The following is a 44,088-nucleotide window of genomic DNA, read 5'->3' on the forward strand; positions in this document are numbered from 1 at the left end:
TTAATGAGCATTGGCAACCTTTTAAAATTCAAGCAGCAAAAAGTCAAGTTATTAAAGATGTTGATAAGAAGAAATATCGTCCGTCTCAACAAACATTAACTTCTTCATTCACTGCTATTATTGTTTTCTACAACTACTTAATGGCTGAAGAACTTTGCTACGGTAACCCTGCACAAATTGCTAAAAAAGACTGCAAACATTTCATTAATGACGTTCAAGTTAAAGAAGTTAAACGCTTAACCAATAGTCAGTGGCAATATTTGCTGGATACTGCCACTGATATGGCAGACGAAAACCAGTCTTGTGAGCGAAACTTATTCGTTATTGCCGCATTAAAAACCCTATTCCTAAGGGTATCAGAGCTTAGTGATCGTGAATTTTGGTCACCTATAATGGGGCATTTTTGGCAAGACGAAGATGAAAACTGGTGGTTTAAGGTATTTGGTAAAGGCCGTAAGCTTCGTGATACGACAGTACCGCCCGACTTTATGAGTTTTCTAAGCCGGTATCGATTGTCTCGCGGACTTTCTCAACTCCCGGCGAATGGTGAAAATACCGTTTTAGTTGAAAAAATACGCGGGCAAGGAGGCATGAGTTCTCGTCATTTAAGGCGTATTGTACAGGAAGTTTTTGACTTGGCTTATCAAAACATGAAGCAAGTTGAAGGTGAAAACCGAGCGCTAAAACTTAAAGAAGCTTCTACCCACTGGTTGAGGCATACAGGTGCGAGTATGGAAATTGAAAGAGGTCGCGCCTTAAAGGATCTTTCAGAAGATCTTGGTCATGCTAGCATGGCAACTACAGATACTGTTTATGTCCAAACCGAAAACAAAAAACGTGCTGAAAGTGGCAAACGCCGAAAAGTTGATTAATCTCAGAATCTAAAATATCAAAATAACTTACAACGAATAAACATCAGGGCAAACAATGACAGTTGCCCTGCTGTCACAGAGATAAATTTGTTTAAAACAGCTTTGCCATTGCTCGATATCACCACTGATAAAGTTGTCTTGCTAAATTTTTTGGACATGATAACAGCTGTCTTCTCCAAGTAACATCAGATGCAATATTTTGACTTCACTGCCATTTTTTTTTACAATTTGTCGGCGATATTTCGCTTAGATATAGCTCATTAGGCAAATATTCTAGTGTTAGTGTTGTAAACTCTACACAGGCGTCATAACCAAGATGGTCTATAACTTAGCGAAAGTAAGCTATTTTTTATCTTTCGGTGCAGTAACACTGATAACGTAAGCATCTTTAAAGCCATGAATGGGATGTTGCCACATTCTAGCATGGTAATTTTCTTTATTTTCAATCCGAAAATATAATATGCCTGGTTATTATTTCACTGGTCGCAATCAATATAAAATTTTAATAAAAAAACTAGTATGTTATTAACTTTAAGCATAACGTATCAACCGTATAATTTATAAATATTGGAGCAGGTATGAGTGACGAAAATCCATATATCCCACCCAAAGTATGGCAATGGAATACTAGCAATGGTGGTAATTGGGCAAACATTAACCGCCCTATTTCTGGATCAACACACGATAAAGTATTAGAACAAGGTAAGCACCCTTTTCAGTTGTATTCACTCGCAACGCCCAACGGCGTTAAAGTCACCGTTATGTTTGAGGAGTTACTGGCCTTAGGTATACAGGAAGCGCAATACGATGCCTTTTTAATTGATATTAGCAAAGGAGATCAATTCGGTAGTGGCTTTGTTGAAATTAATCCAAACTCAAAAATACCTGCTTTGCTAGATAACAGTAATGAGCAATCAATTCGCTTATTTGAATCTGGTTCTATTTTATTTCACTTAGCTGAAAAATTTAATGCCTTTTTACCCAGTAACAACAAACGTGCTGAATGTATGTCTTGGCTATTTTGGCAAATGGGTAGCGCACCTTATCTTGGCGGTGGCTTTGGCCATTTTTATGCTTACGCACCTGATAAAATAGAATATTGTATTGATAGATTTTCTATGGAAGTTAAACGTCAACTCGATGTACTCGACAAGCATCTTGAAAACAATCATTACTTATGTGGTGATGAATATACCATTGCCGACATTGCTATTTGGCCTTGGTATGGTGCACTTGCTTTAAATCGTTTATATGATGCCGCGGAATTCCTAGATTTATCGTCTTATAAACATCTAATGCGTTGGGCAGAAGCAATAAATCAGCGACCAGCAGTAAAACGTGGTGTTATGGTCAATAAAACCTGGGGAGAGCTAGCGAGCCAGTTACATGAACGACATGATGCCAGCGACTTTTTAGAACGTACACAAGATAAACTAGCCGAAGAGTAGTTTAAAAGCAAAAGAGCGTATGATAAATGCGCTCTTTGATCATACCGTACAAACACTAATATAAATCTAAAGACTTACACCAGTTAAAAAAAACAGCTAATTTATAAATTTTTATTCGCTATGTAGTAAGTGTAAAAAACACACTATGGGTAAACGTTAACTAAAGTAACCTTAGCGTTTGCGATCTCTAAGCTAATTACATCACCGTAATGAAGGTGCTCAATGAATGGCGCGAGTAATTCAAGTTGATTTATTGGCTGTAAGTGCTCTATTTTAGTTTCAACTTGTGGTTGATAAATTAGCGCAGGATAAGAGGTAGAGTTCATTAAAATATGACATCGACAAAATTTGAAGTTTTCTGCAGGCATATTTTCATGCCATTTTACTTGCTTAAAATAGTGGTCATAAAGATTCAGAACAATTGCATGGCAGTTAAATTGAGCATTTATTGTTGCGAGATAATATCCGTTAAGATCCAAGCCCAGCGTTTGAAAAAATGGTAACTGTGCGCTGATGGTACCTCGAGGGAACCGAGGGTCATTTGCACGGCCTGACGCAACTTGATGCCCTTTTACCACAGTAAATTTATATATCGCCATTTTTGCCTTTATATTTGGCTTGAGCCTAGCTTGCTGAGCAAAGTAAAACCGGTTAGCTTAACTAAGTTCTGTGCTTGCATTACTAGTCTCGATATTTAACCCTTTACTTAACTATTTGCGTAACAACTTGCTCAGCCACTTGATAGCTACCGTCAATATTATCGACATCTTTTAACCCTAATGCTCGGGTAATAATAGGTAATACATGTATGTTCTCAAACGCTGAAATTTGCTTGTTATTTCTAAATGCAGGCCCCGTTGCGATAAAAATAGCCTCAAGGTCTTGAGATGACTTGGGATCGTAACCATGTGTCTCTGCTGTGACATTCGCCTTACCTCGACTAAAAACAAAGGATGGCAAGGCTTCAATAATAACATTAGGTACTACCGCTGTTTTTCGGTTTAAATGCCAATGGGCTGGAAAGTTAATATATTGGTAAACACGATATTGGGCTCGTTTGTTCTCGGTTTGAGCCTTAATAAATAGCTGAACACTTTGCTGTAATTTAATCTCATTATCGCTATACAAATATAATTGTGTGGCGCCATTAATGGCTTTTACACCCTCGACAATATTTTCCTGCCATTTTATAACATGGTGTTTATTAACTTTAGTCATACCATGATCTGAAACAATTACTAAATTAACCTTACCCATAAATTCCTGATTAATTTGCTGGACAAAATCTCCAAGTAAAACATCAAGTTTATTTATAGCATCAATAAGTTGTGGAGAATTTTCGCCAAATTCATGACCCGCATCATCCACACTGGCAAAATAACCCGCAATAAAATTTGGTCGTTCGGATTCGGGTAAGCGTAACCATGCCAGTATTTGTTCAAGCCTTTTTTTATTAGGGGTGGAATGCTTATAAGGATAATAATAACTAGCCGTTTTATTATCTATGGCTGTCTCAGATTCTGGCCAGAAATAAACCGCCGATTTATTGCCCTGCATTTCATTGATATGCCAAAGTGGCTTGGCAGTTAACCAGCGGGCATCGTTCTTTCCATCACCAAATTTATAATCTTTATCAATATCTCGATGGTAAAAGCTATTATGCACAATGCCATGATTTATTGGATAACGACCGGTAATAATACTTAAGTGATTTGGAAAGGTTTTACTAGGATAAACTGGTAACAAAGCTTTGGCACTCGTGCCCTGCTGCATGAGCGACATTAAATTTTTAGGTTGGTATTGTGCTATGTAACGTTGAGCAAAACCATCGATGGATAATAATACGAGCGGCGTTTTAGCCCAACTAACAGAGCAAAAAAAACAGCTCAAAAGTATTAATGCTTTTAGATTCATTCGTCGCAACCAGGTTAAGTACACTTTAATTTTAGACTGTGTAAGATAAGGTAATAATAATTTTTTTACAAGCGAGTAGCTTAAGCTTTTGCTCTTTACACTAGACGACTGAAAATTTCATTCTACCTATTTTGTTGATATAACAACCAACACAGGTTAAGGCCATATGTTAGTTGCTTTAACTGATAAAATAACGGTTATTCGAATAAGTCTAAAATATTGACCAAGTCTTTTTTACCATGGGCTATTTCGTCAGATGTTAAACCTGATAATTCATGTGGAAAAACTAACCATTCTGTTGATTCATGAACATAATAATCAGGCACTAAATCCACTTTAGAGTTTGTGGGTTTATACCAAGGACATGCGATTCTGATATCTTTTGGCATATTATTGCGGGTTAACTTTTTCATTTGAGCTATTAACGCTTCAATGCTTCGACCAGAGTCGAAAACATCATCAACAATTAACAGCCCGTCATCGGCATTGGCATTTTCAATAATATAATGTAAACCGTGTACTTTAATTTCTTTGCTTTGTTGGTTTATACCGTAATAAGAAGAGGTGCGAACCGCTATATGGTCAGTTTCTACTTTTTTAAAGTCAAAGTATTCTTGTACTGCAATGCCAATAGGTGCGCCACCACGCCAAATTCCAACAATAAATTGTGGTCTGAAACCGTCTTCAAAAACTTTCGCAGCGACACGAAATGAATCTTCAAGCAACTCTTGTGCTGTTATAAATCGCTTTTCCATTGATGAGCTAACCTCATTTAATTAATTTTTTGACTGGGGGACATTATAACGTGTTTTTTGATCGGCTGAGTAGCCCCGTTAAATTATTTATATATTTTGAGCCACAAAGCTGACTTTGAGAAAGATAACAGCAAAGGCTATAATAAAAACAAGGGTGTTTTTTTTCAGCTACCTGCTTGATAAAAACAAACGTAAATGTAGTCAACAACATACAGAAATATAGTAAACTCGCTACTGTATTTCAATATCAGACTTAATCTTTTTGATTTAAAATAGTTAACTTCACTAAGTATTGCTTATCGAGTTGAGCGATATGATTTTTTTCCATGGCTTTTTTGATGTAACTTTTCGCCTTTCCTACCTCATCCAACATATAGTAAACTTTTGCTAAACCAAAATAAAATTCATGGATGTTTTTATTAAGTTTTATCGCCTTTTTATAGTGATTTATTGCTTCTTTGTAAGCGCCTTGGTAAAATTTTTCATCACCGAGTAACGCATAATAATAAGGATTATTTGCTCGCTTGCGCATAGTATAATTGTCTAGGTATTTCGCTTCTTCATACGACCCGTTTTCATGTAATAACATACTCAAATTATCCATCGTGGTTAAATTATTATGGTTTAAACTTATTGCGTATCGGTAAGTGTCAATCGCACTTTGCTGATAACCATTAAAACGGTATAAAATACCTAAGTTACCCCACGCTGAAGAAAAAAGAGGGTCGACTTTAGTCGCTTTTTTTAAATAAGCATAAGCAGTGACATAATCACCATTAACCATAGCCGTAGCGGCTTTATTATTATAAAACATCGCCAGCACTGTGTTTTTATTTATTTTATTTTTTTCAAAAGGCATTTTATTTACAAAGGGGTCGAAATCAATTTCAATACCTGTACGCTGAAAAAGTACCCTTTTATCAGGAAAGGTTTCATCCAAAACAGTGAGATTAATATGACCAGTAAGCATATTTACTCGACCATTACGCACCCAGTATTCAGGTACTTCAACGCGTTGAAATGCGACGTTTAACTTCGCCTCTTGCGCTATCGCATAAGCCATAATAGTTAATGATAAACAGTTAGCCGCTTGGTTTTTAAATGCTTGGGCAGCAGTAACATTGGCACCAGATTCATAAGATAAATTGCTGTCTTTAGGACTAAATAAATGCTGAAGTAGTTTAGTGGCTTTTTTGCGAGCATCACGCTCTAAACTCATACTTTTTGCCATAACTTTCATCTCAGTACTTAAGGCAAATATTTCAGTTTCAGTTTCTATTAAAATATTTTTATAGCCGATAAATTTATCATCTAAAAATTCACTAGCTTGGTTATCGCCAAGATAATAATTTTGTAATCTATTACCCGACTGGCAGCCAGTTAATAAGATAAATGTTATGCCTATGCCGCAGAATATTATTCGTTGTTTCATCTACACTCCAGACAATATCAACTCAGATATACTTTAAGCATATTACTTATTACGATATTAAGGCGGTTTTTTGCCCTATATTAATAAAAAATCACACTTGATTAATCTCTATCATCGCTATATTGAGTTGCCAATTCAAAGCCTTGCTTACAAATGGACAAGTAATTTTTTTTATTCCCTGCTATGCTTTGGCTTAATTAACTTGCTAAATTTTATTGGTTTCACATTTATGAAAAAAACACTGGCCGGATTTTTTACCGGAAGTGCTATTGCCGTGATCATAATCATAGCTACCACCAGCTATCAGCTATATAAGAACAAATATGCCACGATTGATGCTCAACTAAATGAAATATCAGGTATTGAGTTTGATAAACACAATAAACTCTGGGCAATCAATGATGGTGGCGACCAGGCAAAGTTATACCAGCTAAATAAAACGGGTGGTATTGATAGAGAAATTACCATTACTAACGCTACAAATATTGACTGGGAAGATATGACTCAAGACGATTTTGGTCATTTCTTTTTAGGCGACTTTGGTAATAATGATAATCTGCGTAAATGGTTAACGATTTATAAAATTGAAAACCCGATCGATATAAAAGGGGAAACAACGCAGGCAGAAATTATTAAATTTAAATACCCTGAACATACCAGTTTTCCACCTAAAGCCGATGAAATGGTATTTGATGTTGAAGCTTTTGTTTTTTATAAAAAGAACCTTTATTTATTTACCAAAAACCGTACAGTACCTTTTAATGGTATAACTAGCTTATATAAAATTGGTGCTTATGCGGCTAATTATGATGCAGAAAAAATAAGTAAATTTAAAACCTGCACTATTGCCGAAAAACTCTGTTGGATAACGTCAGCGGCTTTAAGTCCGAGCAAAAAAAAACTGGTATTGCTCGACTCGCAACGTATTTGGCTGTTCGAAAATTGGCAAGGTGATGATTTTTTCTCTGGAGATAGGTATCGCATTGATTTAGGTATTGTGACACAAAAAGAAGCGATAACCTTTCTTAATGAAGAGGTCATTGTTTTTACTGACGAAGAGTTTTTCGGTATTGGCAGGAACGCCTACGAAATAAACCTTAATGATGTCGAAAAACATAAATTTTAAGCATTAAAGATGAGCAGCTAAATAATTAACTTCCTGATTGATGACCGCTATATACCTATATATTCCGTGTCTTTTTTATAAAAATTTCTATGTGAAATAATGCGTAGTTCTATAAAGACGGAACTCGCTGGTTTTGCCAAAGGTAAAATTATTAACTACAAACCGTGGACTGATAGTGAAGTCTCTATCACGGTAAAAGCTGAGATTGGGCCTTATGTTGCTGGACAATTTACTAAGTTGGCCCTACCAGATGAAAACAGTAACTGGCTTAGGCGCGTCTATTCATTTGTTAACTCACCAAATCATAGCTTAGGTGTAAATTTTATGGAGTTTCTGATAATAGATGTACCTGAGGGAAGTTTGAGTCCAAAACTGGCCCAGCTTCATCCAGGTGATAGCATTTATGTTGGTGACAAACCCAGTGGTTTTATGACATTAGATGAAATCCCTGAAACAGCGACCAACCTTTGGTTACTGTCCACGGGTACAGCCATTGGGCTATTCCTTTCAATATTGGCTGAAAAAAAACCAACATAGGATTTGATCACGTTATATTAGTCCATGCCGTTCGTACCCAACAAGAATTAGTCTATCAAGTATTGATTGAAAAATTACAACAGGCATATGCGGGCAAACTAAGTTACCTGCCGATAGTTTCTCTTGAAAATCATCAGCATATAATTTCAGGGAGAATTCCTTCCTTGTTAAAGGATGCTAGCTTAATGCGAGCGGTAAAATTAACACCCGATAAGCAAAATTGCTTTTTCTATTTATGTGATAATCCCGCCATGGTGCATAACACACGAGATGTATTACTTGAGCTATATTTTCAAAAACACTTAAGACGCGCTTCGTGACATTTTAGTTTTGAAAGCTATTGGTAGTTGCTTACTCAGCATAATTAAACCAAGGTAAAGAACTCACCTAGCAAACGAGTTCATTGGGTCAGTAATTGCCTTAATCACCTAAAAAATTACAACTTTTTCATCTGTCCATGTGATTATTTTTAATACAAAAATAAATTTTACACTACCTACCACAGTTAAACACTAAATCTAATCGGATAATCTTTTGGTTCAAAAGCCATAAATAAACTCACTTATAGCTTTGTTAATCGTCAACTTTATTAGTCAGTTTTTAGCATCTTATAATGATGTTACCCTGTGCTAATTCAAACCAAAATTCACAAGTATCAGTAAAGATAAAATATCATAAAAGCCCGGTACTACCGACTCAATGGTAAAATAATTCATTCTCAATCAAGTTATTTGACTACATTCTTGCACTTAATAACTCTATACATAACCTTTTTTAAATATCAGGCTTTATTAAAAACGTAATGAAACAGCCAATAATAAAAAAATAGACTCGGTTAATAAACAATATTCAGTTAAGTGAATAATCACACCCTTAAATAATGGAGTTATTAGAGTTACCTTACTTTAACCACAAGGAGTTACCGGGGTTATTTGGGACTATTCTTGATAACCCTTAGGGTTACCCCTGCATTTACAGATTGAGGTCTTGGGGTTATGCTTGGTATAGATAAGATAGAGGACAAAGCTATGAAATATCCAGTCTTGGTTTTACGCAATAACGATGATAAAAGTCATCTGCTTTCAGTGGTTGATTTACCGGGTTGTCAGGTAAAAGCAGCGACCATGGACGAGGGTTTTTTATTGTTACATGCCGCAATGATCTCACACTTAAACATATTGGTTGAATACGGTGAAAAAGTGCCACAGGCAAAAACTATTGAAGAGCATATGTTGTTGTCTACTGCCGTCTCACCTATTTGGGCTATGCTTGATTTTGATATTATCCCCTACATGGGGAAAAGCCATAAAATAAATGTAACCTTACCTGAACTATTAATAAAACAAATTGATGATCGGGTGGCTAAATCTTCAAATTACAAAACACGTTCTGGTTTTATTGCCATAGCATGTTTAACCGAGTTAAATACTAAACACAATTAAACGACCTGAAACTAACGTTTGAGGTCGTTGTTCTAGCTGAGTTATATTGAATATAAAAACCAACAATGGTTAAAATTATCTTTATAAATCAAGTAATATAATACCACTTAATGAATTTCAAAGGCTAAAAAATTGACCATTAAAAATGCAAATTTACTACTATTAAGTAGCTCTCGTGTTGATGATACAACCTATTTACAACATGCATTGGCCTTAATAAAGGCAAAGCTTACGGGGGTTACTGAATTATTATTTATTCCTTATGCCGGTGTGACAGTAAATTACGATGATTACACGGCAATGGTGCAAAATGCATTAACTGAGCTAGACATTAAAGTAACCGGTATTCATCAGTATGCTGATCCCGTCAGCGCCATTAATGCCGCGCCAGCAATAGCGGTTGGTGGTGGTAATACTTTTAATTTATTGCATCAGTTATATCAAAATAAGTTAATTAAAGCCATTCAAAGCAAAGTAGCACAAGGCACGCCTTACATAGGTTGGAGTGCAGGATCAAATATTGCGGGACTTTCTATTCGCACGACAAATGATATGCCAATTATTGAACCTGAAAGTTTCAATGCGCTGCAACTTGTTGATTTTCAGCTGAATCCACATTATACCGACTTTAACCCTCCGGGTCATAATGGCGAAACTCGTGCACAACGTTTAGCCGAATTTATGGTGCTAAACACGACTACAGCCATTGTTGCGATTGTCGAAGGAACAGCGTTAGATATTAAGCAAAATACCATTAAGTTAGTATCGGGCTTAGCTGAGATAAAAGGCTCCGCAACTGCCACTAATGGTTTTTTATTTAGGGCAGGTAAAAAAACTATTATCACAACTGAAGACAACTTAGATTATCTTTTATAACTTTTATAACTTTTATATCTTATAAACTCGATATAAGTGATGTATGTGACTGTCAAATAAAGCTCACTAGGTTGAAGCTAGCAAAGATGTTCGCTGTAGTGGCATAATTAATGTGGCCACTACTAAGAGCGGCCGCCACAGTGGTTATTTGTCATAATAGATTGTCTTTTTAGAGACACTAAGCTGTATTAGTTCAAACTTGAATTAATAGCTTTGGCTTTATAGGTTTTGATCAAGACTGACAGACGGAAAAGCCACCTTTGCCGATATACGTCAGGTACTAAAAGCCCCTAGAAGGATGTCTCTATGTGCTAATAGCAGACTTACAAAAGTGCAAATGACTGTATGTTCCAAAATGGAACCAACTGAATAGTGCAAAAGTCGGCACAATCCTGAAAAATTTTGTTTATTTATCATATTGACGCGTACATTAGTTTGGATTCTATGTTCTTTTCTATGTCGATTGCCAACATCATTGGCTTATACATGCTAGCCCCTCAGATTAAACAAGATTTACACATTCACCAAAAAAATATTCGGAGTCAAATAATGAATTGCATAAAGTTAAGAAAAAAGTTACATCAGCACCCTGAGCTTTCTAATAGCGAGGTCGGCACTGCGGCTCGTTTAGTTGAATATTTAACACCATTGGCACCCGATCACATTATTACCGGTATTGGTGGTACAGGTGTCGCGGTTTGTTTTGGTGACGGGGCAACAGGGAGCACGGTAATGTTACGATGTGAACTCGATGCCCTAGCCATTACTGAAACTAATACTTTTGATTATCGCTCAATAACGGCAGGAATATCCCATAAATGTGGCCATGATGGCCATATGGCAATACTAGCTGCAGTGGCTCAGTATTATGCTAAAAACAGGCTGGAAAAGGGCCGGTTGATCTTATTGTTCCAACCAGCAGAGGAAACGGGTGAAGGGGCAAAAAAAGTACTCGAAGATAAAATAGCACAGCAATTTAAGCCAGATTTTGTATTTGCGTTACACAATGCTCCTAAATATCCAATGGGCGGAGTATTAATCAAAACCGGCACAATCTGTTGTGCATCCCGTGGGGTGATTATCCGCTTAACGGGGAAAACAGCTCACGCAGCACAACCGGAAACAGGAAACAGTCCAACTAAGGCTGTTTATCAGTTACTGCCGTTATTTGAGCAATTGCCAATGTTAATTAACAGCCAAAGTGACTTTACTTTTGCAACTGTTGTTGGCGTCAAATTAGGCGAAAAATCCTTTGGCACCTCACCCTCTGAGGCCGAAATATATGTTACGCTGCGCAGTGAACATAATAATGAAATGAAACGCTTAGTCGATATTGTCAATGACAAAGTCATAGAGCTAGCAATACAGCACAAGCTAGCTTATTCAATTGAAAGTGAAGATGTTTTTGATGCAACTGTCAATCATGAAGCGGCAGTGGAAATTATTACCAGCGCTTTGAGTGAAGAACCTGTTCATCTCACACCAGATCCCTTTCCTTGGTCAGAAGATTTTGGTCAGTTTACCAAACTGTATTGTGGCGCATTATTTGGATTAGGTGCAGGTGAGGACACTCCAGCATTACATAATTCAGACTATGATTTTCCAGATCAACTCATTGAAACAGGCAGTCGTTATTTTATTAAAATCACAGAACACTGTTTTAATATTAAACCACCTGAAACATAAAACTGGGGTCAGTAAAACTGGGGTCAGGGTCGACTTAACTCCTACAACCCAGTTAGCTTCTTTTTTTTCTGCGGGTGGACTGGGCGACCCATTTTTTTGTTCTCTCATTCTTCTGCCTGTTAAGGCTTCGATCTCTTGTTTGAATTGATCATTACCAATAGCCATTCCCTTGTTTGAATTAACGCGAATATCTGCAAGTAATTTAGCTTCTACGTGGGATGTAAATAAGGCGCGATAGACCGTCTGGCGTTGTATGGCATTGCTATGCAGCGCAAGATATATTGGGTGTGGTGTACATAAGTCAGAATCTTTTCCAAAGCCATTAATCTGATAGCTTGACCAATGATAGTCAGCAGGGTCTTCAATCATGTTTGCTCTAACGGGGTTAAGCTCTATATATCGATAGAGCTGCAAAAGGTAATCTTCGACTTGTACCAGGCAAGACTTATAGCGGCCTTCCCACAGTGTTCCTGTACGTCCATAGCAACAATTAAAATAACGCACATACTGCCTGCCTAAAGATTGCATCATCAAACTGATACTATTGCTCATGTGAGGAGTACACAGTATATGCACGTAATTGGTCATCAATACCTAGGCGTGAATATCGACCAAGTATTTTTTAGAATATGCTTTTAACCAGCTTATATAACTTGCGAAATCTTGTTCGCTGGCAAAGCATATTTGGCGATTATTTCCGCGTTGGATAATGTGTTGAGGAATATTTACCGGGCTGACTCGGGGCAATCTGCCCATTTGTTTACATCCATGTAAATTGACGAAATTAAAGTATAGCGCATAGCCCAGGATTTAGGATTTAGGATTTTAAGTTAAGTTGACCCTGACCCCAGCTTTAATAACAAAGACCAAATAAAGCCACTTAACCAATTGAATTAAATGTATTTTATTTGCTTTTTATTCAGGGTGTATTACTGAGAGGTCTTAGTAATACACCCTAATATACATGTGATTTAGCATTACTAGCTTCTAATACTTTGAAAGTATGTAGTATTAATGTTAATTAAGTGTTAATTATGGTCCGTGTGTTACTGATACGTAATAAACTGTTAGGCGAATCGAGGAGTTTTCAAGTTTGGCATACTTATTTGATGATAAAGAAGCCGATGAGTTTTTCATTTTAACCGAACAAGCTGTATCAAAAATGCTCAATTTAAACCATCCACTAGACGTGACAGAAAAGAGATTCCCTAATAATAGTGAAGTGATAAATTATCTTTTGGAAAACTCTGATTTAATTGAAAAATTAAATTCACATAAACTAAGAGTAGCTTTTGTTATTGGTGTTTTATTATTAGGTGCTAGTGTGGTATTTAAGAAAAACTTAGCATCTGAAAAATTCGCCTAACAAGCGTTCAAACGGGCAAAAAACAGTTGGCTTTTTCACTCCGTTCACAATTTCATCCAACAAATTTTTAGCCGCTTAAAACGGCGTTATATTTTTATCAAATTAAGGTGTCTTAATTATGGATGAGTCGAAAAATGAGCATGTTTATTGGAGATTTATAAAAACATTAATCACAATATCTTTATCAACAGCGTTGCTTGAGCTTTCTGGTGTAGATGCAACAAAAGCAAATATTTTTTCATTTAATAAATTTTCATTTGCAATATTAATTCTGCTTTCAGTGTGCATTTATACTTTTGATAATATACTTAAAAGTTTTGTAAAATGGTTTAAATGCAAAAGTAAAACAGTCTTGAGCAATTAAAAATATAACAAGCAAATTAACAAGACAAAAACAGCGGGCCATTGCTTCGCAATTTTAGCCCATTATTTGGGCGTTATATTTCAAATGGAGTTTGGATGAAAATCATCAAAATAGTTATTACTACGATCGCCCTTTTTTTTTCTTTTCTCTTATTTAGTAATGATCTTAATATGGCAGGGATATGGATTGGAGAAAATATCACTGCTACTGAGCACCGAAAAATATATACCGTCAGAAAAGAAGACGGATACTATTATTCAAGACATGAATATTACCAAGATGGTGTTATGAAAAGGTGGTTACATAATTACGGTGTTTGGGGACAAACTGAAGATAAACTCTGGACAGATTTTGTGGTGTACGCAAGTGCTACAAGTGTTAAAAACTTACCTGATTGTAATCCACCAAGGTTTAACTATATCGTTCAATCTATCTACCAGAACAAAGCTACTTATGTAGCTGAACGTGATGGCGTCGAGTACACCATGGAGAGAATAAACAAATTGACGACTGAGTTTTTTACTAATAATAAAGTTCTCCATGAGTTCGCTTTGGAGAAAATTGATCAATATAAACAAAAGTGTATAAAATAAATATAACAAACTGTTAAACAAGGACAAAAACAGTTGGCTTTTACTCCTTCGTTGCTAATTTTAGCGAACTATTTTATTGCCTCTTAGCGAGGCGTTGGTATGACTCCCCACGTCAAGTTAAATACACTGATCCTTATTCATTAATTAAGAACCATTGTATTCACTTTTAGTATTAAGTGAGTTAACGCATAGAAAGATTCAGCAATTGTTGATTTACGCTAGAACCTAATCACCTCCCTGATGCATGAACGGCCTTTTAATTGAACGACAGTCAACGGCAACTTTGAGCTTATTGCTGACTGTCAGGAAGTGTTTGAGTGTAACTAGGCACTTGAAAAATAAAACTATAAAATGATGTTTCTACACCTAAATCAGCAACTTCCTATGAAAAAAGGAAAGCATACTAACCTTTATGTTTACTCAGTTTATGTCTCCTCTGCATTATTTTTCATCATCATATTCATGTGATTTACCCTCCTCTGCATTATGATTCATCATTTGCTCCATCATCATTTGCATCATGTTCATGTGATTTTCCATCATGCCTATACGTTTTTCCATACTCATTTCTTTACTCTTGTTCATTTGTGCCATGCCCCCTTTACTTCCCATCATGCTAGCTTTGCCCTTCATCATAGGCATGTCTATTGGCATCCTATCCAAGTGTTGTTTCATCATATCCATGTGTTGTTTCATCATATCCATATGTTGCTCCATCATATCTAGATGTTTATTTGGATCCGTTTCTTTTTTAATATTTTCCATTAATGATTGCATCTCTTGCATATGTTGATGCATTTTCATCATTTGGTCATGATTCATCATTCCCATCATGCCGCCCATCATCTTACCTTCATCTTTCATTTCAGCTTTATGATTATCATAGGCAAATACCGGTGAAGCCAATACACTAGCTATAACTATTGCTTTAATTACTGTTTTCATAAGTTCGTCCTTTTTTCATGGTTGTAGTACTAAATTTTTCACACCAAATTTTAATTATGCTTAACGTTATTATTAATAATAGCGATAGTGAACACTCTTTAAGCTCTACTACTTCCTGCTTTCCTTACATGAGTAGTTATTAATATCAGTCGTTATTAATAACTACTCAACGTCCTGGAACTTTGTGATAATTTACTATTTCTACATCAAAGTTCGTTTTTTTTTAAGTTATGTTGCTTTTAACTGATATTGAGTTACTTCCCTTAAAGCTGAATCACCATTAACTTATTTAATCTATTTATTGATTTTTAACCATAACCAAGTTTAAATTTCAGTATAGTGTTGCCAAAAACTTATGCTCACTTATTTCAAGTCCAATCAGTCTAAGCAATAATTAATCAATCTGTCCTAGTAAGAAAAATAATTCACGCATTTGTGGTTGCTGCCAAAATGCTTTCCATTGGTATGAACATAAGTGTTTTAGCTTTGTATGCTATATGTTGCTGATCAAATTTGGAGATAGCTGTTTTTTTCTTACTGTAAAACAAGGCAATAATTGGTTAATATTTACGGTGGCCGACTTGAGTCTAGAATGAAAGTGCAGATTTTTTGATACGTTAACAGTGACTATTTCGCAACTACAAGACAAATAAAAACAGATAGTTAACTTAGAACAGGAAGTAATATGTTAGCAACCAACATCGTCAATTGCTCAAATCTCATGATTTTATGATTTTATGGCTAGCATAAGTAAAAAAATTATTGTTGGAATAATGCCATTGCTGAAATTTTATTTAGTCGTTTAAAGCAGGAACGCCTTCATTGGCACCATCATGAAACAGGTTTGAAACACAGCAATATGTACTGAATTAGATAATATTCTAATACGACAGCCACTGAATTCATTTTTATCTGGGTTATTAAAGTCCAAATAAATTTTAATTTAGCTCACTATCCTTCCAGAACTTTGTTCCTTTAATCGTAGCTTGTAGTGCTAAACCATTTTCGGTGAAAGTGTATACGGTAACATCACCATAATATAATTCACCTTCAACTGATGTCCCCTTATTCCCCGATTTTGCTGAGGCATCCGCATTGCCACCAAAGGTCCAACCTGTATTAACAAAGTTGTTCATTGCTTCATTTGTATGAAAAACAATTACGATACGGTAGTCCTTCACTCCAAGTCCTAAGCCAATGCCTCCTTCAGCCATATTCATATAAATATATTTACGTGTTTTCATATCTTTTACGACGCCATAACCTGTACCTGCTGCGATCAGTATCAAATTCACATTGGCATTAGAAAATACCGCGTAACCCGGAGCCGCGTTTATTTGTGCACGAGTGTCAGGTTTATTAGCAAAAAGCTGGGTTAAGACATTATCTTTCATGGTAAGTATCTCTTGCTGCTTTTCCATTTTACTACCTATCCCCATGGAGGCGCACGCCACTAAGGTAAAGCAAAAAGTTAGGCAGGTTAAATTTTTAATCGATAACATTTTTCATCCTCTTTATTTCAAGTTTATATAACTTAACCTTATGCTAGACGTTAAATCAGTGAGGTTAATAGCCTAATATCTATGCGCTGCGCTGCTTTAGTTATATCTAATTCAAAAGGTAACTCTGCCAATTTAGGTATGGGTAGTAGTGTAGTCAACTCACTAATATTTTCCGCTAAATAAGGCATACTTTCTGGATAGTTGGCTATCCAGCCCACACAGTTTAGGCCATCGGCTACAATTGACTGATAGGTTAATACCGCATGGTTTAAACAGCCTAGTTTCATATTCACCACAAGTACAACATATTGACGACTTGCTTGCACAAACGCTGATAAATATTGCCCTTGCCCTAGCGGTAAACGCCAGCCACCTGCGCCTTCACAAATAACAACATCAGCAGCTAAAGCAGTAATTTTTTCATAGCCACATAGAATATCGGTTAAGCAAATGGCTTGTTGCACCTGAGCTGCCGCTATATGTGGTGCAATAGCTTGTTCAAAAGCGATCGGGTTAACCTGAGAAATAATTTGTTGGCAATTAGACTGTTTTAGTAATAACAAAGCATCGTTATTAACTAACTGATGATTAATGCGCTCGCAACCCGCGGAAATCGGTTTATAGACCGCCACTTTTTTATTATTGGCAACTAAGGCATATACAAGCGCTTGAGCTACGTAGGTTTTACCTGCGTCTGTGTCGGTAGCGGTAATAAATAACTTTAACATAATAGGTCACTCTTAAAATTCAATCATTGTTTTTATGATGGGCTATTTACGAGGTTCTTAGGCTTGATCAGAGACAAAGCTCAGTCCTTTGACTTAACAACCAGCCCAGATAAAACTTTATAAGTAGCTGGATATGTACCATTGGATTGCAAAAATTCTTGATATTTTTGGGTCATTTGTTGCCATTTATCTTTACCCGCAAGTCCTTTGCCCTGCTTTTTAGGCAGATGATTAGCACCAAGGTTTTTCAACTCATGGGCTAAATGTAAAACATTTTCATACGCTAAAACAATATCCTGCTGCTTAGCGTGCAATAGCTTTCGATCCGCGCCATCAAATAAAGCAATAATTTCACTTTCTACTTGAAAATCAATAACGTGCTGGTCATTATCAACCTGCGCCCAAGCAGACTTTAATTCAAATAAAGTTCCGTCAACTAGGGTACTAAAAGCAAATAAGCCACCCGGTTTTAACACCCGTATTATTTCATTTAACACTTGGTCTAGCGGATCACACCATTGGATCATTAGGTTTGAATAGACAAAATCAATACTGTTATCTTGCAAGGGTATTTTGTAAGCGTCAGCTTCAAGCCAATGAATACGCTTATGGCGATTATCTTTGGCAAAGTGCAGCATTTTTTTCGATACATCTAAACCAATAACTTGTCGGTAACGGCTTGATAGCAGCTCAGTAAAAAAACCTGTGCCTGCGCCCAAATCTAAGGCGGTTATATCATGGCTACTAGGTAACCATGGCATTAAATGCTTGCCACAATAACGTTGTAAACGTGCTGAAACATCATAAGAAGTCGTGGCCGAGCCAAAAGATCTCGCTATTTTAAAACGGTTAGTCTTTTCAGACATTATGCTACAACCTCGTTAATGCAACCAGCTAAGTAATTGATATCTTTCACTTCATGACTTGAGGTTATGGTTACGCGTAACCTCGAGCTGTTTTTTGGAACCGTCGGTGGACGAATAGCACTGAGCCAAATGCCCTTATCTCGAAGTTTTTGACAAACATCAAGTGTGGCAACTTCATCACCAATAACGATGGCGTTAATTGATGAGGCATTTTTAATCAGTTGAACCTTATGGCTTAATTTTGACGCGAGTAATTGACTTAATTCGACAATTTTTTCACGACGCCAATGTTCCGTTTGAATAATTTCAATACTCTTTTTTGTTGCCCAAGCTAAGGCCGGAGATATCGCAGTTGAATAAATATAATGCCGAGAAAAGTTAACTAAGTAATCAGCCAGTAATTCATCACAAGCCACAAAAGCGCCGCTCGTGGCAATACTTTTACCAAAGGTTGCCATCACAATATCAGGGGCTGCGATACTACTGCTACCTTGGCCTTTATCACCGACAACACCCATACTATGCGCGTCGTCTAGATATAATAAAGCTTTATGCTCTTGGGCAATTTTCGCCAAATTAATTATGTCAGCCTGATCGCCATCCATACTAAAAACCCCTTCTGAGACAATAACTTGGTTTAACTCTTTACCGTCATCATTAGCCTTCGCTTGGCCTCGCCTTAAAAAACTTTGTAATTGCTCAGTATCGTTATGTAAAAAGCGTTTTAGTTTAGCGTCACTAGATAGCGCACCATCAATTAGTGAAGCATGACTGAGTTTATCTAAATACAACTCGCAGCTTTTATCACCCAAGGCCTGCATAAGCGCGTTATTAGCGGTAAACCCACTGGCAAACAACAAACATTTAGCTTTATTGAGCCAATCACAAATATCGTTTTCTAGTGCTTGATGCGCATAAGAGTAACCGGTAATTAAACTTGAGCCACTAGCACAAGTACCGAACCTCTCGGCCCCTGCTAGCAATGCTTGGTTAATTTTTGGATGATGATTTAAACCCAAATAATCATTTGATGAAAAGTTTAAGTAACTTTTATCATCAATTTTAACATAACGACCATTTTGCTCAGCAACACACTGACGCACACGATAACGTGCGCGCTGTTTCTGCTCGGCAATAGTTGTCGTTAAGAAATCAAACGCCATAAATATTAATTAACCGCGTTATAAAATAGATCACTATTTTTTTGATCAACCACAGCGGTAGTAATTTTTGCTTCGTCTGCTGCTGAACTGGCAATGGTTTCAGTATTAATACCTAAGCGGTTAAATAACATCATATCTTTATTGGCTTCAGGATTACCTGTGGTTAATAATTTACAACCGTAGAATATTGAATTCGCGCCGGCTAAAAAGCACAGAGCTTGCATTTGTTCATTCATCGCGTCGCGCCCTGCTGATAAACGCACATGGCTTTTTGGCATCATGATACGTGCCACGGCAATGCAGCGAACAAATTCAAAATCATCTAGGTCTGCTACATCAGATAACGGCGTGCCTTCAATTTTTACTAACATATTAATCGGCACACTTTCCGGTTGCGGTGAAAGGTTAGCTAATTGTGCCAATAATGACGCCCGGTCTTTACTTTGTTCGCCTAAACCTACTATGCCACCACTACAGACTTTCATGCCTGAACTTCGTACATTAGATAAAGTGTCTAAACGGTCTTGAAAAGTACGTGTCGTGATAATTTGGTTATAATGCTCTGGTGATGTGTCTAAGTTATGATTGTAGTAGTCTAAGCCTGCACCTTGTAACTCACCAGCTTGCTCGACAGATAACATACCGAGTGTCATACAGGTTTCAAGTCCCAGTGCTTTTACACCTTTAACCATCTCGACCACTGAAGGCATATCTCTTGCCTTTGGGTTACGCCAGCCAGCGCCCATACAAAAACGTGTTGAACCTTGATCTTTCGCCGCTTGTGCCGCTTCAAGCACTTTACTTACTTCCATCAAGCGTTCTTTATCAATGTTAGTTTTATAACGTGCACTTTGAGAGCAGTATTTACAATCTTCTGGGCATGCGCCGGTTTTAATCGACAACAAAGTACTCACTTGCACTTCATTGGGATTAAAATTTTTGCGATGAATAACTTGCGCTTTAAACATCAAATCATTAAATGGCATGTCAAACAGTGCTTTAACTTCGTCTGCTTGCCAGTTATGGCGTACTTCACTACTACCTTGGTTGGTATTATTAACTGGGGTATTAACGGCGATATTAGCACTAGTTTCACTTACCGCTGATGTTTGCTGTGTCATAGTTATTCACTCGTGTGTAAATTGCATCTATTAATATTAATCGGTAGTCTATGCATCAACTCAAACATGTCAACTGAATTAATGAAGTTAACCTTACATATGAACACTAAACAAACAGAAAGCCTTGAATTTGATAAAAACCACGTTTGGCATCCTTATACTTCTATGTCGAAACCATTACCTTCTTATTTGGTCGAATCTGCCGAGGGCGTTTATATTACCTTAGCTAGTGGTGAGAAAGTTGTTGATGGTATGTCGTCGTGGTGGTCTGTACTGCACGGTTACAATCACCCAGAATTAAATCAAGCCTTAATAAAGCAAACCGAAAAATTTGCCCATGTGATGTTTGGTGGTTTAACCCACGAACCCGCGATTGAACTTGCCAAAACATTAATTGAGCTGACGCCTGAGGGCTTAAATAAAGTGTTTTTAAGTGACAGTGGTTCAGTGTCAGTAGAGGTGGCGTTAAAAATGTCGATACAATATTGGCACAGTAAAAATAAGCCTGAAAAGCATAAAATACTCACCGTGAGAAATGGTTATCACGGTGATACGTTTGCTGCTATGTCAGTATGCGACCCCGTTAATGGCATGCACCAGTTGTTTGAACCTGTGTTAATGAAAAATTTATTTGCTCCCGCGCCAAAAACTAGCTTTGACCAAGTATGGAATGCTACCGACGTTGAAGCGTTAACCGCCATGTTTGCACAACATCATGAGCAAATAGCGGCCTTTATTATCGAGCCAATAGTCCAAGGTGCGGGTGGCATGCGCTTATATCATCCTAACTATTTAAAAACTTGCCGCAAACTTTGTGATCAATATGATGTTTTAATGATTGCTGATGAAATCGCGACAGGCTTAGGCAGAACAGGCAAATTATTTGCCTGTGAATGGGCAGATATTAGTCCTGATATTATCTGTCTAGGCAAAACCCTAACCGGTGGTTACATGACACTGGCAGCCACCTTATGCACTGACAAAGTCGCGGATACTATTAGTAATGGTGAAGCGGGCTGCTTTATGCACGGACCTACCTTTATGGGTAATCCGCTGGCTTGTGCCGTTGCTAACGCCAACCTAAAGATATTAAAACGTAATCAGTGGCAACAACAAGTAACTGATATTGAGCATGTTTTTAAGCAAAAATTATTGCCTTTAAAAAATCATCACAGAGTTCAAGATATAAGAGTGTTAGGTGCTATAGGGGTAGTTCAAAGCACTGAGCATGTTGACGTGCCCGAGATTCAAAAGCGCTTTGTGGAGTTGGGCGTATGGATACGTCCTTTTGGACAACTTATCTATATTATGCCGCCATTTATTAGCGATAAAACACAACTAAGCTTACTGATCAATGCCATTAGTACCGTATTAGATGAAGATAAGTGTTTTAAGCGCAACTAAAACACCTTGTTAGCGCTGCGCTATAAAATAATATTGGCGACTTAAAGTTGTACCAATATAAAGCTTACCCACGCGATGGTAATCACAAGTAATAATAAAATATTAAAATACTTACCATCGTTTTTACGCCGGCTACGGTAATTATCAATGATTAAACAAAAGTAACTACTTAAAGCACTTAACAATAAAACAATATATAAATAACCGGTGAGTGGTGTCAGCCATACCTTTCTAATTTCAATATGATGGTAACGCAAAATACCATAGTCAACATCAGGTGCCGCATAATAAGAAACAATGATAGCGCACACAAACAGGCTCCAACCAAGGATAGCCAATACTCTTAACGCATAAGTCCATAAATCAGCAGCATTTCTGCGCTCTTTGCCCGATATTTGATAATTCATACCGATTTTCATCCTTAATTTTACGTTATTTTTTTATAAAGACCCGATTTAAAAATTTTTACTTGTTAAACCTTACAAGCAAGGTAACATAGCACTCCTTAAAATTTGAGTACATTTTTGACAAAAAGAGGTTTGTAAATGTCAGTCATTGCCATTACTGATATCTTGGCAGGAAAATATCCTGTTAATGAATCAATTACTATCCATGGTTGGATCCGCACACGTCGTGATTCAAAAGCAGGTATTTCATTTTTAGCGGTACATGATGGTTCATGTTTTGACGCTATTCAAGCAATTGCTCCGAGCAATTTGGATAATTATCAGACTGATATATTAAAACTTACTACAGGTGCTGCAGTAAAAGTTACCGGTATTTTAGTTGAATCTCCAGGTAAAGGTCAGTCGTTTGAGCTCCAAGCAGAGCAGGTAGAAGTTTTAGGCCTTGTTGAAGACCCTGATACCTACCCAATGGCAGCAAAGCGCCATAGTATCGAGTTTTTACGCGAACAAGCACATTTACGTCCACGTACTAATATCGGTGGCGCAGTAGCACGTGTGCGCAATACCTTGGCACAAGCAGTACATCGTTTTTTACATAGTAAAGGTTACTTTTGGATTAGCACACCATTAATTACTGGTAGTGACTGTGAAGGCGCGGGTGAAATGTTCCGTGTTAGTACGCTTGATATGGAAAACTTACCGTTAAATGATGAAGGCAAAGTTGATTACAACCAAGACTTTTTTGGTAAAGAAACCTTTCTAACCGTTTCAGGTCAGTTAAATGTTGAAACTTATTGTTGTGCGCTATCTAAAGTGTATACCTTTGGCCCAACATTCCGTGCTGAAAATTCAAATACTACCCGTCATTTAGCTGAGTTTTGGATGATCGAGCCCGAGATTGCTTTCGCCGATCTTTCTGATGCGGCTGATCTTGCTGAAGAAATGTTGAAGTATGTTTTCCAGGCCGTACTTGATGAACGCGCAGACGATATGGCTTTCTTTGAACAGCGTGTCGATAAAACAGTGGTAGAGCGTTTAAACTCAGTGATCAACAACGACTTTGTGCGTTTAGATTACACTGACGCGATTACCATTTTGGAAAACTGTGGTAAGAAGTTTGAAAACAAAGTGGCTTGGGGTGTTGATTTAAACTCAGAGCACGAGCGTTATTTAGCTGAAGAGCATTTTAATGGCCCTGTAGTGTTACAAAACTATCCGAAAGATATTAAATCATTCTACATGCGTTTAAATGACGATGGTAAAACTGTTGCTGCTATGGATATTTTAGCACCCGGTATTGGCGAAATCATTGGTGGTAGCCAACGTGAAGAACGTTTAGATGTGTTAGACAAACGCTTAGCGGAAATGAATTTAGATCCAGCAGATTACAGTTGGTATCGTGATTTACGTCGTTACGGCACCGTGCCACATTCAGGCTTTGGTTTAGGTTTTGAGCGTTTGGTCGTTTATGCAACTGGCATGCAAAACGTGCGTGACGTGATCCCTTTCCCAAGAACGCCTAATAACGCAGCTTTCTAAGTTAGTTTTATATAATAATACAAAACCCTCAATTGAGGGTTTTGTATTGACAGCCAACTTACTAACCATACCCACTATATATAGACTTACTAGCGAAAGACATTTTGATGTACATATACTAATATTGTTATCATTTAATAACTTTGGATATGAATTATGTCAGTTCTAGAAACCATTCATCATCAATCAATGATATATAATCCTTCGTCACCTGAAACTAAGTATGGCTGTATCCCAAAGCCTAAGTCCAAGGTTATTAAGTCATTTCCACAAATATACGCAGTAAATAATGAGCCTTGGAAAGAAGCCATGTGGTGATAATTGAGGTGGTAGGATTCGCTTTTTTGTATTATTAGTAGCTTCATCTACATAGAAATCAGCCAATTGTACAAATACATCTAGAAACATTGGCTCAAATTTTGAACTGATTATGCAGTTTGTTCGAATATGCTTCTCATAAACCTCATAAAGTTTATTTTCTAGTAAGTTTTTTTACCACTCCCTGTGTGACTATAAAGCAACCTGAATACCTGGGGTTTCTAAAGCTCAAACAACTCTTCTGTTTATTTTATCTCAGTTAATAAAACTAACTCTGGCTACTTTTGTGAGTGTGAAAACATCTTTTAATGAGGACTGACCTGAATTTGCATTAAACTTCCTTACTTATTGTGTGTAATTTACTTTTGTTGTAAGGTTGGATTACGCTAAATGCAATATGTATAAACACCATAATAGTTGATACAGCAACTGACCAATACATAATAGTTTGTGCGCTAAACATTTGATAAACCTTCCTTGTTATAAATTTCGAGAAACCTTTTATTACACATAACACCCTGTTAACAGGCTAAATATAGTTGGCTAGAATTTTTAGGAACAAAAACAGTCAACTGTATTTTTTCCTTTTAATTGACTTGTTAGGTTTGCGATAACACCCCAAGCCCAATTTTTACACTTGTTATGATAGCAATATAAATCAATACACCGATAGATTTTGTTCGCCTGCGACAAAGTAATTCTTTAACAACGACACCATCATTATTCTCTAATTTGGATTGCCATAAAACTAGCCAAAAAACCTTAAGAGTAAAAGCTGTTCCATTAATTAATATCTCTTTTGTCCTTATCGGACCCGCATAAAGAAAAGCAGAATAAATAATTTTTTCATTTTCTTTTAACTCAAACTTTGTAGTGAAGCGATCATAGCAAGCTTCAAGTGTTAAATTTCCAATTTTATGGCGCTGTGCCTGAATCCGTTCAAAACCCATTTGTAAACCTATCGCCTTGCTAAGCGGAAAATAATGGTTGGCTATAATCGCGAAGCGATGACCAGTTGATATTTTTCCGTTTAAGTAACTTGTTATGCATTTTTAATTGCTACACCACAGCTGATATAGGATGCGAATTTGGGTATACCTTTTATATAACTGCTCTCAGACCAATCTATAGAAAATCCACTAATTTTTATATTTTCAATCACCGTCCTATTCAAATTACAGCCACCAAAAACCTTACCCCATAAGCCATTTAAACGATTTTGCCACTTCTTAATTGATTCATCTGGCGCTTGACCATGCTCACAGAACAGGATTTTACCTCCTGGTTTTAATACTCGATGCATTTGCTTCATAGCTGAAGACCAATCAGGAATAGTACAAAGGGTATAAGTTAAAACAATTGAGTCCACTGAATTATCATCAAGGGGGATTTGTTCACCCGGAAGACTTAACCACTCAACCTTAACTTGTGATTTAGCTAAATTTTTATTCGCTTTTTTTCGCATTCCAAGAGATGGTTCCAGTCCCCATATCTTGGTAACCTTATCTGGATTATATAAATCCAGATTGACGGCAGACCCCATACCAATCTCTAAAACATTTCCAAAAGCTAAAGGAACTACTTTTTCTCGAGTCTCCATTATGGCACTTGAAGAACAAGCACAATTTATAATATGCGGAAGAATATTGTTTTCATAAAAGCTCAAAAGTTAGCTCCTTTTTAGTTTTAGATTTAAATGCATAAAGCCGTTTTAAGCGGCAAATTGCAGTTGGCAAAAATAAGTGAGGCACGAACAAAAAGCCAACTGTAATTTGTCCGACTTGAAAACCCTTGTTAGGTTTACTTTAATACCAAGTCCAGTTGATACTTTTTATTAAACTCATTAATAGCACCTGACCGTAAATTACTTTTACTGTCAAAACAAAAGCGATTTTCAGAACATTCCAAAGTGGTAATCGGATCAATATCGTGAATGCCTCTAAACGAGAAAACGCTAGTACAACTTATAGGCTCTTTAGTTGAAGAACCTATGCAAACAAAAGCCATTACGGGTTTCCATTTACAAATGGTAGAAGGATCCAACTCTTTTAAAGGTACTTTAATCGAATGTGATTCATCAATAATTGTCGGTTGATAATTGACTTCATATTGTTGAGCAACGTCTTTTCCTAGTGCTATATGATAATTAGTGCATTGGTTTATTTGTGAGTGTGTTCTGTACTCAACCTTGATTTCATAAATGAGAGGATTTTCAATTTCCCCATGAATATCAATAAATAGTTCGTCAGGATTAGCGTATTGAGCTAAACCTACTTTTGATGAGCAACCAGAGATTACAACAAAGAGTAATGTGATGAAAATGAACCTATCCATGGTAAACCTAACAGCTTATTATGGAGACTTATTAGTAGTGTCTGCTCCATAATTTTGATTAATTATCACTTAATATCCCACAATTTCAACAAATTAGAAAGACTAAGTTATGCAAAAACTTTGTATGTCAGGATATTACTGAGAAGTCTCAGTAATATCCAAAATAAGATGCTTTATTATTATCTTTACTTTCAACCAACCTACTCTAAGCTATTGTATTTTAATGTTATTACTAGGTATTTCCAGTAATATTATTCTTATGATTCATTAAAAAAATATGGAAAATTTTTAAGTTGATTTCTGATTTGCATACCAAGAAGACGGTAGATGTTGTAATTTATATGTAGTTTTTGATGTTTTAAGAAAAGAAATATACGAAGAATTGATCATACTATCGTGCCTACATATAAATGTTCCCGTAAATTTGAAGAATGTAGTGAACGCATACATTACTATTCTCACTATGGTGCTAAGTTACCAGAGCAAATAGAGTGCGAACTTCGGGTTAAAGGAATTCCCAACTCAAACATTGAAAAACATAATTAAAAATCCAACAAGCAACGTTTATCACATTTTTTAAAAGTCCTGTCAGCTACCCTAAGTACTTACCCTGTATATCTAAGTAGTGGTGAATCTGCCCATAGAAAAATGATTAAGTCAGAGGGGATCGTAGCGCTGTGCAATCTAACAAAAAGCGAACACATTCTAAATACTCTTTTTGCAAAAAACATTCAAATTCGAACAACACAAGATATGTGGAGAACCTTATTAACTCCACCAGAAACTTCAAACTTAATGTTTCTGTTTAAGCATGCATGTTTGAGTTAAATGTCAAATTGGGTATCTTGGTTAGATCAGCCTGAATCTCAAGATAAAGAGTTAGCACTAATATTGCTGGGTTTTAAAAAATTCATGACTGTAGAAGAAAGCAGAAAACTAACGGAATCATTACAGAGCTAGCATCAAGTCCCTTACCTAACAGTGATGGTTCAACATCAAGTTTTTTAGATAGAATATTAGCTAATATTTTAGACCAAACAGCTGAAGCATTAGTTGTTATCTCTTATACTAAATAATACGTTTGGTATTGCTAATCTAAGCCATCCTGAAGGAGCTATTCCTAAAGGCTCACTTATTAGAATAAATGTAAAAAAATAGAGTTGAACAAAAGTAGCTATATTTACAAGACCATCCTGATACAACCATTAAACATCGATTGGAGTTCTTTCGTGTCACGACACCGTATTCGTCTATTAGAGAACAATACTGGCTGTACCCCTTTAAAAAATAATAAAATGAGACCAGTCTGATTTTTTATGTGAATAAAAAAATATAGACCAATAAAGCGCTTGCTGCAGATAGTTAACATACTGCTTATGGGCGCCTTGATATAGTTAGTAGCTTGTGTGAAAAATTTTAAATTGTTTCAATAGCCTTTCTTTTATCTACCATATTTCGCATATCATATCGTTTTGTAGTGGCAGGATTTGAATGCCCAAGAAGTTCTTGAACCAAAAATATATCTACCCCTTTTCTTAACAAATCTGTCCCAAAAGTCCGTCGTAAATCGTGTGGACTAAAGGTCTGTACGAGTGCTATTTTAATGCACTTCTGTAAAATATATCTCACCCCTGAATGTGATAAAGGTTCATTTTCTTTTAACTCGCCTGACCGCCAAACGCGACAAACAAAATACCCTTTATACTCGCCTCTGACTTCTCTGATCCATTTAATTAAGCAGGCAAATGCTTCTGTGCCGAGTGGGATTTCGCGCTCTTTATCACCCTTTCCAATGGGTGTTAATACCTTATTAATAACATCAACATCACGAGGGTATTGTAAATCACACAATTCATTTAGCCTTAATCCGCATTTTAAGAACAGATATAATATTGTTTTATCACGCACCCCTACTGTTGAGTTATCAATTATATTAAACAAGCTATGTTGATCTTCAGCGGATACAGCTCTAGCTTTTGTAAGGCGTTTTCCTTTGGCGTTTTTTATTTCACCAATTTCATCGTATGTTTCTCTTGTCACCTTGTTGATCGGTTCAACTTTACTGATTTTCATTGCTTTGTTGAGCACGCCTTTTACAGCATTGATATAAAGATTGACCGTAGCAGGCTGTAGTTTTCGTCCGATTGAAAGATGTCGTTGATAATCTACAATGTCGGAATATTCAACAGTAGACCACTTAATCTCTTGTGGAGAAATTTTAGGTTTTCCTAAGTACCATTTTGAAAAAGAGAAAAGTGCCTTTAATATTGTAGACTGGCTATTTATGGAACCAAGACTTTTTAAATACATAACTACTGGATCTCGATTATTATCAATTGCATAGATATAGCTTTTGCCCCTCCCCTGTGTTTTAGGAGTAATCATTTTTGTACTTAACATATATTCCTGAATAACTTTATTGTTGTAAATCTAGTATGGGGTCAATCTTTATTTGCGCAACAATGCCACTTATCGTCTTGTGGGAATTTGCATTGCTTGGGCGTAAAATTCACATAACGTCATAAATTCCGAATTATATCCAAGCGAAAGTTAAATAGCATTATATAACCCCCGCAATAATTCGCACTAAAGACCACGAGTACCAAATAAAATTCGCTTGCGGTATTTTTATATTTATAGGAATGGGGATGTGACTAATATACGACTTTACAGATTCGATAAATCTATCACTGACCAACTTGGCCAACAACACTGCCGATCCTATTTTTTGAGCGTCTTCAAATTCAATGTGTATTTAATTTTTTTCAATATTAGCAATATATAGACAATTAAACCACGGTGACACTAGTGTTTACTAAAAATTAAGAAATAATACTTAAATTGAACAACTATCCGCTACACACTCGTAAAAACGGCAGTTACTGTGGCAAATAACTATTTACTACAGTAACATTTTTACTTTCATGTGTCGTGAATTCTCATACACTAAAATTCAAACAGCGCACTACTTCATACAGAAAAATTTGCCTTATAAGAAAATGATAATTTATTATTTTTTTAACTTTATTGGAGAAGAGATTTTTAAGAGGGAAATATTTGACGTATGTACTGGAGTGCTATCTTCAAGAAAGTGGCTTTAAGCAGTATTTATATACTAATGATGTTTGGGTAATTGTAGTGGCATAGTTAAAGTTCGAAACGACTAAAGTGTTTGTTGCTGATATCACTTATATTTGGACAGCTGAAGGTTGGCTCTATTTAGCAGTTTTTATCGACTTATACGCTCGCAAAGTTGTTGGCTGGAGTATGGGTTGGAGAATGAAAGCGCAGCTTGTTTGTGATGTGTTAATAATGGCTATTTGGCAAATAAGTCCTAAGAAAGGACTTATTGTTTATTCCGATCAAGGTGTTCAATATGCAAGCCACCAGTACCAGAAATTACTTAATAACAATGGCTTTATTTGCAGTATGAGTAAAAAAGGCTGCCGTTGAGATAATGCCGTTGCTGAAAGTTTCTTTGGTAGCCTAAAGTAAGAGCGTGTTCATTGGAGAAATTATGAAACACGCTATGAAGCGCAACAAGATATAATGAATTACATAACCATGTGGTACAACAGTAACCGACTACCCTCTTACTTAGGGTATCAAAGCCCTAACGATTTTGAATTGAAAATTAATGAGTTAGATAAAGTAGCTTAATTAAGGTAACTGAATTTACTTGACCAGGTCACAGCCTTTATTTCTACTACAGTATTTGTCGAATTGTCTACATAGCGCCCTATTCTCTGCGTTATTCTTAATTAAATTTACTTATAGGTTTATCAATAATAACGCTGAACGTTAAGTACAACTACATCAGTAATCATGAGACGGTTTGGCTAGGGTAGACTATTGCAAGTTACTTTGTTGATTGTTAATTATCAAATTCATGAGCCTGCTAAGTAGTTTAATAATTTTATTGGTCAAAACATCCTTTTTGTGACGCTAGTTATTCATTGATGAAGCAATTTTTAGGGGCTGTAATACTACCCGCCAAATACATAACTTTATATCGTATTAGAGTTTAAAGACAAGAACCAATTACAAAGCAACAACATACCTTCTTTTACTTTCGCATATTCGAGTTCTTTTTTATCATCAAAAAGTATCTGAGAACCATCAAAATCAACAAATGCCAATCGGGTAGTTAAGCTATCAGCTGGCATACCAAAAGCGCTACCAGGCAAAAGTGCAACTCCCGTTTCTTCCATTAATACAGAAGTGAGTTGCTCACTGGTTTCAATGCCTCGCTCTTTCATTTTGTTAGCGAAAACTGAAAAGTCAGGGAACAGGTAAAAACCACCTTCTGCAGCATGAACTTTCACACCAATTTCATGCAATCTTTTTGTACAGAAAAGACTAATTTCAGATAGCAGCTCAATCTGCTTAGATAAGAAAATGTCTGTCTTACTAGAGATAGCGTAAGCTTTTGTTGCGGCAATTTGAATTGGGCTTGGTGCACATGAATAAGTCTCAGAAGCGACACCAATAACCGTCGAAAGTAAATTTTCAAGCTCTGGGGGAATATGCATAAAACCTAAGCGCCAACCTCCAGCACCACACCACTTAGAAATACCCGATGAGACAATACTCCCTTCTGGGTAAAAATCGGCAATGGAACTGTAATTTTTTTCGTAACTCAACAGGCTATAAATTTCGTCAGCAATAACAATAACATTATGTTTTCTCATGACTTGAGCAAGTGCAATTAACTGCTCAGTATTATAAGTTTGGCCCGTTGGGTTACTTGGGTAGTTAAGGACTAAAATCAAAGGAATGTCTGGATTTTCACGCTGAGCACAATGTTGATCCAATTGCTCAGGCGTAATATGCCATTTTTCAGTAAACGTTGTTGTTAGCCAGCTTACTTTATGGCCAGCGAGTTGTCCTTGTGGTTCATATGAAACCCAACTAGGAGCAGGCAGTAATATCTCTGCCTGTTCATATGCAGCCATGACACAAAACAATAAGATTTTACTTCCAGAGCCAACAATTATATTTTCAGATTTCCAATTTTTCCCTTCTTTTTCTTTATGGAAGTTAGCGATAGCCTCTCTAAGCGGCACATGCCCTTGAACACTCATATATTCTTTTCTGTAGGCGGCATTAGCCAATTCTTTTGTAATTTCTAAAGGAACTGGGAAGGGACTTTGACCAAAGCCAAATTTGAAAACAGGTTGATAATTTTCCGCTCTAGAAAGTGATAGTTGATTGACATGTAATGTTTCTGAATGCTTATTTTTTCTTAAGTATTGACTAACTGGTGTAAATGTTTTCATGGTAGTCTGAGCCTATATGGTTTCAAAAAATGTTTAATTAGGTATGAACTTAATTTAGCTAATTTATTGATGAAAACAATGGGAATAACAAAATAAAAATATATTTTCATTTTCTTGTTTTAAATGGCTTTTTTGTCTCTGAAAGGCTTTATTTGAAAAGTTTTAAAATCGATCATTTAATCTTATTTCATGAACTTCAAATGAACTTTACTCAACAAAAGTAGATAATTGTAAGAGGATCGTAATAGATGAATTTTCCACCAAGTAACTTTGAAGAGCTTCGTCAAATCGTTATTTTACTCCGTCAAGGTGATTTAGAACTACCAATAGGTAGAAAAATATTACATGGCTTGGAACTGATGATTAATAATCCTGAAATGGTTGCAACCAGTAACATCGTTGAATTGTCTAAATGGGCCTTATTAAGTCCGGCATCAATTACGCGCTTATCTAAATTATTGGGTTTTCAGGGCTTTAATAAATTTAAAATTATATTCAAACAAAAAAGTAAGTTACCTAATGATTTTTATAGCGATCGAGTCAAACGGCTTCTTGATAATAAGTCAACTTCCGCAAAAGAGTTGCTAACACAACAATTAACAATAATTAAAAATAGTATAGAGCGCTGTATTGAAAATACCCATGAAGCTGAGCTGGTATTAGCCAGCTCCTTGCTTGCAAAGAAACATAGAATTTTTATTTTTGGTCATAGACAATCGTCAGCTATCGCCAACGTTTTGAGGTATGGTTTAGCATTAATAAGGCCTAATGTTCAAATGCTGGTACAAGCAGACCATGGTGTAGCGATTGCACTTGGGCAATTAAAAAAAGAAGATTTATTAGTTGTTATTGGCTCATCACCCTATTCAAATATAACGGTAAAAATTGCCACGCTTGCACATCAGCAGGGTTGTCAGATTCTGGCTATAACTGATTCTAAATTATCTCCTTTTATGGAGTATGCAGCTGTTGCTCTTCAAATTCCGACGGAAGGACAGTTTTATACAAATAGCACGGTGACAAGTACGTTTATTATTGAGGGTTTGTTATGTTTGACTGCAACACAATTAGGGCAAGTAGCAGTAAATAACTTACAAAGGCATGAGGTTCTTTTAAGTCATTTAAATGAAGCAACATAAGTACAGAAACTAAATAGCCATATTGGTATAAACCCAAATGATGACAATGTATATTCAATATGTTTTTTGAAAGTGTTGAAGATATATAAAGGGCTGATTATTACTAAAGAATTTTCAGCGGCTATAATTCATCACACATAAAAAAAGAGCTGCTACACAAAGTGCAACAGCTCTTTTGTCATATACTTATAATTTAAAAAGCATAAGAAAGACCTAAGTACCAGCTACCACCTTCATAATTTGCTGCACTTCTACGCGGGTATTGAAGACCAACACTTTGACGGTTAGCATTCGGTGCATCAATTTCACCAATAAATGAATCAAGGATGTTAGAAGCGCCTAGCTTAACAATCATTGCATCGCTTACTTGGTAACTTAATTCTGCATCAAGATAAATAATTGAATCAATTTCAGCACTTTGACTACCTGAAGAAATTCCACCACTTCCATCATCTGATCCTGAGATAGTGCCACGTTCATCGAAATGTGAGCCATAATAGTTAGCACGTACCATTAAGTTCCAATCATCAGCTATTGCAGTATTTGTTGTTAATACAAAGCGTGAGTTAGGAAAGTTATTTTCAATATCTTCAATAGTAGATTCTGAAACAGGTGCGTTACCATTAACTTCTCGAACATTAACAACATCAATTTTGTTATAACCATAAGCAAATGCAATGTCTGTAGAAATAGAGTTACTCCAATCAAATGTGCTTGAAACAACTAAATCGATACCTGAATGTTCAACATCGAGTACATTAGTATAAAAAGATACTGAGCCAAATCGAGGGTCGTCAACGGCAATATTACCCGTGCGGTAAATGCGGTCGTCTACTTCTATTTTATAAAAATCAAGCGTTAGGTTAGTGTTGTCACCTAAATTAGATGAAATGCCAAAACTGTAGTTAGTTGAGGTTTCTTCTTTTAGTTTTTGTCCTCCAAGCTCAATAGCTAAAGCTGATGTTGCAGGGATCAAGCCTTCTTCAACTTGGGCACCTGTGACGCCATCAAATGTTGTAATAGTAGTACTTACATTCGCTTGACCTGGCGTTGGCGCATGAAAACCTGTTGAAACGGCTGCGCGTAACGATACATCATCAGTAACACTGTAATTACCCGCGATCTTCCAGTTGGCTGTGCTACCAAAATCAGAAAAATCTTCATAGCGTAATGCATATTGCATCAATAATTCATCAGTAACATCATGTTCTACATCAACATATACTGAATAGTTATCACGGGAAAAAGAACCGGCACTTTTAGCTTCAATACCGCGCATACCACTCACGCCACCATTAGGTTGACCGTCTGCATCAGAATATGAATTTAACTCACCTGCGATACTAGTGTAAGTTTCTTCTCGCCATTCAGCACCGTACGCAACATTAAAGTTATCGCCAACAGGAAGAGAGAAGTCAGCATTTATGTTGATCTCTTCTTGTTTATAACCACCGGTATTAAAATTCATTTGAGGAATCTCTAAATCAGTGGTTAATCCTAAGCCAGGATTAATACTGTTATTTAAGAAATAATTTAATTCGTTTGAACCCTTACTGATACTGAAATCGTAAGAAGTATCATTCTCAAGTTCTCCTTTTAACCCAATAATCGCACTATAATCTGTTTGTTCACCATCAAGATAAGGAGTAAAACCAACTTGTGCAATGTTGCCAGTATAGCCTAGCTCCTCTAATGCAGAAATAGCTGAGTTTGCACTTTTACCTATTGAAGGAATTGCTGGGTTACGATAGAAAAATCTATAACGGCCTGATGTATCGGCATAGCTGAAACGACCATAAAGCTCTTTATTGCCATCAAGCTCCACACCAGTATTTAAAAACATACGCAATGCTGAAGTCTCAGGACGTCCCCATGTTTGTGTAAATGGCGCATCACCAAATGGCGAATCCGCACCTACGCCTTTAACTCCATTATTTAGCAACTCTTGTGCGTCAGCGCGAATTACACCACGCGATAAAGCATCATTATCAACATACTCTAAACTTATATTTGCAAAGCCATCTTCACCAATTGCTAAACCTTTGTTAACAGCCAATTTAATATTTGACTCACCGTCATAATGCTGGCCGTACTGAAGTTCAACAGCACCGCCTTCTGAAGCATCTTTGGTAACAAAGTTAATAACACCGGCAATAGCATCAGAACCATATTGCGATGCTGCTCCATCACGAAGAACTTCAACGCGTTTTAATGCAATTGCTGGGATCATTCCTACGTCAGGAGCATGAGCACCATTACCTGCGGCAGGTGCAAAAAATTGTACTAATGCTGAACGATGGCGCCTTTTGCCATCAACTAGCACTAAAGTTTGATCCGATGATGTACCACGAAGCGAAGTTGGTCTTACAAAGGCACTACCATCACCCGTTGCTGGCGAAGCTGTATAACTTGGAATTAATGCCTTCAAGTTATCTGTCATATCTGCAGTGCCGCCAACAGCATTTAAATCTTTTGATGAAATTAAATCCACAGGTACAGGTGAGTCTGCAACTGATCGTTGTTTCATGCTACGAGAACCGATTATTGAAATTTGTTCAACATCGTCTTTTTTTACTTCTTCTGCAGCATAAGCCATTGCTGTATGACTAGCAGAACCGATAATCAATGGCAATAATGCTAGTTTGAAAGTGCGTTTTTTGTTTATCATAATTATCTCTTTTAACGTTTTTTATAATTATTAATATCATCTAATATGTCGTTTTTAAGCAAAAAATAAACATTCAATTAATGATACTAGTTAATGCCTTTTTTAATATAGGTATCTTTTGCGTTCAAATTAGAGCTTTTACAATACCTAATTTATCTAACTATTCAGAAAAAGAAAGTGACTGATCGACTCTACACTATGTTTATTAACTCTACACTATGTTTATTAACTAACTCAGTTGTTGTCTCAATTATTAAAAAAATGCGAGTATTAATTCGATGGTTAGAGGTTAAGCACTTATAAAAAAACACTTATCTTTACCATAGCCTAGATTGAGCATTAATTTAAAAGAATGCAACTAGCTAAGGGTAAATGAAAATATATTTTCACCTTCTATCTACCAACTGCATTCTTAGCGTTAAATGGACCTACTCAACCACATTAATGAAAAATCACAGAACGACCTGCTTTATATGACTAAAAAATATACTGCTATTATATATTCTGCTCAAGGAAGTTATTTGGCAGCAGAGAGTATACTGCAAGAGTTATAAACCTGTCCTCATGAGGATAAAAATTTTACCCATCATAAAAGCTTAATTAGGCTCCGTATCTCTTGAGCTTGGTAAAATTGATGCGTCCATCAAATATGCTAATGAGTGTATAGAACTCTCAAAAGGCGATGACCCTTCCATGGCTAATTGTCAATTATTGTTGGTAGAAAATCACTTTGCTTTAGGAAACATAGATTTTGTTTTCGGTTTATAACTGTATTTTGCTTTTGTGGTCATGAATGAGCTTCAAAAACCATTCCGTCAACGTCAACGTCCACTGCCCCGAATATTTTGAAGTCAACTGTTGAGCTGCTTAGGTCAACTAACGTGTGTACAGTTGACATCAACAAGCAATAAAAATTTCAAACCCTTACTTCTTCTTTGCGCACCAAGAAGATGGTAGATATTGTAATTTATATGTGATTTTGATGTTTTAAGAAAAGAAATATACGGATATTGAATCATAGTATCGTGCCTGCATATAAATTGTATTAGCTCAAACTTGAACTATTACCTTGGCTTTATAGGTTTTGATTAAGACTGACAGTCTGAAAAACACCAAAGCGGTCGTTCATCATAAAACTGCTAAGGCTAACTTTGTGCACGAAGCGGATGTTAGGATTAACGAGTTGCTAATTTCCGCTTTGCGCAGAAAGTGATCGTTAATAATTCAAAAGTGTCTGACCGCTTTCGTAGCTTTGTTGACATCTGGTCAGTGAGTATTAGAGTATTATCCATCTAGCTAAATATTTATTACACAACTTGTGAAATATAGTCTGTTTGATTCTAAGCCGGACCTTGCAGTTTTAAATTCATTTTAGGGTTTTTTAACACGATTCCTTTTTTAAAAAGTAATTTATGCAACTGCTTTTGTAATTTGGTTTCAGCATGACTGCTCTGTGCAACACGTAGCTTTTGTGCTTCACTAAAATGGCAGTGCACTAATAAACTGGCAGGGAAGCAATCGAACTGAACAGTGTGACTTATATGACTAAAACCATCGACTTGCTTTGCCTCTTCATTGATTTGGTCTAATACAGCCAATAACTTATTGTTCAAACGGTGGCAGATTTTACTCATTTTCATACTTTATGACTTACTCAATAGGCACTAAATTAACAAGGTACATTGTAGCCTATAGTTGGAACAAAAAAGTTAGAAAACGATAGAAGTTTAAAATAGATATTGAAATGACAGCTAGCGTATCTTAGTTACCATTAATTATAGTGATTATTACTTGTGATTTTAGACCGCTTTGAACTTGCAGGAGACACTGATTTCATTTATTAACCAGTGCCCTCTCGACTGGTAATAAAGCCACCACAGCGGTTATTCGTTATCAAATAGTTAATGCTAAATGAGGACATCAGCAAAATAAAAAAGAGATACTTTTTCTAATGGTTAAGTTATCTATCAATGGGGCTAAGGGTCCCTGATGAATGCTGGCCAATCACATGAGTATAGATTTGAGTAGTCTTCAAATCTATATGGCCAAGTAATTCTTGTACCGTTCTAATATCAGCTCCATTTAACAGCAACTGAGTCGCAAAACTGTGTCTGAAAGTATGTGCTGTGACATGCTTTCTTATTTCAGTTTTCACTACGGCAGATCTCAGAGCTTTGGTTAATGAGGTCCAATGTAAGTGATGACGACAAAAATAACCATCCGTTGGATGCTTACATCTTACGGTTGAGGGAAATAAGTATTGCCACTTAAACTGAGTAATTGCTTTTGGGTATTTGCGTGATAATCCTGAAGGCAAACTCGTTTTACCTTCTCCTTCAGCTAAATCTTTACTATGCAAGTCTTCGACTTTGTCTATTTGGGTCTTGAGTGGCTCTATGAGTATTTTAGGCAATAAGGTCATTCTGTCTTTAGCCCCTTTTCCCCTAAAAACGTAAATTGAATTACCGTCAAAATCGATATCTTTTATACGCAATCTCAATAGTTCAGCTTTTCTTAATCCACACCCGTATAACAAGCTGAACATGAGGTGGTACGGAGACTTTAACTCTTTGATAATCGCAGTAGCCTCTTGATTTGATAATACCATTGGCACCCTAGTTGGCGCTTTAGCCCTAACCGTATCAGATAAGAGGGTTAGTTCTCTTTTGAATACATGCTTGTACATGAAAACAATTGAGCATAACGCTAAGTTTTGGGTTGAAGACGTTACTTGCCTATCAACAGCTAAGTAAGTGAGATAATTACTTACTTCTTGCTCGCCCATATCTTTGGGGTGTCGCTTTTGGTTAAAAAGAATGAAGCGTTTAATCCAAAGCAAATACGTTTTTTCAGTTTGTATACTGTAATGTTTTGTACGAAGGATATTACGGATACTTTCAAGAAAAGGCGATGTAGACATTATTACCAACCTGTAGCTGTATTTATATACAGTTATAGGTTTCAATTAAATAAAGATCAAATATTTTATCAAATGGATATTACTGAGAAGTCTCAGTAAATGACCAAAACCCTGATACATCATTAAAATTTCAAGTTATCTTGCTGAATACAAACGTGTTTTAGATTTTTGTGTTGACAGGATATTACTGAGACTTCTCAGTAATATCCGAACACAATAAGTTTTGGCTAAATTAATCTTTCTAATTTATTGAAATTGTGGAATATTAAGTGATAATTAATAAAAATTATGGAACGGACATTACTAAGAAGTCTCCATAATAAGCTGTTATATTTTTATCAAATTAAGGAGTTTTAAATATGGATAAGTCTAAAACTGAAAGTATTTATTGGATATTTATAAAATATTTAATCTCAATATCTTTATCAATAGCGTTACTTGAGCTTTCTGGTATAGATGCAACAAAAGCGAATGTTTTTTCATTCGATAAATTTTCATTTGCAATCTTAGTTCTGTTTTCAGTTTGCATATATACTTTTGATAATATGCTTAAAAGTATCACCAAATGGTTTAAGCAAAAAAGCAAGACAGCCTGAGTAATTAAAAATATAACAAGCAATTCAACAAGGACTAAAAAAAGCGGGCTGTTTCGCTTTGCTTACATTTTAGCCCACTATTTTTAGCCTGCTAATTGGGCGTTATATAACAAATCGAACTATGTACCCTGAGAAAGAGTTAGAGCAATTATCGCGCGGTATTTTGAAAGATAAAATGCAGCGTATCACAAGCAAATCCTTATCTAAAATGAGTGATTCGGATCTGGCTTTTTGGCAATCTGGTTTTGAGTCTCAAGATCCGCGATACAGAATGGCGGAACATGAATGGCAGCGGCGCTTAATTGTTGCTCAGGTAAATTCTTCGCGTTTTGCTGCACTACTTGGAGTACTTGGCACATTAATTGGCGCTGTTGTTGGTAGTGCATTGACTTTTTACTTGGCGGCATATTTACCCACGGGATAGTTACTAATAAGCCAACTAAAAAGCAAATAGCGAAAATCATTGCTAGTTCTGTTTTGTTTGTCATAATTTAACCTTGTATATTTGTATTTAATGTTACATAACAAGTTGTTAAAGCAGGACAAATAACAGTTGGCTTTTGCTCCTGCGTCGCTATTTTAGCCAACATATTATTTGCCTCTTAACGAGGCGTTATAAGTACACGGAGGTTCGGTGAATAAATTCAGATGTCCACATTGCAATGAAGAGTCAGTTAGCTTTATTAGAAAGTTAATAATCAGTCCAATCGTTAGCCATAAATGTTCTAGCTGTGATAAACCGATCACTGTTCCATTTAAATCAATCTTTTTAACATTACCGTCTTTGTTAATAATTCTGTTTGGTTCTAATTTTTTTAGCGTTAATATCGTTATTATTTTGTTTATATTAAGTTTGGTTTTAACTTCATATTTTCACAATAAGTACGTGCCATTAGAAAAGTCAAAACTGTAGTGGTGTAATGTACTTATAACAAGAACTTAAAGAGGGACAAAATAAATTTGGCTGTTTTGTTCACTCCGTTCACCTATTTTAGCCAACTATATTTTGCCCCTTAAGTGGGCGTTATGTTACTAGGATTATGAATAAATATATTTGCGCACTAAATCAGCTAAAAGAAAACCCAGATATCAGTAGAATTGATAATGATTCAAGTATTGATATTGCTGTTTTCATAGAGCTACACAATAAGGGTCTTGTTAACGCAATTGATGTTAGCAATAAATCTTATGAGGCGTTTATTGAACCTTCGATAAGTATGGATGGTGACGCTTTTTTAGAGGAACACAACAGTAAAGTTGACACCACAACTGATTGGTATAAAAAGCCAATCGGGATGATCTTTATTTCAGTTTCTGCAATTACAATCGCGTGGTTTTTGAAACTCCTCATTGATCCTTATATATCGTAACATAACAAGAAAATCAACAAGGACACGTAACAGTTGGCTACGTTTCGCTTCGCTACACAATTTTAGCCAACTATTACTTAGCCTGTTATTTGGGCGTTAACTTCCTAGGGATAGAATGAGTATACGGAAAGCTACAATTAATGATGCAGTAGGAATTCGATCTCTAATCCTGAGCGCCGCTGAACCAGAAACCAACTCTGACTTTAATAAAGAAGGTGTTGTACACTTTAAAGAAAGCCTTGAATTGAAAGCTATAAAAGCACGCATCCAAAATAAAAACTATTTGATGTTATGTTTTATCAAGGAATACAAAATTGTCGGAATAATAGCAATTTTCAAAAAAGAAAAGTTAAGTCAGCTTTTTGTTGACCCTACTTCTAGAAAGTTAAATATCGCTAAACAATTGTGGTCAGCAGCAAATGAAATCTGTATAGCTCAAGGAGGTAATGGAAATTACTGGGTAAAGTCTTCAACTATGGCTATTCCTGTTTATGAGCGTTTCGGTTTCCGCCTTGATTCGGTTCAACAAAATACAGACGGTATAATTTTTCATACAATGTTGTTACAGTCATGAATACGGAAGTTAACAAGTCACTCAAAAGGACAAATAACAGTTGGTTTTTGCTCCTTCGTCGCTTATTTTAACCAACTATTATTTGCCTCTTAGTGAGGCGTTAGGCTACTAGCGTGTTCACTGCATCAATGGAGTTTAAATGCATATCAAAACTTTAGCATTCGTAATGTTTATTTCTATATTCTTAACTTCATGTAATTCAACTGATATCGAAAGGAAAAGTACGGTCTTTTTGGAAATGAAAGAGATAAATGGAATTAAGCAATACGAGAAAGGTAATTACGAAAAAGCATTTAACTTGCTTAAAGAACCTGCTGCATGGGGGTATAAAGGCTCTCAGTACGCTTTAGCTTTTATGTTCCTAAAAGGGAATTACGTCCAACAATCAACTTTGCTAGGGATGGGCTGGTTGGGAGTTGCTAAAGAAGCAAATGTCAAAGAATGGACAGAGCAATACAATACATTTTATACGACGGCATCGAATAAAGAAAAGAAGGAAATAGATGTGATCGTTGAAGAATATATCAAACGTTATGGCTTAATCAGCCAAGATGTAACCTGTACAAAAGCTATTAATGCATATAGACGAGTTGATATAAAATGCCATAAATATGATGGGTTTGGTATCATATATCCTGTTGATGTAGTTGAATAACTGTCATAGCCTAACAAGGACACGTAAAAGTTGGCTGCGTTCCACTTCGTTTCATATGTTAGCTAACCATTACTTAGCCTGTTATTTGGGCGTTAGGTGTTAATTTAATTCACCTTCAAACAAGGAGTTTTACTGAACGTGATATTATTTATCTCAATGATTTTATGCAGTATTATCTGCTTATTAATTGACTCTAAAAAAGGTGAAGGTGTTTCGGGATTCATTGTTGGTTGTCTTTTGGGTCCGTTAGGGATCATTATTGCTCTTTTTACAAAAGGTAATCGAATTAAATGTTCATCATGTAAGGAGTTGATAAATCAAGACGTAACTAAATGTCCAAAATGTACTTATGATGTCGTTGTGTAGTAATACCTACAAGTCAATAAAGCAGGACTAAAAATAGTTTGTTGTTGTTTGTACCGAACTTTATTGGCAAACAATTTTTAGCCTCTTATTGAGGTGTTATGTACTCAAGGAGAGTTAAGCACATGGATTCTAGTCCTAATTATAATAACTACACACTAGATGAGCTTTTAGATGTTAAAAATCATATCGACAAAGAACAATATCCTCAAAGAGCTAAAGATATAGAGTTAGCTCTTTCAAATAAAATGAAAGATCCTGACATAAAAGAAGAAATAGAAAAGCAGCAAGAAGTAAATAAATATTCAACATTTTGGCCTCGTTTTTGGGCTGCTACAATCGATGGAATTGTATTCGCAATAATATTGTATATCGAATGTTTGATCTTTGGTGTTGAATACAGTACGCAAGATAAATTCCTTCAAGCCTTAAATGGTGTTCAATTCGCAATCTATGCTATTTTCATGCACGGTTATTTTGGTCAAACGCTCGGAAAGATGTTTATGGATGTTAAAGTCCTTAATCATGACACAGAGACTGAGATCAATGTTAAACAGGCACTCCGCAGAGAGTCAGTTAACTTAGCTTTAAATATTTCATGGGTTTTAATTATCTTAATCGTAGCAACATCATTAGAAATGTCCGGCGTTATCTCTGAGGGTTTATCTTATGCAGTTATCGGCTTTGGTATTCTAGCTATGGTTTGGGGAATATCTGAGTTTGTTACTATGCTATTTAACGATAAACGACGTGCTGTTCATGATTATATTGGGAAGACAGTCGTAGTTCGTACATAACTATAAGTCGTTTAAAAGGACAAAAAAAATTGGCTTTTGCTCCTTCGACGCTAATTTTAGCCAACTATTTTCAGCCTCTTAATAAGGCGTTATTTGCCAGATAGAGGTGGAACATGAAAGCATTAATCTACAGTTTCAGCTAATACGCGATGGAAAGGCGCTTGCTGTTTTAGCTGAAGATAATGAAATTAATGGGTTCGCTATTTTAATTTTTAAAGAAGCATGTCCTTCAAAACTTAGTCAATACTCTGATTTATCAACAATGGCATACATTAATGATTTGGTAGTTAACATAAATTATAGTGGTAAAGGGATTGGAAGCACGTTATTAAAAAAGGCAATTGAGCTGGCTCACAAAGGACAATGTGAAAAAGTATATATTGAACGCTACGAAGAAAATTTAGCATTAGCAGGTATGATGTGAAAAGCATACTTTCAAATTGTTGATACCTTTTATGACCCACAGAAACGTACTTCTGGTTCAAGAAAGACATCGGTGCTAGTCAAAAGCACATAACAAAAATTTCAAGCGGGACTGCTAACAGTTTTCTCGGTTTTGCTCCGCTACACATTTTAGCCAACTATTACTTAGCCTGTTATTTGGAGGTTATTGATACAAAACCTAATCTGAAGTATTAAGTGTCTTTAAAAGCTAATGTCTCGAATGTAGCAAAAGTGAATGTTCAGATACGAAACACCAACGGCAGCTATGAGCTTGCAGGAGACACTAACCTCACTTCTAAATATTGTACTTTTATCGACTGGCAACAAGGCCACCATTGCCGACAGTCACATAGTTGAATAGGTATTACTTCAAAGTGGCTTTGGTGACGTTAGCTCTTGTTTGTTCTTTAGATCAACTGTTAGCCCAGCCTGTGTGAAAACTAATTATTGTAAGTTTTCATTATTGAGGGTTTATATCAGCTCTTTATAAGGCTTCGCGTAGCGAAGCCGATATTTATGAATATCCATGCTTTATATTTTTTATT

Annotated in this window: 43 protein-coding genes and 1 pseudogene (1 of these 44 running past the window's edge); 23 read left to right on the forward strand and 21 right to left on the reverse strand. The window is 36.1% G+C overall.

Annotation, left to right across the window (positions count from 1 at the left end; all coding sequences use genetic code 11):
- A protein-coding gene (locus H4J46_RS07050) for a site-specific integrase (RefSeq protein WP_182232818.1) crosses the window boundary here: on the forward strand, window positions 1–872 show its 3' portion. It extends 436 nt beyond the left edge of the window; only the last 872 of its 1,308 coding nucleotides appear in the window; its start codon lies off the left edge, out of view; its stop codon occupies window positions 870–872.
- A gap of 578 nt (window positions 873–1,450) precedes the next feature.
- On the forward strand, window positions 1,451–2,320 hold the full coding sequence (yghU, locus tag H4J46_RS07055) for a glutathione-dependent disulfide-bond oxidoreductase (protein ID WP_182232819.1): 870 nt from the start codon (window positions 1,451–1,453) through the stop codon (window positions 2,318–2,320).
- A gap of 143 nt (window positions 2,321–2,463) precedes the next feature.
- Here the strand turns inward: yghU and H4J46_RS07060 are convergent, their stop codons facing one another.
- The 4 genes from H4J46_RS07060 to H4J46_RS07075 all read right to left on the reverse strand — a co-directional run bounded on the left by H4J46_RS07060 (window position 2,464) and on the right by H4J46_RS07075 (window position 6,421).
- Window positions 2,464–2,919 carry a hypothetical protein gene (locus H4J46_RS07060; protein ID WP_182232820.1) on the reverse strand — a complete coding sequence of 152 codons (456 nt, stop codon included), beginning with the start codon at window positions 2,917–2,919 and terminating at the stop codon, window positions 2,464–2,466.
- Between the two features lie 103 nt (window positions 2,920–3,022).
- Complete coding sequence (locus tag H4J46_RS07065) at window positions 3,023–4,234, reverse strand: ectonucleotide pyrophosphatase/phosphodiesterase (RefSeq protein ID WP_182232821.1); 1,212 nt, start codon at window positions 4,232–4,234, stop codon at window positions 3,023–3,025.
- 197 nt (window positions 4,235–4,431) lie between these two features.
- Window positions 4,432–4,989 carry a phosphoribosyltransferase gene (locus H4J46_RS07070; protein WP_182232822.1) on the reverse strand — a complete coding sequence of 186 codons (558 nt, stop codon included), beginning with the start codon at window positions 4,987–4,989 and terminating at the stop codon, window positions 4,432–4,434.
- Window positions 4,990–5,242: 253 nt separating this feature from the next.
- Window positions 5,243–6,421, reverse strand: coding sequence for a tetratricopeptide repeat protein (locus tag H4J46_RS07075; protein WP_182232823.1), 1,179 nt, complete (start codon window positions 6,419–6,421; stop codon window positions 5,243–5,245).
- A 229-nt stretch (window positions 6,422–6,650) separates the two neighbouring features.
- Here H4J46_RS07075 and H4J46_RS07080 point away from each other — a divergent pair, with 229 nt between their 5' ends.
- The 6 genes from H4J46_RS07080 to H4J46_RS07100 all read left to right on the forward strand — a co-directional run bounded on the left by H4J46_RS07080 (window position 6,651) and on the right by H4J46_RS07100 (window position 12,088).
- Window positions 6,651–7,547, forward strand: a complete 897-nt coding sequence (locus tag H4J46_RS07080; protein ID WP_182232824.1) for a hypothetical protein — start codon at window positions 6,651–6,653, stop codon at window positions 7,545–7,547.
- 99 nt (window positions 7,548–7,646) lie between these two features.
- On the forward strand, window positions 7,647–8,084 hold the full coding sequence (locus H4J46_RS17145) for an FAD-binding oxidoreductase (protein ID WP_259365716.1): 438 nt from the start codon (window positions 7,647–7,649) through the stop codon (window positions 8,082–8,084).
- Window positions 8,085–8,146: 62 nt separating this feature from the next.
- Window positions 8,147–8,404, forward strand: a complete 258-nt coding sequence (locus H4J46_RS17150; protein WP_259365717.1) for a hypothetical protein — start codon at window positions 8,147–8,149, stop codon at window positions 8,402–8,404.
- Window positions 8,405–9,112: 708 nt separating this feature from the next.
- Window positions 9,113–9,526 carry a type II toxin-antitoxin system HicB family antitoxin gene (locus tag H4J46_RS07090; protein WP_182232825.1) on the forward strand — a complete coding sequence of 138 codons (414 nt, stop codon included), beginning with the start codon at window positions 9,113–9,115 and terminating at the stop codon, window positions 9,524–9,526.
- A 138-nt stretch (window positions 9,527–9,664) separates the two neighbouring features.
- Window positions 9,665–10,402 (forward strand): dipeptidase PepE, encoded by a 738-nt coding sequence (pepE, locus tag H4J46_RS07095; protein ID WP_182232865.1) that lies wholly within the window; start codon window positions 9,665–9,667, stop codon window positions 10,400–10,402.
- Between the two features lie 549 nt (window positions 10,403–10,951).
- A complete protein-coding gene (locus H4J46_RS07100) occupies window positions 10,952–12,088 on the forward strand; it encodes an amidohydrolase (RefSeq protein WP_182232826.1) in 1,137 nt (378 codons plus the stop codon).
- Here the strand turns inward: H4J46_RS07100 and H4J46_RS07105 are convergent.
- Entirely contained in the window at window positions 11,990–12,640 is a 651-nt protein-coding gene (locus H4J46_RS07105; protein ID WP_404851743.1) for a transposase, read from the reverse strand. The two genes, H4J46_RS07100 and H4J46_RS07105, sit on opposite strands and share 99 nt — an antisense overlap.
- Before the next feature lie 541 nt (window positions 12,641–13,181).
- Between H4J46_RS07105 and H4J46_RS07110 the strand changes: the two genes are divergently transcribed.
- The 3 genes from H4J46_RS07110 (at window position 13,182) to H4J46_RS07120 (ending at window position 14,411) form a co-directional block, all read left to right on the forward strand.
- Window positions 13,182–13,454, forward strand: coding sequence for a hypothetical protein (locus H4J46_RS07110; RefSeq protein ID WP_182232827.1), 273 nt, complete (start codon window positions 13,182–13,184; stop codon window positions 13,452–13,454).
- Between the two features lie 118 nt (window positions 13,455–13,572).
- Window positions 13,573–13,818 (forward strand): hypothetical protein, encoded by a 246-nt coding sequence (locus H4J46_RS07115; RefSeq protein ID WP_182232828.1) that lies wholly within the window; start codon window positions 13,573–13,575, stop codon window positions 13,816–13,818.
- 95 nt (window positions 13,819–13,913) lie between these two features.
- Window positions 13,914–14,411: a hypothetical protein gene (locus H4J46_RS07120; RefSeq protein ID WP_182232829.1), complete on the forward strand. Its 498-nt coding sequence runs from the start codon at window positions 13,914–13,916 to the stop codon at window positions 14,409–14,411.
- Window positions 14,412–14,852: 441 nt separating this feature from the next.
- Here the strand turns inward: H4J46_RS07120 and H4J46_RS07125 are convergent, their stop codons facing one another.
- The 6 genes from H4J46_RS07125 to bioB all read right to left on the reverse strand — a co-directional run bounded on the left by H4J46_RS07125 (window position 14,853) and on the right by bioB (window position 20,736).
- Window positions 14,853–15,356, reverse strand: coding sequence for a hypothetical protein (locus H4J46_RS07125; RefSeq protein WP_182232830.1), 504 nt, complete (start codon window positions 15,354–15,356; stop codon window positions 14,853–14,855).
- A gap of 938 nt (window positions 15,357–16,294) precedes the next feature.
- Window positions 16,295–16,858 (reverse strand): YSC84-related protein, encoded by a 564-nt coding sequence (locus tag H4J46_RS07130; protein ID WP_182232831.1) that lies wholly within the window; start codon window positions 16,856–16,858, stop codon window positions 16,295–16,297.
- Between the two features lie 50 nt (window positions 16,859–16,908).
- On the reverse strand, window positions 16,909–17,586 hold the full coding sequence (gene bioD, locus H4J46_RS07135) for a dethiobiotin synthase (RefSeq protein WP_182232832.1): 678 nt from the start codon (window positions 17,584–17,586) through the stop codon (window positions 16,909–16,911).
- Window positions 17,587–17,666: 80 nt separating this feature from the next.
- Window positions 17,667–18,452, reverse strand: a complete 786-nt coding sequence (gene bioC / locus H4J46_RS07140) for a malonyl-ACP O-methyltransferase BioC (protein ID WP_182232833.1) — start codon at window positions 18,450–18,452, stop codon at window positions 17,667–17,669.
- Window positions 18,452–19,615, reverse strand: a complete 1,164-nt coding sequence (locus H4J46_RS07145) for an 8-amino-7-oxononanoate synthase (protein WP_182232834.1) — start codon at window positions 19,613–19,615, stop codon at window positions 18,452–18,454. Before H4J46_RS07145 ends, bioC begins: the two co-directional genes overlap by 1 nt.
- A gap of 5 nt (window positions 19,616–19,620) precedes the next feature.
- Window positions 19,621–20,736 carry a biotin synthase BioB gene (gene bioB / locus H4J46_RS07150; RefSeq protein WP_182232835.1) on the reverse strand — a complete coding sequence of 372 codons (1,116 nt, stop codon included), beginning with the start codon at window positions 20,734–20,736 and terminating at the stop codon, window positions 19,621–19,623.
- A 66-nt stretch (window positions 20,737–20,802) separates the two neighbouring features.
- Here bioB and bioA point away from each other — a divergent pair, with 66 nt between their 5' ends.
- Window positions 20,803–22,140 carry an adenosylmethionine--8-amino-7-oxononanoate transaminase gene (gene bioA, locus H4J46_RS07155; protein WP_259365719.1) on the forward strand — a complete coding sequence of 446 codons (1,338 nt, stop codon included), beginning with the start codon at window positions 20,803–20,805 and terminating at the stop codon, window positions 22,138–22,140.
- A 41-nt stretch (window positions 22,141–22,181) separates the two neighbouring features.
- On the opposite strand, the gene H4J46_RS07160 is transcribed toward bioA, so the two are convergent.
- On the reverse strand, window positions 22,182–22,547 hold the full coding sequence (locus H4J46_RS07160; protein WP_259365720.1) for a hypothetical protein: 366 nt from the start codon (window positions 22,545–22,547) through the stop codon (window positions 22,182–22,184).
- A gap of 138 nt (window positions 22,548–22,685) precedes the next feature.
- Here H4J46_RS07160 and asnS point away from each other — a divergent pair, with 138 nt between their 5' ends.
- The gene (asnS, locus tag H4J46_RS07165; protein ID WP_182135719.1) at window positions 22,686–24,086 is read left to right on the forward strand and encodes an asparagine--tRNA ligase; all 1,401 of its coding nucleotides are present in this window, start codon (window positions 22,686–22,688) and stop codon (window positions 24,084–24,086) included.
- Window positions 24,087–24,242: 156 nt separating this feature from the next.
- The gene (locus tag H4J46_RS07170) at window positions 24,243–24,404 is read left to right on the forward strand and encodes a hypothetical protein (protein ID WP_182232837.1); all 162 of its coding nucleotides are present in this window, start codon (window positions 24,243–24,245) and stop codon (window positions 24,402–24,404) included.
- Window positions 24,405–25,003: 599 nt separating this feature from the next.
- Here the strand turns inward: H4J46_RS07170 and H4J46_RS07175 are convergent.
- The 3 genes from H4J46_RS07175 to H4J46_RS07185 all read right to left on the reverse strand — a co-directional run bounded on the left by H4J46_RS07175 (window position 25,004) and on the right by H4J46_RS07185 (window position 26,738).
- Window positions 25,004–25,354: a hypothetical protein gene (locus H4J46_RS07175; protein WP_182232838.1), complete on the reverse strand. Its 351-nt coding sequence runs from the start codon at window positions 25,352–25,354 to the stop codon at window positions 25,004–25,006.
- Window positions 25,355–25,446: 92 nt separating this feature from the next.
- Window positions 25,447–26,070, reverse strand: a complete 624-nt coding sequence (locus tag H4J46_RS07180) for a class I SAM-dependent methyltransferase (RefSeq protein ID WP_182232839.1) — start codon at window positions 26,068–26,070, stop codon at window positions 25,447–25,449.
- Between the two features lie 134 nt (window positions 26,071–26,204).
- Window positions 26,205–26,738 carry a hypothetical protein gene (locus H4J46_RS07185; protein ID WP_182232840.1) on the reverse strand — a complete coding sequence of 178 codons (534 nt, stop codon included), beginning with the start codon at window positions 26,736–26,738 and terminating at the stop codon, window positions 26,205–26,207.
- An 828-nt stretch (window positions 26,739–27,566) separates the two neighbouring features.
- On the opposite strand from H4J46_RS07185, the gene H4J46_RS17155 reads away from it, so the two are divergent.
- Window positions 27,567–27,698: a hypothetical protein gene (locus H4J46_RS17155; RefSeq protein ID WP_259365721.1), complete on the forward strand. Its 132-nt coding sequence runs from the start codon at window positions 27,567–27,569 to the stop codon at window positions 27,696–27,698.
- Between the two features lie 456 nt (window positions 27,699–28,154).
- Here the strand turns inward: H4J46_RS17155 and H4J46_RS07190 are convergent, their stop codons facing one another.
- Window positions 28,155–29,138: a tyrosine-type recombinase/integrase gene (locus H4J46_RS07190; protein WP_182232841.1), complete on the reverse strand. Its 984-nt coding sequence runs from the start codon at window positions 29,136–29,138 to the stop codon at window positions 28,155–28,157.
- A 765-nt stretch (window positions 29,139–29,903) separates the two neighbouring features.
- On the opposite strand from H4J46_RS07190, the pseudogene H4J46_RS07195 reads away from it, so the two are divergent.
- A pseudogene (locus tag H4J46_RS07195) lies at window positions 29,904–30,398 on the forward strand (IS3 family transposase); the annotation flags it as partial.
- Window positions 30,399–30,745: 347 nt separating this feature from the next.
- On the opposite strand, the gene H4J46_RS07200 reads toward H4J46_RS07195, so the two are convergent.
- Window positions 30,746–32,017: a pyridoxal phosphate-dependent aminotransferase gene (locus tag H4J46_RS07200; RefSeq protein WP_182232842.1), complete on the reverse strand. Its 1,272-nt coding sequence runs from the start codon at window positions 32,015–32,017 to the stop codon at window positions 30,746–30,748.
- Window positions 32,018–32,265: 248 nt separating this feature from the next.
- On the opposite strand from H4J46_RS07200, the gene H4J46_RS07205 reads away from it, so the two are divergent.
- The gene (locus H4J46_RS07205) at window positions 32,266–33,156 is read left to right on the forward strand and encodes a MurR/RpiR family transcriptional regulator (RefSeq protein WP_182232843.1); all 891 of its coding nucleotides are present in this window, start codon (window positions 32,266–32,268) and stop codon (window positions 33,154–33,156) included.
- A gap of 193 nt (window positions 33,157–33,349) precedes the next feature.
- Here H4J46_RS07205 and H4J46_RS07210 read toward each other — a convergent pair whose 3' ends face one another.
- The 3 genes from H4J46_RS07210 to H4J46_RS07220 all read right to left on the reverse strand — a co-directional run bounded on the left by H4J46_RS07210 (window position 33,350) and on the right by H4J46_RS07220 (window position 38,744).
- The gene (locus H4J46_RS07210) at window positions 33,350–35,824 is read right to left on the reverse strand and encodes a TonB-dependent siderophore receptor (RefSeq protein WP_182232844.1); all 2,475 of its coding nucleotides are present in this window, start codon (window positions 35,822–35,824) and stop codon (window positions 33,350–33,352) included.
- A 1,340-nt stretch (window positions 35,825–37,164) separates the two neighbouring features.
- Window positions 37,165–37,458 (reverse strand): hypothetical protein, encoded by a 294-nt coding sequence (locus H4J46_RS07215; protein WP_182232845.1) that lies wholly within the window; start codon window positions 37,456–37,458, stop codon window positions 37,165–37,167.
- Between the two features lie 326 nt (window positions 37,459–37,784).
- Window positions 37,785–38,744, reverse strand: a complete 960-nt coding sequence (locus H4J46_RS07220) for an integron integrase (RefSeq protein ID WP_182232846.1) — start codon at window positions 38,742–38,744, stop codon at window positions 37,785–37,787.
- 359 nt (window positions 38,745–39,103) lie between these two features.
- Here H4J46_RS07220 and H4J46_RS07225 point away from each other — a divergent pair, with 359 nt between their 5' ends.
- A complete protein-coding gene (locus H4J46_RS07225; RefSeq protein ID WP_182232847.1) occupies window positions 39,104–39,340 on the forward strand; it encodes a hypothetical protein in 237 nt (78 codons plus the stop codon).
- A gap of 203 nt (window positions 39,341–39,543) precedes the next feature.
- Here H4J46_RS07225 and H4J46_RS07230 read toward each other — a convergent pair whose 3' ends face one another.
- A complete protein-coding gene (locus H4J46_RS07230; RefSeq protein ID WP_182232848.1) occupies window positions 39,544–39,828 on the reverse strand; it encodes a hypothetical protein in 285 nt (94 codons plus the stop codon).
- Window positions 39,829–40,380: 552 nt separating this feature from the next.
- Between H4J46_RS07230 and H4J46_RS07235 the strand changes: the two genes are divergently transcribed.
- From H4J46_RS07235 to H4J46_RS07255, 5 genes are all read left to right on the forward strand, one after another.
- A complete protein-coding gene (locus tag H4J46_RS07235; RefSeq protein WP_182232849.1) occupies window positions 40,381–40,710 on the forward strand; it encodes a hypothetical protein in 330 nt (109 codons plus the stop codon).
- A 115-nt stretch (window positions 40,711–40,825) separates the two neighbouring features.
- On the forward strand, window positions 40,826–41,284 hold the full coding sequence (locus tag H4J46_RS07240) for a GNAT family N-acetyltransferase (protein ID WP_124012294.1): 459 nt from the start codon (window positions 40,826–40,828) through the stop codon (window positions 41,282–41,284).
- Between the two features lie 139 nt (window positions 41,285–41,423).
- Window positions 41,424–41,939 (forward strand): sel1 repeat family protein, encoded by a 516-nt coding sequence (locus H4J46_RS07245; protein WP_182232850.1) that lies wholly within the window; start codon window positions 41,424–41,426, stop codon window positions 41,937–41,939.
- A gap of 488 nt (window positions 41,940–42,427) precedes the next feature.
- On the forward strand, window positions 42,428–43,099 hold the full coding sequence (locus H4J46_RS07250) for an RDD family protein (RefSeq protein WP_182232851.1): 672 nt from the start codon (window positions 42,428–42,430) through the stop codon (window positions 43,097–43,099).
- A gap of 106 nt (window positions 43,100–43,205) precedes the next feature.
- Complete coding sequence (locus H4J46_RS07255; protein WP_182232852.1) at window positions 43,206–43,523, forward strand: GNAT family N-acetyltransferase; 318 nt, start codon at window positions 43,206–43,208, stop codon at window positions 43,521–43,523.
- Window positions 43,524–44,088 lie beyond the last annotated feature (565 nt).

Source organism: Colwellia sp. MB02u-6 (assembly GCF_014077095.1).
Classification (GTDB): domain Bacteria; phylum Pseudomonadota; class Gammaproteobacteria; order Enterobacterales; family Alteromonadaceae; genus Cognaticolwellia.

Excerpts from the sequence above, each read along its gene's own strand:
- yghU (WP_182232819.1), top strand. The coding sequence starts at position 1,451 with ATGAGTGACGAAAATCCATATATCCCACCCAAAGTATGGCAATGGAAT.
- H4J46_RS07060 (WP_182232820.1), bottom strand. The coding sequence starts at position 2,919 with ATGGCGATATATAAATTTACTGTGGTAAAAGGGCATCAAGTTGCGTCA.
- H4J46_RS07065 (WP_182232821.1), bottom strand. The coding sequence starts at position 4,234 with ATGAATCTAAAAGCATTAATACTTTTGAGCTGTTTTTTTTGCTCTGTT.
- H4J46_RS07070 (WP_182232822.1), bottom strand. The coding sequence starts at position 4,989 with ATGGAAAAGCGATTTATAACAGCACAAGAGTTGCTTGAAGATTCATTT.
- H4J46_RS07075 (WP_182232823.1), bottom strand. The coding sequence starts at position 6,421 with ATGAAACAACGAATAATATTCTGCGGCATAGGCATAACATTTATCTTA.
- H4J46_RS07080 (WP_182232824.1), top strand. The coding sequence starts at position 6,651 with ATGAAAAAAACACTGGCCGGATTTTTTACCGGAAGTGCTATTGCCGTG.
- H4J46_RS17145 (WP_259365716.1), top strand. The coding sequence starts at position 7,647 with ATGCGTAGTTCTATAAAGACGGAACTCGCTGGTTTTGCCAAAGGTAAA.
- H4J46_RS07090 (WP_182232825.1), top strand. The coding sequence starts at position 9,113 with ATGAAATATCCAGTCTTGGTTTTACGCAATAACGATGATAAAAGTCAT.
- H4J46_RS07100 (WP_182232826.1), top strand. The coding sequence starts at position 10,952 with ATGAATTGCATAAAGTTAAGAAAAAAGTTACATCAGCACCCTGAGCTT.
- H4J46_RS07105 (WP_404851743.1), bottom strand. The coding sequence starts at position 12,640 with ATGAGCAATAGTATCAGTTTGATGATGCAATCTTTAGGCAGGCAGTAT.
- H4J46_RS07115 (WP_182232828.1), top strand. The coding sequence starts at position 13,573 with ATGGATGAGTCGAAAAATGAGCATGTTTATTGGAGATTTATAAAAACA.
- H4J46_RS07120 (WP_182232829.1), top strand. The coding sequence starts at position 13,914 with ATGAAAATCATCAAAATAGTTATTACTACGATCGCCCTTTTTTTTTCT.
- H4J46_RS07125 (WP_182232830.1), bottom strand. The coding sequence starts at position 15,356 with ATGAAAACAGTAATTAAAGCAATAGTTATAGCTAGTGTATTGGCTTCA.
- H4J46_RS07130 (WP_182232831.1), bottom strand. The coding sequence starts at position 16,858 with ATGTTATCGATTAAAAATTTAACCTGCCTAACTTTTTGCTTTACCTTA.
- bioD (WP_182232832.1), bottom strand. The coding sequence starts at position 17,586 with ATGTTAAAGTTATTTATTACCGCTACCGACACAGACGCAGGTAAAACC.
- bioC (WP_182232833.1), bottom strand. The coding sequence starts at position 18,452 with ATGTCTGAAAAGACTAACCGTTTTAAAATAGCGAGATCTTTTGGCTCG.
- H4J46_RS07145 (WP_182232834.1), bottom strand. The coding sequence starts at position 19,615 with ATGGCGTTTGATTTCTTAACGACAACTATTGCCGAGCAGAAACAGCGC.
- bioB (WP_182232835.1), bottom strand. The coding sequence starts at position 20,736 with ATGACACAGCAAACATCAGCGGTAAGTGAAACTAGTGCTAATATCGCC.
- bioA (WP_259365719.1), top strand. The coding sequence starts at position 20,803 with ATGTCAACTGAATTAATGAAGTTAACCTTACATATGAACACTAAACAA.
- H4J46_RS07160 (WP_259365720.1), bottom strand. The coding sequence starts at position 22,547 with ATGAATTATCAAATATCGGGCAAAGAGCGCAGAAATGCTGCTGATTTA.
- asnS (WP_182135719.1), top strand. The coding sequence starts at position 22,686 with ATGTCAGTCATTGCCATTACTGATATCTTGGCAGGAAAATATCCTGTT.
- H4J46_RS07170 (WP_182232837.1), top strand. The coding sequence starts at position 24,243 with ATGTCAGTTCTAGAAACCATTCATCATCAATCAATGATATATAATCCT.
- H4J46_RS07175 (WP_182232838.1), bottom strand. The coding sequence starts at position 25,354 with ATGGGTTTTGAACGGATTCAGGCACAGCGCCATAAAATTGGAAATTTA.
- H4J46_RS07185 (WP_182232840.1), bottom strand. The coding sequence starts at position 26,738 with ATGGATAGGTTCATTTTCATCACATTACTCTTTGTTGTAATCTCTGGT.
- H4J46_RS17155 (WP_259365721.1), top strand. The coding sequence starts at position 27,567 with ATGTCAAATTGGGTATCTTGGTTAGATCAGCCTGAATCTCAAGATAAA.
- H4J46_RS07190 (WP_182232841.1), bottom strand. The coding sequence starts at position 29,138 with ATGTTAAGTACAAAAATGATTACTCCTAAAACACAGGGGAGGGGCAAA.
- H4J46_RS07200 (WP_182232842.1), bottom strand. The coding sequence starts at position 32,017 with ATGAAAACATTTACACCAGTTAGTCAATACTTAAGAAAAAATAAGCAT.
- H4J46_RS07205 (WP_182232843.1), top strand. The coding sequence starts at position 32,266 with ATGAATTTTCCACCAAGTAACTTTGAAGAGCTTCGTCAAATCGTTATT.
- H4J46_RS07210 (WP_182232844.1), bottom strand. The coding sequence starts at position 35,824 with ATGATAAACAAAAAACGCACTTTCAAACTAGCATTATTGCCATTGATT.
- H4J46_RS07215 (WP_182232845.1), bottom strand. The coding sequence starts at position 37,458 with ATGAGTAAAATCTGCCACCGTTTGAACAATAAGTTATTGGCTGTATTA.
- H4J46_RS07220 (WP_182232846.1), bottom strand. The coding sequence starts at position 38,744 with ATGTCTACATCGCCTTTTCTTGAAAGTATCCGTAATATCCTTCGTACA.
- H4J46_RS07225 (WP_182232847.1), top strand. The coding sequence starts at position 39,104 with ATGGATAAGTCTAAAACTGAAAGTATTTATTGGATATTTATAAAATAT.
- H4J46_RS07230 (WP_182232848.1), bottom strand. The coding sequence starts at position 39,828 with ATGACAAACAAAACAGAACTAGCAATGATTTTCGCTATTTGCTTTTTA.
- H4J46_RS07235 (WP_182232849.1), top strand. The coding sequence starts at position 40,381 with ATGAATAAATATATTTGCGCACTAAATCAGCTAAAAGAAAACCCAGAT.
- H4J46_RS07240 (WP_124012294.1), top strand. The coding sequence starts at position 40,826 with ATGAGTATACGGAAAGCTACAATTAATGATGCAGTAGGAATTCGATCT.
- H4J46_RS07245 (WP_182232850.1), top strand. The coding sequence starts at position 41,424 with ATGCATATCAAAACTTTAGCATTCGTAATGTTTATTTCTATATTCTTA.
- H4J46_RS07250 (WP_182232851.1), top strand. The coding sequence starts at position 42,428 with ATGGATTCTAGTCCTAATTATAATAACTACACACTAGATGAGCTTTTA.